The following is a 56,922-nucleotide window of genomic DNA, read 5'->3' as shown; positions in this document are numbered from 1 at the left end:
ACCAGGTGCCCTCCGCACAGCGTGGGCGCATGTCCGGTCTGCTCGGGCTGTGCGGCCCGCTCGGCATCGTCACCGGCACCTTCGTCGCCTCCCGGGTGGATCAGAGCATCGTGGCGATGTTCCTGGTGCCCGCGGCCATCGGTCTCGTGGCGATCTTCGTCTTCGGGCTCACCCTGCAGGACCGTCGGCTGCACGGAGACCATCCGTTGCCGGAGTACCGGCTCGGGGAGTTCCTGCGCAGCTTCTGGGTCAATCCGCTGCGTCACCGCGATTTCGGCTGGGCATGGTTCAGCCGTCTGTTCATGAACTGGGGCTATGCCACCGGCACGACCTACCAGGTGCTGTTCCTGACCGACGGGCTCGGGTTCGAGGTCTCCGTCGTGGCGGGCCTGACCTTCATCGCGACCTCGGCCCTGCAGGTGACGGCGGTGGTGTTCAGCGGCTTCGGCGGCTGGCTCTCCGACCGGATCGGCAGCCGCAAGAAGGTCGTCGCCATAGCTGCCGGATTCCTCGCCGCCGGGCTCGGGGTCGTCGCGTTCTCGGGCTCCTTCGAGACCTTCATCCTCGGCGTGGCGATCGCCGGCGTGGGCCAGGGCCTCTACGTCTCCGTCGAGCTGGCCGTCGTCGCCGAGGTGGTCACGGACCCGACCACCGCCGCCCGCGATTTCGGCGTCTCCAACATCGGCAACACCCTCCCCCAGACCCTCGTCCCCGCGATCGCTCCGATCGCCCTCGCGGTGCCGCTGCTGAGCGGGGGCGGCGACAATTTCACGGCCCTGTTCCTGCTCGGCTCGCTGCTCACCCTGGCGGGCGCGGTGCTGATCCTGCCGATCAAGGCGTTCCGGTGAGACGGAGGGATCTTCACGGGCGACCTCGCAGCGGGGACGATCCCAGCGATGACCATCACGCTCCTGGTCATCCTCGTCATGGCCGCGGCGTGCCTCCTGGCCGTCCCGCTGCTGCCGCGCAGGGAGGTGATGCTGGAGGAGTAGGGGTCGTGCGGCGGCATCCGAGGGTCGGCCGACCCGACCTGGTCCTCGTCGACCTGCCGCCTACTCGAAGTACAGCGGGTGGTGCAGCGCGCATACTGGATTGAACGCGGCGCTGCAGTGGGGGCACTGCGGGGCCTCGACGTATTCGTCGAGGGTCAGTTCCGTCCAGCACACCCCGCAGAGGATGGCGAGCTCGTCCCGCGACCCCGCCGGCCAGGGGCGCGAGGCATGGTCAGCGGTCTCCTCATGGCACCGGTGGCACGGGTAGTACTCGCCGCAGCAGGCGAAGCGGATCGCGATCACGTCCAGTGCGGTCCGGTAGTGGATGCATCGCGTCTGCGCGTCGACCGTCGGCCCGTGCACCACCGGGGTCATCGCACACCCCGCGCGGTCAGCAGGTCTCCGAGTGTCTCCGCATGCTGGAGCGCGCGAGCCGCAAGAAACACCTGTCGATCCCTTCCGTCCGACGCACGACAACCGCTGGAGAAGCCGAGGGACCACCCTATGGTGCGGCATGCGCATCGCCCAGGCCCCGGCACCGCGTCGACTCGCCCAGTGCACCGAGAATCCTCACAGCCTGCGGCTCATCCAACACCAGCGTGCTGATGAACCCTGCCCGCACGGCGGCGAGGGTCGCCTCTGCTCGGTATTCGCCGTAGGTAGTCGCGATCCGTTCGGGCACGTGACGGAGCTGCTCGGCAGTGATCCCGATGATCTGGTCGTCGAGGCGTGAGTCGATCGAGATGCCGTCGCGATCCACGAGGCGTCCGCTCACCTCGCCGATACAGCCCTCGCCCCGCACCTCCTCGGCGAGCTCGGGCGGCAGCAGCGGGTACACCGCCGAACCGCGCTCGCTCCAGTGGCCCACGGAGACCACAGCCACGTCGAGATCCGCGATCAGCTCGAGACAGCGGGCGATCTCCGGCTGGGCGCTGAGGGACTCCGCGGTGCGCGCATCCCCCACCCACAGCGGCGCGTAGAACGGGTAGGCGATACCGCCGGAGGCCCGCGCCACCTGGCGGATCACCTCCACCGAGCCGAGCCGGTCCCCGTCGAAGGACAACGCGCCGGCGAGCTGGACCACGTCGCCAGGTGCGAGGTCCTTGACGTGCTCCGGGAGCTTCTCGATGACCCGGCTCCAGGTGAGGCCGATCCGTTGACCGGGCCGCACGGTGCGGGAGAGCTCGCGGGCCACGGCACCGGCGACCGAGTCCTGGGTCGGCATCATGCCAAGCGCCCTGGAGCGGCCCACCACGATGCAGCGCGAGATCCCGAGCGCCGCAGTGAGCCGCTCGGCGAGCTCAGGGTTCTCGTCGGCTTCGTCATGCACCCGCACCTCGACGATGCCGCTCTCGCGCGCGAGATTCAGCAGGCGCGCCACCTGGAAACGACTGATGCCCTCGTGTTCTGAAATCTGCACCATCGAGCGGTCTGCGACGTAGTGCGCCTTGGCGACGCGGAGAACGAGCTCGGGGTCTGCTTGCTGACGGCGACGATCCATCGTCTCAGGATACCGCTCGAAAGTGCGTTCCTGACACTCTTGTGCGCCTTCTGCCGGCTTGCTACATTCTCTGAGCTCTCGAGAGCGCTCTGACCGCTCTAAAGAGCGGATGGTCAAAGGCGAACATGGAGGACCGGTGACTGGAACTCACGAACATCCGACGCACAACCCCTGGCAAGCGGTACGTGCAGCCTTCTCCGGCTCCTTCATCGAGTGGTACGACTTCTATCTCTTCGGCACCGCCGCGGGACTGATCTTCCCTGTGCTGTTCTTCCCCGGGGACGATCCGACGGTCTCGACCATCGAATCCTTCGGCGCCTTCGCAGCCGGCTTCCTCACCAGGCCTCTCGGTGCACTGCTGTTCGGCCACTTCGGCGACCGCATCGGCCGAAAACCGATGCTGCTGATCACCGTGGTGCTCATCGGCGGCGCCACTGCTGTGATCGGTGTCCTCCCCACCCATGAGTCGATCGGCCCCTGGGCTGCGGGCCTGCTCATCACCCTGCGCCTGCTGCAGGGCATCGGCATCGGCGGCGAGTTCGGGGGTGGCACCCTGCTCGCCCTCGAATCCGCGCCCACCGGCCGACGGGGCTTCATGGGAAGCTTCCACCAGATGGGCACGCCGGCCGGACTGCTCGTCTCCAGCGGCATGATCGCCCTGGTCACCCTGCTGCCGGACGCGCAGCTCTACAGCTGGGGCTGGCGCATCCCCTTCCTGCTCTCCGGCGTCTTCGTCGTGATCGCCCTGATCATGCGCTCCCGGGTGCCGGAGACCAACGCCTTCGAGACCGTGCGGACCGTCGCGCGGGTCCCCGTGCTGAGCCTGCTCCGCTTCGGCTGGAAGAACCTGCTGTTGGGGATCGGCGCGCGCATGGCGGACGCGGTCACCTTCAACGTCATCAACGTCTTCGCCATCTCCTTCGCAACCGTCCACCTCGGCCTGGACAAACAGCTGATCCTGACCGGATTCGTGATCGCCGCGGCCGTCGAGTTCGTACTGCTCCCCCTGATCGGCCTGATCTCGGACCGGATCGGCAGGCGCCCCGTCTACCTGTTCGGCGTGATCTTCTGTGGCATCGGCGGCCTGCTCTACTTCCCGATCCTGTCCACCCAGAACACCCTGCTCGTCTGGCTCGCCATCGTGCTGATGGTCGCCGTGGGCACCGGATGCATGTTCGGCATCCAGGGTGCCTTCTTCGCCGAGATGTTCGATACCCACACCCGCTACACCGGCCTCGGCATCGTCTACCAAGGCTCGGCCCTCCTGGGCGGGGCTCCCACCCCGGCCATCGCGCTCTCGCTCGCGGCGGCCTTCGGCTTCTCCTACTGGCCGCCGGCCCTCTACCTCGCCGGTATCTGCCTGATAAGTGCACTCTGCGTGCTCCTCGCGAAGGAGACGCACCTCAGCGACCTGGTCGACACGCACGATCGTGCACCCCGCGAGGCCGTCACCACCCCGGAAGGACACTGACATGACCGAGCAGGACATCCGCCCCAACGTCGTCCTCGTGATCACCGACCAGCAGCGATTCGACTCGATCGCCGCGCTGGGTCACGACCACGTGGACACCCCGAACCTCGACCGCCTGGTGCAGGAGGGGGTCGCCGCCACCAACGCCTACGTGGCCTCCCCCTCGTGCGCGCCCTCGCGGGCGAGCCTGTTCACCGGGCTCTATCCCCACACCTCCGGGGTGCTCCGCAACGACGACCGTTGGTCCCATTCCTGGGTGGAGGACCTGGCCAGCAGCGGCTACCGCTGCGCGAGCGTCGGCAAGATGCATACCTTCCCCTACGAGACCCCGGTGGGCTTCCACGAACGACACGTCGTGGAGAACAAGGATCGCGACCACCCGAACCTGCCCTACTTCCTCGACCAGTGGGACAAGGCCCTCTGGGTGCGCGGCCTGAACAAGCCCTCACGCGTCAGCTACCGCACCCGGGAGGACTACGCCGATCGCCTGGGCGCCTTCGAGTGGGAGCTCGAGGAGGACATGCACGCCGACAGCTTCGTCGGCAATCTCGCCCGCCACTGGCTGGAGAGCTATCCGATCGATGAGAGCCCCTTTCTGCTCCAGATCGGTTTCCCCGGCCCCCATCCTCCCTACGACCCGCCGCGTCGCTTCCTCGATGCATATCGGGACCGCACGATGCCCGCCCCGCACGACACCCGCGAAGACATCGAGGCCCAGCCACAGCCGCTGCAGGCCCTGCGCCAGCAGCACTTCGACAACGATCACGACGCGATCGTGCACCTCGACGACCCCGGCCACGAGCGGACTCAGCGCCAGCGTCAGCACTACTACGCGAACGTGACGCTGATCGACGAACAGATCGGCGCGCTCCTGGACACCCTCGAACAGCGCGGGGCCCTGGACAACACCGTCCTCGTGTTCACCTCAGACCACGGGGACGCGCTCAACGACCACGGCCACTCCCAGAAGTGGACCATGTACGAGCCGAGCGTCCACGTCCCGCTGATCCTATGGGCCCCGGGGCGCCTCCCCGCGGGCCGACGGATCGACGAACTGGTCAGCCTGATGGACGTGGGACCCACGATCATGCAGCTGGCGGGGCTCACGCCGCCGGAGTGGATGGAGGCGCGGTCCCTGCTGCCCGCCGCGCGCGGCGACGCCGACCATGCTCCTCGCGAGTATGTGTTCAGCGAGCATGCCCGCGACTTCATCCTCACCGACACCGAGCTCATGACCATGGTCCGTGACGAGCGCTACAAGCTCGTCGAGTTCAGCGATCATGCGACGGGCCAGCTGTTCGATCTCGCGGAGGACCCGCATGAGGAGCATGATCTCTTCAACGACCCCGAGTACGCCGAGGAGCGAGATCGCCTCCATGGCGCCATCCACCGCTGGTGGGCGCAGAGCGCGATGCACACGGCGACCTGGTCGAAGGATTTTCGGTGAGCTCACGAGCAGGCTGCGAGCCCTCAGCGCCTTCGGGCGGTGCCTCAGCACGGCGAAGAACCCTTCACCCCTTCAATCCCGAATGGGCCAACCCCTCGATCACTCGGCGCTGCATCACGATGAACAGGATGAGGATCGGCGCCATCGCCATCAACGAGGCGGCCATCATCACCGGGTAGTCGATCACGTACTGCCCGTTCAGGGAGGCGATCCCGACCGACAGCGGTCGATGCTCGGCGCGGCTGGTGACGACCAGCGGCCACAGGAGGTTGTTCCACGCCGCCAGCACGGTGATGATCGCCAGCGCGCTGATCGATGGGCGGGCCAGAGGCAGCATCACCCTCCAGAAGATCTGGAACGGGTTCGCGCCGTCGAGCCTCGCCGCCTCCTCGAGCTCGCCCGGCAGGTTCACGAAGAACTGCCGCATGAGGAACGTGCCGAATGCACTGAATATGGTCGGGACCACGATCCCCGGGACGGTGTCGAGCCACCCGAGGCTCTGCACGATCTGATACTGCGGGATCAGATACGCCTGGTTCGGGATCATCAGGATCGAGAGCATCACGGCGAAGATCGCGGCGCTGGCCACGAAGCGCATCCGTGCGAACGCGTAACCGGCCATGCTGCACAGCACGACCTGACCGACCACGGTCGCCACGGTGACCCGCACCGACACCCAGAACTGGTCGAGGAACGGGATCTGCCGGAACACCTCCGCGTAGTTGTCGAAGCGCAGTTCGCTCGGCCAGAAGGTCGGTGGGACCGACGTGACCTCTGCCGTGCTGGACAGGGACATGAGGATCTGCCAGAGGAAGGGGAACACCATGATGAACCCGCCGGCCGACAGGACCACGTGGGCCCAGGCGTTGCTCCCCCGGCGCCCGCCGCCTGTGACGCGCTTCCTCGGGCTGGACGTCTTCCGGACCTCAGTCAAAGCTGAACCACCGCCTCTGCACCCAGAACTGGATCGCCGTCAGCACCCCGATGATCAGCATCAGCAGGATGGCGATCGCCGCTCCCGTCCCCTTGTCGTTGCTGATGAACGCTTCGCGGTAGAACAGCGAGACCATGGACTGCGTATCGCCCTTGATCGGGTTCGACTCGCCGATCATGATGAAGATCAGGTCGAAAAGCTCCATGCCGTGGATGACGCTCAGCACGGTCAGGAAGAAGATGCTCGGGCTCAGCAGCGGCACCGTGATGGAGATGAGCTGCCGCCAGTTCGAGGCACCGTCGAGGCGAGCGGCCTCGTACAGGTCCGAGGGGATGCTGCGCAGGCCCGCGCCGAGAATGATGATGTTGAACCCGAGCGATGACCAGATCCCCACCATGCCGATCGCGATGAGCGCGACCCATTCGGTCGAGGTCCAGTACACCGCGGGAATGCCGAACACTCCCAGGAACTGATTGAGGATGCCGTACTGGCTGTTGAAGATCATTCCCCACACGAGGGCGATCGCGGCCGGCATCGAGACGAAGGGGGCGAAGTAGAGCACCCGGTAGAACGCTGCGAATCTCAGCCCCGGCCGGTTCAGCAGGCTCGCAATGTAGATCGAGATCGGGAGGCCCAGCATCAGCATCGCCGTGTACAGAAGCGTGTTGATCAACGCCCGCGGGACGGTTCCGGACTGCAGCAGGTCGATCCAGTTCTCGAAGCCGACGAACTCTGCATCGCCGAAGACGCCCCAGCTCGTGAGCGAGTAGTACGCGGTCTGGATCACCGGCCAGAAGTAGAAGACCGCCAGTCCGATGAGCGTCGGCAGGACGAACAACCATGGCCACGGACCGTCTGGATTGGCGACGCGGCGGCCTCCGCCGCGACGCCCCCGAGTGCTCGCGCTCGATGGCGAGCGCGGTGCGGCCAGTTGCGTCACTGCTCGGCTTCCTCCGCGAGGAGTGCGTCGATCTTCTCGTCGAGCTGCGCGGTCCCCTCGTCCACGCTCAGCTCACCGGCGAGGATCTTGGGGATCATGTCGCTCTCGACCTCGAGCCAGGCCTGCGTGTTCGCCGATACCGGGTACGGGAAGCCGTACTCCTCCGCGGACTCGGGGAAGATCTCCAGGTCGTAATCCGGGTGCGCCTCGATGTACGCCTTCTCGGTGCCCTGGAACGCCGGGATCGAGGCGCCCGACCCACCGATGATCTCCTGCGCCTCCTGACTGCCGGTGTACACCGCGAACGCCGCGGCGGCCTCGCGGTTGTCGCTGTCGGCGTGCGCGACGACGGCTCCGCCGTGCAGGACCACGCCGCGCTGTTCGCCCTTCGGCAGGGGCACGACCTGGATGACGTCGCCGACGGCCGAGTCGACGTATCCGGCGACGCGGAAGCTGCCGCCGTAGACCATCGCCGCTTTCCCGCTCTTGAACAGCTCGTCGGGCGAGGTGTCGGCGGTCGTCCGGATCGACGGGGAGGACCCGTCCTCCACCATGTCGCGGAGGAACTGGAGCGCCTGGCGGCTGCCGGGGCTGGAGTACTCGGCCTGGGTGGCGTCCTCGTTGAGCACGGCGCCGCCGGCCTGGAAGATCAGGTTGTAGAACAGCTCCTGGTTGTAGGCGCCTCCCGCGAAGCCGTAGACGCCCTCGCCCTCCAGCGCCTCGCTGATGCTCTTGGCCGCCTCGTGCAGGTTCTCCCAGGTCCACTCGACCGTCGGCACCTCGACGCCCGCCTTCTCGAACAGCTCCTCGTTGTACCAGAGGCCGATCGAGTCGTACGAGGTCGGCACACCGTACGGAACGTCCTCGTAGGTGTAGAGCTCCTCCATGGCCTCGGGATAGTTCGAGAAGTCGAGCTCGCCGGCGTCGACGACGGACTCGAGAGAGATGAGCTTGTCGTGACTGGCGTACAGCTGGAAGCTGGGCCCGTTCATCATGAACGCGTCGGGGAGGTTGTCGCCGGAGGCCTGGGTCTGCAGCCGCGTGAAGAAATCCTTGAAGGGGCTCTTGGTCGTCTCCACCGTGATGTTCGGGTATTTCGCGGTGAAGCCCTCGAGCACGGACTTCCAGTCGAAGTCGGATTCCCAGGCGGCGAACTCGATGGTCGCCTCCATCTCCGTGTCGGAGATGTCGACGTCGCCACCGGCGCCACCGCCTCCGCCGCCGTTGCTGCATCCTGCGGCGCCAAGGCTCGCAAGGCCCATTCCAGCCAGCACTGCTCGTCGTCTCATGACGTTCCCCTTTGCGTTCGTGAAGTGTTCCGGCTGTGACATCCCGATGCGCGGAGGAAGATGTCGCAGCCCTGTCGTGGTCCTACGGGGCCCGGGGACGTGCTCACGATCGGCTCCTCTCCGCTCGTCGGACGGCGGCGAAGGTGACGGTGGTGAAGTCGAACCGGTCGCCGCGATAGACGGAGCGACCGAGCTCCAGGCGCCGCCCGTGACGGTCGAGGCCGACCTGGGTGGCGAACAGGGCCGCGGCGCCGAGCGGCATGTCCAACATCTCCGCATGCGGGGCATCGACGCTGATGGCGGAGATCCGCCGATCGTGCCGGTAGACGGCGGCGCCGTACCGCGACTCGAGCAGCTCGTACAGGGAGCCGGAGAGGTCGTGGGAGAGGAGATCGGGGAAGAGCGCCTGCGGCAGCCAGACCTCCTCGAGGGCCATGGGGCTGCGGTCGGCCAGTCGCAGGCGTCGGATCCGATGCACCTGGCTGCCGGGGGTGATCCCCAGATCCCGGGCCACGGAGACGTCGGCCGGCTCCTCCACGGCCTCGAGCAGCTCGCTGGAGGGGTGCCAGCCGCGGGCGAGAGCGTCCTGCGTGAAGGAGGACAGCTGCGGCGCCTTCGTCAGACGGGGGTCGACGACCACGGCGGGGCCGCCGGCGCCCGACTGGATCTGCTGCTGCTCGCGCAGCATCGCCAGCGCGGCGCGGACCGTGGCCCGGGCGACGCCCAGCTCGGCGGCCAGCCGTCGCTCCGACGGAAGCACCGACGAGGGCTCGCTGCCGGCGACATAGCGCTCCTCGATGGCGTCGCGCACCTCATGGGCGATCCGTGCCGGTCGCATGGGGCACCTCCTCGTCCCGTCCCGAATGCCCCAGATCCTGGACCACCGGTCTGCCCATCGCAAGAGATCCGTGCCGCTTGGTCCAGCTAAAAATGCCTCCACCTGCGTTCATCCTGTGAGTTCATGGTCCGGCGGTCTGGTAACTATGGCCACGTGACGGCGCACCACATACGATCCGCCGCATGCTCGCAGCCGCTTCCCGTCGAGGTGCCGACGGTCCCCGGATCGCGGTCATCGACGCCGGCAAGTCGACCGTGCGCGCGGCGGTCTTCGCGGGCGACCACGTGCTGGCCCGCCATCGCGAGGAGGAGGGCTTCCTCCATCCGGGAGCACCCGAAGCGCAGCAGGCGGTGCTGGCGAAAGTCCGGGAAGTCCTGAGCCGTCTCGAGCACGGACCGTACGACACGGTCGTCCTGGCCACGACCGGGGTCCGCAGCCACGGAGAGGCCGAGCACGCCCTCCAGGCCGCCCTCGCCGAGCACGCGGGGTGCGACGTCCTGGTGGTCAACGATGTGATCGCGGCATACCTGGGAGCGCTCGGTCCCCGCCCCGGGGTCCTCGTCCAGGCGGGGACCGGTTCCTTGGTCCTCGGCGCCGTCGAAGGCTGTCCTCTGGTGCACCTCGACGGCTGGGGACATCTCGCCGGCGATCGCGGCAGCGGCTTCGCCCTGGGCAGGGCCGGGTTGCAAGCGGCCTGCTCCGCGCTCGACGGTGCCGGGCCCTCCACGACGCTGACCGCGGAGCTCACCGGCGCGGATCCCGAGCGATTCATCGGCGAGCTGTACGCCTCGAGCACGCCGACCAAAGACGTCGCCGCACTGGCCCGGAGCGTGCTGCGCACCGCCGCCGTGGGTGACCGAGTCGCCGTGGACGTGGTGTCCGCGATCGTGTCCGAGCTGGTCGACATGGCCCTCGCCGCCGGACGACGCCTGGGCGACCCGCAGCTGAGGGACCTTCCGGTGGCCTTCGTAGGCGGGCTCTTCTTCGACACCCTCTTCGCCGACACCGTCGCCGGGCACCTGCGGGCACGCTGCCCCGAAGCGAAGATGCTCCACGGCGCCGGCGACGCCCTCGAGGGCGGGAGGCTGCTCGCCGCGACGCCGCACGACCCGATCACCCACCTGCTGACCAGTGCCTTCCGAAGTGAGGATCCATGAAAGCCGTTGACGCGTACCGCAGCGCCGTGCTGGAGCTCGTCCAGCGCACGGCCGAGGAGACGGACTGCCTCGAGCACGTCTGCCGTCTGGTGGCCCGCTCCCTGCAGGGCGGGGGCGTGCTCCATGTCTTCGGCTCGGGGCACTCGATGCTCCCGGCGATCGACGCCACCTTCCGCGCCGGTGGGCTGGCGCCGGTGAACCTCCTCCACGATCCGGCACTGGCGCCTTGGGAGCCGACCCGCGTCTCCCACATCGAGCGCCTCCCCGGGTACGGCACGGCGATCGCCGAGCTGCACGACCTCCGCCCGGGTGAGGTCCTCGTGATCGTCTCCCACTCCGGTATCAATCCGGTTCCCGTCCAGCTTGCACAGCAGGCCGGCCGGACCGGTCTGTCCGTGGTGGCGATCACCAGCCGCGAGCACTCCCTCGCCAGTCGGTCCCGTCACCCCGACGGACTGCGGCTGCTCGACGTCGCCGACACGGTTCTCGATACGCACGCCCCCGAGGGCGACGTGACCCTCTCACTCGAGGACGGGACAGAGACGGGCCCGACCTCCACGATCCTCTCCACGCTGCTGCTGCATTCGCTCGCCATCGGGGCGATGGAGCATCTCACGGCCCAAGGCATCTCCCCGCCCGTACTGCGCAGCATGAACCGCGTCGACGGGGACGAGACCAACGAGGCCGTGCTCGCCCCCTTCCGCGGGAGGCTGAGCCGTGAACCCTGAGCCCGTGGGTCTGTTCGACGGCCTCCGTGGCCTGGCGCGCCGACGCGCGCCCGGGCTCCTGGACCGTCTTCACATCGATCACGCCCCGGCAGACGCGTCCGGTGCCGAGCATGTCACCGTCAGCGCCTCCGGTGACGAGCTGAGGCTCGAGGCCAGTTCGACCTCAGCAGCCTCCGTCGGACTCGCCCGTGCCCTCGAGAGCTTCTTCGGCGCCGATCTCTCTTGGAACGGCGCACCGATCATCGAGGCAGACGCGCCCCTGCCCGAGGCGGCCCCGCAGCGCTACGAGACGCACCTGCGCACCCGCTACCACCTCAACCCGGTGGCCTTCGGGTACACCACGGCCTTCTGGGAGTGGCAGGAGTGGGAACGCCACATCGATTGGATGGCCCTGCACGGGGTCACGGCACCGCTGAACCTCGTCGGTCACGAGTGGGTGCTGGTCCGCATGCTCCGCGATCTCGGCATGGATCCACAGGACGCGGCACGGTTCGTGGGCGGGCCCGCATTCTTCCCGTGGACGACGATGGGGATCACCCATGACCTCGGCGCCCCGCTGACCGACGAGGTGCTCGCCGCGCGTGCCCATCTGGGGCGACGGATCGCGCAGCGAGAGCGCGAGCTCGGCATGTCGGTGGTCCTGCCCGGGTTCGGCGGGCAGCTGCCCGAGGAGCTGGTCGGCACGGACCGCACCATCGACTGGCAGGGATGGCAGAACTCCCTGGCCGACCCGAGCGATCCGCTGTTCGCCGCGGCCGCCGCCTCCCTGCACCGACACCAGAGGGACCTTTTGGGGACGGACCATCTCTACGCGGTCGATCCCTACATCGAGTCGCTGCCTCCGACCACGTCGCCGGACGAGCTCGCCGCCCACGCCGAGGCGATCTACGCGGCATTGCGCGACGCCGACCCGGACGCCGTGTGGATCCTGCAGGGATGGCCCTTCCACTACCGAGCGGAGTACTGGACCGAGGAGCGCGTCCGCAGCCTTCTCTCCCTCGTCCCCGATGATCACCTGGTGCTGTTGGACCTGTGGGGTGAGCACGCTCCGATGTGGCACCGCACCGGTGCGATGTACGGCCGGAGGTGGCTGTGGTGCCTCACGCACACCTTCGGGGGGCGCTTCGGACTGTTCGGGGACCTCGCCGCGCTCGCCGACGACCTCGCCGGGCTCCGGCGTGCCGCAGCCGAGGGGACCCGCGGACGGCTCGAAGGGTTCGGGATCACCTCCGAGGCGCTCGATGAGAATGCGGTGGTCTACGAGCTCGCCACGCGGGCACTGTGGTCGCCGATGCCGTCGCTGGAACAGTGGCGCGAGGACCACCTCGCGCGCCGCTGGGGCACACGGTCTCCCGCGGCTCTCGAGGCCCGGGACCTCGTCGGTCGGACCCTGTACGGCGCGGGTCGGACCCGGGCCACCCCGTCGCCGTTGATCGCCCGCCCGTGGTCGCGAGAGCTTCCTTTCGCGACGCAACGGCTCGCGGGAGAACGGCTGCCCGACGCGGACGGGCCGCCCTCGGCGACCCTCGACGCGGAGAACGATCACGACATGCTGGGTGCCCTTCCCGAGCTGGCGCAGGCGGTGCGCCGGCTGCTGCCCCTCCTCGGTCGACCGGATGGCCATGACGCCCTTCACCACGACCTCGCGCAGCTCGCACTCCACGTGGCCGCGCAGTCGGCGCGCGCCCCGCTGCGCGCGATGGCCGCCGCAGCTGCGACCGGGGACGGCGCCCGCGTCCGAGGTGAGGCCGGCGCACTCGAGGAGCTGATCCGCGCCGCGGACACCGTCGCCGCCAGTCGCCCGGAGCTGCTCGTCGGCCGGTGGATCGCCGACGCTCGCCGCTGGGCCGGATCCGACGCCGACCTGGCCGATGCCCTCGAACGCGATGCGCGCTCGCTGATCAGCGTGTGGGGCGAGCAGGACAGCGGCCTGCACGACTACTCGGCACGGCACTGGTCCGGATCGCTGACGGATCTGCACCTGGCACGGTGGCGCGCGTGGGCGGACTGGCTCGCCTCCGGCGCGGACGGCTCGACACCACTGACCGACCCCGAACCGTTGCGCGTCGAGATCAGACGGATCGAGGAGAACTGGCGGAACTCGACGGACCCCTATCCCGTGACGCCTCGCGGGGATCTCGCGTCCCAGGTCGACCATCTTCTCGACCTCGCCGAGAACCAACTGCCCTGCCTCGTCCCCGACGACCCTCCGCGAGGACCGACGCAGGCCTGAGGCCCCCACCAGGTTCCCCCGAGGAGGATCATGACCGACCGCCGACCCAACATCCTGCTCATCCTGTCCGACGACCATGCCAGCCACGCCATCAGCGCCTACGGATCCGTCGTCACGAGCACCCCGCACCTCGACGCGATCGCCGAGCGCGGGCGCCGGGTGGACGCGTGCTTCTGCACGAACTCGGTCTGTACGCCGAGCCGGGCATCGATCCTCACCGGCCAGCACAGTCACCGCAACGGCGTCACCACGCTCCACTCCTCCTTCGACGCCTCGCTGCCGACGTTCGCCGGTCAGCTGCAGGCTGCCGGCTATCGCACAGGAATCGTGGGCAAATGGCATCTCGGGGAGGGCGAGGGGCACGATCCCCAGGGTTTCGACCACTGGGAAGTGCTGCGCGGCCAAGGAGAGTACTTCGATCCCCAGCTCCTCTCCCCCGAGGGAGTGGAGATCGCCGAGGGCTACGTCACCGACGTGCTCACCGACCGCGGCCTGGCGTGGGTCGAGTCGCTGGAGGGAGAGGAGCCGTGGTGCCTGCTCATCTATCACAAGGCGCCCCATCGCAACTGGCAGCCCGACAGGGCGCACGCGGGGCTGCATCGCGAGCCGATCCCGCTGCCCCGGACGTTCGAGGACGATTACGCGACTCGCTCGTCGGCCGCCCACCTGGCCGCCATGCGCGTCGCCGACCACCTCACGCCCCACGACTTCAAGATCGACCCTCCCGAGGATCTCTCCCGTGAGCAGCTCGTCCGCTGGAAGTACCAGCGGTACATGGAGGACTACCTCGACTGCGTCGCGGCGGTCGATGACAGCGTCGGCCGGGTCACGCAGTGGTTGGAGCAACGGGACGAGTTCGACGACACGCTGCTGATGTACAGCTCCGACCAGGGATTCTTCCTCGGAGATCACGGTTGGTTCGACAAGCGCTTCATCTACGAGGAGTCGATGCGGATGCCGCTGCTGGTCAGCTACCCACGGCGCATCGAACCCGGCCCGCCGATGCAGCAGCTGGTCACCAATGTCGACGTCGCGCGCACGATCCTCGATGCCGCCGGCGTCGAGCCTCATGCGGACATGCAGGGCGTGAGCGTCTTCCCGCAGCTGTGCGGGGCGACGACGCCGACACAGGATGCCGTCTACTACCGCTATTACGAGAACGACGACCGCGAATCCCATGTGCTCGCGCACTACGGGCTGCGCACCGAGCGCTACAAGCTCATCTACTTCTACAACGACGGCCTGGGGCATCCGGGCTCCTCCACGCGTCGCTTCGTCCCGGAATGGGAGCTCTACGATCTCCGAGCCGATCCGAGCGAGATGCTCAATGTTGCTCACGATCCGTCGTATGCCGAGGTGCGCAGGCAGCTCACTCGTCGGCTGTGGGAGCTGCAGGCCGAGCTCGGCGACGAGCCGCATCCGGACCAGTCACCCCCAGGACCCCCTCCCCTCCTCCACCGTCGAAGGGCGACACCATGACCCACCGCCTCTCCCGCCGCACCGCTCTCACGGCGCTCTCCACCGTCGGTGCAGCAGGTGCTGCGGTCGCCCATGCCGAACCCGCCGCCGCGGCGAGCGGCATGCCGCAGCCCGCCGACCCTTCCGGCACGGGCCTGCTGCGCTTCGTCTTCCTCGCCGATACGCACACGGATCCCGAGAACGAGGAGACGATGACGCGGCTGGGCGCGGTGTTAGGCGCCGTCGAGCAGTTCGCTCCCGACCTGGTGATGCACGGAGGGGACGTCACCGAGCACGGGACGGTCGCGGAGTACGAAGCTTTCGACGCCGCCGTTCCCGATGCACTGCGGGACCGGATCGTCGCGGTCCCCGGCAATCATGAGACCCGGTGGGACCCGACCGCCGCGCAGAGGCGACACCGCTTCATCGGCGAGGACGTGCGGGTCCGGGACGCCGGCGGGGTGCGGGTCATCCTGGCGGACACCACCACCCATCAGCAGGAGGTCGCCTGGTGGTCGGACCGGGCCCTGACGGATCTGGACGAGGCGATGTCGGGCGCGAAGAACCTGCCGCGAATCCTCGTGACCCATTTCCCGATGGGCGAGGGGTACTACTACGTCGCCAATCAGCAGCAGTTCGAGGACGTGCTGTCCCGGCATCCGATCCCTCTGCACCTGACTGGGCACACCCACCGTGAGCTGCTGACTCGCGTGAATCGACGCGATCAGCTGGAAGCCGCGGCCGTGAAGATCGATGCCGCCTACTACGAGCTGACAGGACGGATCGACCGCCTCGAGGTCACGCGGGTCGAGATCCCTGACGTCTCGGCGCCGGCGAGGACGGTGCGAACGCCCGTCACCACCTATGATCTGCGACCCGAGCACGGGAAGGACGACTGGATGCCGCGCGAGGTGGTCACGGGCGGCGACGTAGCGTCCCTCGCGCTCGACGTGACGCTGCCCGGCTCGTTCCGCGGGTCCGTCGACGCCACCCTCTACGACACCTCGGTCTACGCCGGACGCAATGACGATCTCCGGTGGACACCGCTGCAGGGCCGCCGACGTCGGTTCTCGGGGTCGCTGGAGGCTTCGCTCCTCGCACGCGGGGACAACCGCGTGCAGGTACGGGTGCGCCCTGAGGACCAGTCGGGAAATCGCCTGCTCACCGTCCCGTTCGTCCGCGGTGACCGGGGGATCGCCTGGGAGACCCGTCTCGAGGGCATGATCCAGGGCAGCCCGGCCCGCGTCCGCTGGGACGACGGTGAGCTGCTCGTCGTCGCCGACAGTTCCGGACAGGTCCTCGGTCTCGATCCCTCCGGCACGACGCAGTGGTCCTGCCAGGTGGCCGGCGAGGTCCGGCACGATCTCCTCACCCTGGGTGACGGTCGGTCGGTGGCGGTCCCCGACACCGCCGGATTCCTCCATCTCCTCGCGGCGGATGGTTCGCAGCGGTGGAGGTACGACGCCGACGCCCCGTTCGCGGCGGACCCCGGCGCCGGCCCTCTCGCAGGCACCGAAGCGCTCATGGCCTGCTCCGGCTCCACCCTGCATGCCCTCGACGTGGAGTCCGGGAGGCCGCTGTGGACCGTCGAGCTCCCGGCCCCCTCGATGGGAGCCCCGGCATCCGACGGGGAACGGGTCTTCCTCGGGGTCGGCGACGGCTGCGTCCACGCGCTGGATGGCCGCACCGGCACTCCCCTGTGGACGACGTCGCTGACGGAGAAGGCCGGAAGCTACCAGCGCTTCATCTACGGGCCGTGGAACGATGCGATCACGGTGCTGCCCGACGGCGGGGTGATCGCCTCAGGCATCGATGACGCCTGGTGCCTCGAGCCGACGGACGGCAGCACTCGCTGGCGCCTCGAGGGGTCCTTCCAGTACGCCCGCGAAGCGGTCACCGACGATGGTGATCTCGTCATGGCCACTGAGAGCGGGGAGATCGTCCGCGTCGACCCCGTGACCGGACAGGAGCTGGCGCGCCATGCGACCGCGGAACGGATCCTTGACGAAGGTTTCGTGCTCGTCGACGGGGTCGTCTATGCGGCCAGCCACTCCGGACTGGTCACCGCCGTTCACCTCGCCACGGGAGACATCGAGCAGATCACCCGGATCAGCACCGCTCCCGTGCTGGCTCCCGGCGTCGCCTTCGGCGACTGCGTCGTGTTCGTCGACCTCGCGGGGACGGTGCATGCCGTCGAGCGGGTCTGAGGATCACGTCGCGGCCTGTTTCGGGCGGCGGAACCACAGCTCATGCGGTGCGCGGCGATACCCGAGGTCGCCACGAGAGCGAGGGCGTTCCGCAGGGCTTCGGCTCCCAGGACGCGGTGGTCATCCGTTCAGGCCCCCATGGCACGATGCCCGCTTCGTGACCGCCACACGCGAGAGAGGTGAACAATGGTCTGGATCGTCGACGCGGTGATCGTGCTGATTCTGCTGGGCACCGCGGCCTCCGGCCTGCGGTCGGGGTTCGCAGCGACCTTGGGGGCGCTGCTCGGTCTCGCCGCCGGAGCGGCCGCGGCCGTCTGGGTGACGCCCTACGTCTCCGACGCCGTCGACCCGCCCTGGCGCATGGTGGCCGTGCTCGGTTCGCTCATCGCGCTGCTCCTCGTCGGCAGCGGCATCGGCGGCCGGATCGGGGAGATGGTGCGCCGCGGGGTCGACCGCGTGCACCTGGGCATCATCGACCGGCTCCTCGGCGCAGCGCTCGGGCTCGTGATCGGTCTGGTCGTCGTCTACCTGGCGGGGATGGTCCTCACCGGGTCCGACGTCCCCGGCCTCTCGCCGGTCGTGGACTCCTCCCGGGTGCTGCAGGTCGTGGATCGGGCGACGCCCGCGCTGCTCGACGGCACGCTCGAGCGGCTGCGGTGACACGGCGTCCCACCCCACCTATAGGATCGGACGGTCCTCACCGCTTCCAGCGTCGGCAGCGATGCCTTGCCCGACCCGCGCTGGAGCCCTCGTGACCTCTCCTTCCCCGAGCCCGCACGCCCCGCTGTCCCCCAGCCGTCTGCGGCTGGTCATCCTGGCCATGTCGCTGGGTGCCTTCGCGATCGGCACCACCGAGTTCGCCAGCATGGGGCTGCTGCCGCAGATCGCGCAGTCCCTTCAGGTGTCCGTCCCGCAGGCGGGCCTGCTCATCACCCTGTACGCCCTGGGCGTGGTGATCGGTGCCCCGCTGGTGACGATCGCCGCGGTGCGGATGCCGCGCTCACGGCTGTTGGTGCTGCTGATCGCCCTGATCGGGCTCGGGAACCTGCTCTCGGCCATGGCACCGGACTTCGCGGTCCTGGGCTCGGCCCGCTTCCTCTCCGGCCTCCCCCACGGCGCCTACTTCGGGGTCGCCTCCTTGGTCGCTGCCCGGCTCTCGCCCGCCGGCCGCCGCGCTCGCTCGGTCTCCCTGGTGATGCTGGGCCTGACGATCGCCACCATGATCGGGGTCCCGGCCTCCACCGCACTCGGCCAGAGCGTGGGCTGGCGCTGGGCCTACCTGATCGTCGTGCTGGTCGCCGCGGTCAGCACCCTCGCGATCTGGCGCCTGGTGCCGGAACCCACGAACACCGGGGCCACCGGGTCGATCCGCGGGGAGCTGCGGGCCCTGCGGCGCGCCCAGGTGTGGTTCGCCCTCGGCATCGGCTCCATCGGCTTCGGCGGCATGTTCGCCGTGTACAGCTACATCGGCGAGATCGTGCCGGGCGTGATGGGGCTCGGCGAGCAGGCGGTGCCGCTCGCGCTGCTCGTGTTCGGCATCGGCATGACGGCGGGCAACATCCTGGCCGGTCGTCTCGCGGACCGCAGCATCTACGGCACCATCTTCCTCGGACTGGCCGGCATGGCGCTCAGCCTCGCCGTGTTCGCGCTCGTCGCCCACCAGGCCGTCGCCGGGATGCTCCTGCTGTTCGTAATCGCCGTGACCTCCCAGCTGATGGGCCCGTCACTGCAGCTGTTCCTGCTGGACGCCTCCCCGGATGCACCCTCCCTCGCCGCGGCCCTGCACCATTCGGCGCTGAACATCGGCAACTCCTTGGGTGCGGCGCTGGGCGCGGCCGTGCTCGCCGCGGGCTGGGGTCTGCTCGCCCCCGCGTGGACCGGCGTCGTGCTCGCCGTGCTGGGCCTGGCGGTCGCCGGCTGGTCCTACCTTGTGCACCGGCGGCAGCAATGGCGGGCCGCGGTTGCCACGTCGGCCACGCCCGAGGTGTCGGTGCCCTGCTGAGCGTTCACGACGACCCGCCATCGCAGGGCCCATCGCTCGAGCACGACACCGACGTCGAGGTCGAGGTCGAACGGTGGCGTGCCGACGTCAGTGGGGAAAACGCCGGGCGCCGGGGCCGACCTTTCCGAGGACATCGTCAGGGTTGGAGTAGGGACAGGACTTCAGGGACAGGCAACCGCATCCGATGCAGTCGGAGAACCGGTCGCGCAGAGCCGTGAGCTCCTCGATGCGGAGGGTGAGGTCGTCGTGCCAGCGCCGCGACAAGCGCTTCCAGTCACGTGCGGTGGGGACGCGCTGATCGGGCAGTTCTGCGAGCGCGTCCTTGATCTCCTCGAGCGATACCCCCACGCGTTGAGCGGCACGGATGAAGGCGATGACCCGCAGTGTGTCCCTGCGGTACTCACGTCGGTTACCGCTGGTACGCCGGCTGGATATGAGGCCGCGGCTCTCGTAGTAGTGCAGGGTCGGAACGCTCACACCGGCACGCTGAGAGACCTGCTGTGGCTTGAGCCAGACGAGCTCGGGCGCGATCCGGGACACCTGCACTCCCCTCTTGACGTCAAGTCGACTTGATGAAGTCGACTGTACCCGGCCGCACCGACCGGGCGGCCGAGATCTGAGGAAGAGGACGTCATGACATCGACCGGGACGGAGCTGCATGTGTGGGCCGACATCCGCTGTCCGTGGTGCTGGATGGGTCATCGTCGGATCGCCGCCGCGATCACGCGGACCGGGGTGCCCGCCAGGGTCGCGCATCGAAGCTACCTGCTGGAGCCGCAGGGCCCGGCGACCGGACGTCGCCTGGTCAGGGACTTAGCGCTCTCCGTCTGGGGACTGAGCAGCGAGGAGTGGGCGGGGCTGCGGGATCGCATCCAGCGTTCAGCTCGGGAGGACGGCCTGACGATCCGAATGGACTCCGTGCGCGCCATCGACTCCCGCGACGCGCATCGGGTCCTCGCCCTGGTCGCAGCGCGCGGACTGGACACCGCTGCCGCGTGGGACGCGATGTTCGCCGCTCATCTGGAACACCACCACGATCTGGAGGACTGGGATCAGCTGGTGCGCATCGGAGTCCAGGCCGGGTTGGACCCCGGGGACGTACGTGCCCTGGCCGAGTCGGATGATTTCGTGACCGACGTGCTCGATGACCATCACGAGGCGCGTTCCCGAGATGTCGGTGAGGTGCCGGCGGTGGTGTGCGGCGCGCGGCAGCTGTCCGGGGCGCGCAGCGTCCACGAGCTGGAGACCTTCGTCCGCTCCGCAGCATCCGGGGCGGTGGCCTGATGCCGGGGATCATGCGGGCGGCAGCGATCGACGAGTTCGGGCCGGCCGACCACCTGAATGTGAGGGAGTTGCCGCTGCCTCAGGTGGGGGACGGCGACGTACTGGTGCGGGTGTCGGTCGCGGGAGTCCAACTGACCGATGCAGCGATCCGTGCCGGATGGACCCCGCCCGGCGCGACCATCACCTTCCCGCAGGTGCTCGGCAACGAGTTCTCCGGCACGATCGTCCAGGTGGGCCGCGAGGTCGAAGGGCTGCGCGAAGGTCAGGAGGTCTCCGGCTTCCGCCTGCTGGGGTGCTACGCCGAGTACGTCAGCGCTCCTGCCGACCAGGTCGTCGTCCTGCCAGCGGATGTCGATCTCCTGACCGCCGGGTGCCTGTCCGCCTCGGGGCAGACTGCGCACACCGCGCTGGATCGGCTCGAGGCCCGGCCCGGCGAGACACTCCTCGTCCACGGTGCCGCCGGCGGTGTCGGCACGATGGCTGTGCAACTGGCGCGCCGACGAGGGCTGCGCGTGATCGGAACCGCCAGCGTGAGCAACCGGGACCACCTGCGCCGACTCGGCGCGATCCCCGTCGTCTACGGAGAGGGTGAACTCGACCGTCTCCGGGAGGCGGCAGGCCCGGACGGGATCGACCTCGCCCTCGACGCGGCCGGCCACGGCAGCCTGACTATCGCCACCGGACTCGTGGAGGACCGTGGTCGCATCGGCTCCCTCGTCGAACCGTCGCTCGCGAGCGAACTCGGTTGCCGGTGGATCACCAGTGACCGGTCCTCCGAGCGACTGGCGGAGTTGCTCACCCTGTGCTCCCGTGGCGAGCTCCACGTCACCGTGCGGGCGCAGTACGCACTCGACCAGGTCGCGGACGCCCACCGGGACGTCGAGACAGGGCACGGCCGCGGCAAGGTCGCCCTCCGGATCCAGCACCGCGCGACATGACCAGGCGCGCTGCCACCGCCCCGGCGGTGACCGCGGAGCGGCTCTGGGCCACGCCCCACCGGACCGCGGTCGCAGGGGTGCTGTGCCTCATGATGTTCATCGCCTTCGAGGCGTACGCGATCGTCACCGCCCTGCCCGTCATCGCCGCTGACCTGCAGGCGGACTCCTGGTACTCCTTCGCCTTCGCGGCAACGGTCACCACCGGGCTGCTCGGGATGATCATCGGCGGGAACTGGGCCGACCGCAGCGGCATCCGCACGCCGCTCGCCGTCGGCGGGAGCATGTTCCTGCTCGGTCTCGCACTCAGTGCGATCGCGCCCGATATGAGCGTGTTCATCGCGGGGCGGCTCCTGCAGGGACTGGGCGGAGGGATCGACTCGGTGATCACGTACGTCCTGATCGCCCAGCTCCTTCCCGAACGGCTGCGTCCGCGCATGTTCGGTCTGCTGGTGACCGCCTGGCTGCTGCCCGCGATGATCGGCCCGCTGCTGACGGGCGTCGTCGTCGACCGACTGCACTGGCGGGCGTTGTTCGTCCTCATCCTCCTCGGCAGCGCTGCTGCACTGATCGCGCTCCTCCACGTCGCCCGTCGCGCCCCGACCCCCCGCTGCGACACTCCGATCCTCGGGCGCCGCGGCCTGTGGGCCGCCGTCGCCTGCCTCGGCGTCGTCGGACTCCACCTCACCGCGCAGCTGGCCACGACGTGGGCGATCACCCTCACTGTCCTGGCCGTCGTGGTGACCGCAGCCGCGACGTACCAGCTCATGCCCGTCGGAACCCTCAGGGCCCGCCCCGGGCCACCCCGGCTCATCGCCGTGAGAGGACTGCTGGGCGCCACCGTCGCAGCGACGGACATCTATCTCACGCACTACCTCCAGCGAGAACTCGACTACTCGCCGACCGGGGCCGGGGTCGTGGTCGCCGTCGGTGCACTGGGATGGTTCACCGGAGCCTGGCTGCACAACCGCTCGAGCGACAGCGGGACTCCCGACCGCCTCGGGCTCGCCGCCGCGTTCGTCGTCATCGGCCCGCTGGCCGTGCTCACCCTCGTCACCGGATTGACGACCGTGCCCCTCGCGGCCGGCGGCTGCGCCCTCATGGGCGCCGGAATGGGGATGGCCTACCCCCGCATCTCCGCCGCAGCTCTCGCCCGCACCGAACCTACGCGCCACGGCCATGTGAGCTCGGCCCTCCAATCGATCGAGCAGCTCAGCACCTCCACCCTGACCGCCGTCACCGGCCTCCTGCTCGTCGCGCTCACGGCCGGTGGCTACACGATCACCTATGCGCTCATCGCTGCCGTCGGCGGCCTGGGCCTCGGCATTCTCGTCCGTCGCCCCGACGCGGAGACGAGCTGATGACATGCGATCTGCTGCGCGGGACCGGGGCCTCGGCGCACCCATGACCTCCGGCGAGAATCTGCCCGGAGACGAGAGCGCACGGCTGCTCACGCGGGCTCGGCGCGGGTCCGGAGACGGCGCCTGTTCAGCGTGCCCGGCCCCAGGTGACCCGTCGCCACAGCGCCTCGAGCGGGCCCTGACCGATGCGGGCGAGCCAGGCCCTCGAGGCGAGAGACTGCACGATGAGCAGCAGCACGCATCCACCCCACAGGGCCACCATCTGCGCATCGGTGATCTCGACGTACTCCTGGCCCAGCGGGGCGAGCCACGGCAGCGCGAACAGCACGCCGAGCACGCTGGCGCCCACGTAGTTCGTCAGCGCCATCCGTCCCAGCGGGACGAAGAACGCACCCAGGACCCGACGGGCGGGGGTGTGCAGCAGCGCACCGAGGATCCCGACCAGGCACAGGCCGCTGCTCAGGCCCGCGATCGAGCTGACCGCGTCGAAGCCTGCGGACTCGGGGCTCCGGAGCTGGAGGACGATGAACGGTGCTGCGAGAAGCGCCGCGGCGAGCGCGAGCACCACGGCGGGCCGGGCGGACTCCTCGACGCGGCGGGGCAGATCCGCCACGGCGGCCGCGAATCCGAGCAGGAACAGACCCGGGATCAGGCTGACGCCGCCGAGCGGTGCGGCCGCCACGGTGAGCACCGCTCCCCCGAGGCCGGCGACGAGCGCTCGCGGCCGCGCCGGCACCCAGGTCAGCGGCAGAAGCACCACGATCCCCACGGTCGCGTACGGCAGCAGGGCCTCCCCGGGCTGCAGGATCTGATGCAGGAAGCCGAGGACGCCGAGCGCGAGCAGGCGACGCAGGAGGACCACACGAGGATGGGTCGCGCGGCGCACGGCCGAGGACCACAGCATCCCGAAGCCCACGCCGAACAGGAGCGAGAAGATCGGGAAGAATCGCTGCTGGACCAGCAGCTGCTGGAGCGTGGAGGACAACGGCGGACGGCCATCCGTCCACGGCACGCTCACGCCGAGGATGGTCCCGACATTCGCGAAGAGGATTCCGCACAGGGCGGCCCCACGCACCACGTCCAGCACCAGGAGGCGCTGAGGGCGCGGGGCAGAGTCCGCGGGCGACGCCGAAGGCGACGCCGTCGGAAGGGTCGAGGAGGTGGAGTCGGTCATGGTGCCATCGTCACGAGACCGTCGGCTCCGCACATCAGCTCGCGGACCGATTCCGCCTGCGTCGGCTCATCCCGGAGTCGGAGAGCACGGTGGCCCGGCGCCTCTCGGCTCGGCTCAGGACGCGGCCGCCTGCCCGAACCGCTTCTCGTTCCGCGCTCGCGCCTTCTCCCGTTCGATCTCGCGGTCCTTCGGGGGCGCGGAGGTGACCAGGTCCGCCAGCAGGTGATCGGTGGCGTGGGCGATCTCGGCGACCGCCCGTTCGAACACCTCGGTGTTCGCCTGCGAGGGCTTGGTCATCCCGCTGACCTTGCGCACGTACTGCAGGGCGGCGTCGTGCACCTCCTGGGAGGTGGTCTCCGGGGCGAAGTTGTACAGGGGTCTGATGTTCCGGCACATGCCGCAAGGCTGGCACGCGGCCGCTCGAGCGGCAATGGCCTGGACGCAGCGGAGACCTCAGATCCCCACGGAACTCCCCGCCCGCGCCATCAGCGCCACCGTCGCCTCCCGCATCTCCAGCACGGTCTCCATCCCCTCGACCATCTCGACGTCCTCCCAGGTGACGATCTCCCCGGCGGCGACGTTGCGCGTCAGTGGGACGCTGTGGGCGAGGGCCACGGGCAGGGCACCGCGCACCACCGAGCCCTCGGCGGAGATGAGCTTGCCGTACACGCAGTAGCCGCCCTCACCGTCCAGGACCTCGCCCGCGGTGAGATCCTTCTTCGCCGTGGCGACCACGTCGGCGTAGAACCCGGCGGGGCTGCCGGTCGCGACCCCGCGCAGGGCGGCGTTCGCGATGGAGATCCCCAGCTCGAGGCCGACGTAGTGGTACGGGCGGTACAGCGCGGCGTAGCGGCCCGAGGGGTCCGGATGCCAGGGGTACTCGGTGAAGCATCCCGCGACGTAATCGTTGGTGGCCTCGACGACGACGAACACGCCTTCCTGGATGTTGTGGTCGATCCAGTGGCCCTCTCGCGTCACCGAGCTCATCACGTCCACGGAGCCGTTGTGGGCGAGCACGCCGCCGTCCTTCTCCGGGCGGCAGATCGTGGCGATCTGCTCGACATCACCGGGAGTGAAGGACAGACCGTCGTCGGAGGGGAACAGGGAGGCGGCGTTGGCGACTGCGGCCATCTCGATCGCAGCCTTCGTGCCGTCACGGAAGGAGGTGTGCATGTAAGGATTCAGCTGGCCCGAGTCGGTCAGCTCCTTCGAGAACTCCCAGTTGTCCCACACGGTGTCGGGGTTCATCTGGTGGTAGTGCGGGAGGTACTTCGCACCCTTGCCGGCGGCGGTGACGGTGAAGCCCGAGGTGCGTGCCCAGTCGACCAGCTCCCAGATCAGCGCCGGCTGGTCACCGTAGGCGAGGGAGTAGACGACGCCAGCTTTCTTCGCCTCGAGGGCGAGGGCGGGGCCGCACAGGGCATCGGCCTCGACGGTCACCATGATGATGTGCTTGCCGCTGCGGATCGCCCGCAGGGCGTGGTCGGTGCCGACGATCGGGTTGCCGGTCGCCTCGACGACGACGTCGAGATCGGCCTCCAGCAGCTGCCCGGCGTCTCCGACCACTGCGGTGCCTCCGCCCGACAGCGCGTGCTCGACGCTGGTGGCGACCTGGTCGGCCGGCCAGTCGACGAGCTCCAGTGCGCCCTCGGCCCGCGGGGTGTTGATGTCGGCGATGCCGACGACGTGCATCCCCGGAGTGTTGCGCACTTGGGCGAGGAACATGGTGCCGTAGCGACCGGCCCCGATGAGGCCGATCTTGAGGGGAGTGCCGACATCCGCGCGGGCCCGGAGGAGTTCGTGCAGGTTCATGGAGATGTCCTTTCAGACGGGAGGGGCGGCCCGGCCGGTGGCGCCGGGCGCGTGCTGTGGGGATGGTGAACGGTCGGGAATGGTCTTCGGCCCGGAACGTGCCCTCGACGTCGAGCTCAGGGCGGCGGACGCGATGGCCTGCGCGCCATGGAGTCCGCCCCGGGTCGACTCATGCTCCACCGCGGATCTGCTCGACCCAAGCGGTGACCTGGTCCGGGAGCTCCTCGATGATGGGCTCGACCTTCTCGACCCAGGCGTCGCGGTCCTCGAGCTCGACGAAGGTCATGCCTTCGTCCTCGAGGGTGGTGCGGTACTCCTCGAGGTTGGTGACGGTGCGTTCGGTGTAGGACGAGCCGACCTCGTCGGCGGCCTCACGGATGATCTGCTGATCCTCCTGCGAGAACTTCGCCAGCGCCTCGCCCCACATGAGGAAGTGATAGTTGGCGTACATGTGCTGGGTGAGGGTGCAGCGGGGCTGCACTTCGTACAGGGCGTTGAAGGTGGCGACGTCCAGAGGATTCTCCTGACCATCGATCACACCCTGCTCGAGCGCGGAGTACACCTCGTCCCACGCCATCGCCTCGGCGCGGGCGCCGAGCATCTGCCAGGTGTCGACCATGGTCTGTGTCGACGGGGTGCGGATCGTGAGCCCCTGGAGGTCCTCGAGGACCGCGACCTCCTGGCTGACGGTGAGGTTGCGAGCCCCGCGGAACATGTTCCCCAGCAGCTCAAAGCCGGTCTCCTCCGTGAGCGTCGTCTTGATCTCGTCACCGAGAGCTCCGTCCCACACGCCCAAGAACTGCTCGTCGGACTCGTAGAGGAACGGAGCGGTCTCCACCGCGGCGAGGTCGCTGTATGCCTCGAGCGCGAGGATCGACTCGATGACGATGTGCGTGGTCCCGAGCTGCAACCCTTCGACCATCTGCTCCCAGGAACCGAGAGTCGAGTTGGCATTGATCTCGACCGTGAGACGGCCCTCGGTGCGTTCCTCGATGAGCTCCTTGAGCTTCTCGGAGCCCTGCTGGCGAGGATCGGTCTCGGAGCCCGCATGCCCGAGCACGAGGTTCTGCGCGCCCCCGCCGTCGCTCGCGGTGCTGTTGGGGCGGAGGCCGGAACAGCCGGCGAGGCCGAAGGTTCCTGCGCCGAGTGCGGCGAGCCCGGTCAGTGACTGCCTGCGAGTAATCATCGTCGAACACTCCTTGTGAGGGTGAGGGCGCACCGGACGAAGACGTCCAGCGCTGGGGGTCAGAAGGTGATGCCGGGCAACCAGGTCGACAGCGCCGGGACGAAGGTCAGCAACAGGAGGAACGCGATCCCGGAGACGAGGAACGGCCAGACGCCCTTGATGCCCTCGAAGATGTCCACCTCGGCGATCTCCGAGGCGAGCATGAGGTTCAGCCCCACCGGCGGGGTCACGAGTCCGAGGCCCATGTTCACCACGATCACGACGCCGAGATGCAGCGGGTCGATCCCGAGCTCCATCGCGACCGGGAACAGGATCGGGATCAGGATGATGATCGCGGCGTTGGCCTCGATGAACATCCCCACGATCAGCAGCAGCACGTTGATCAGCAGGAGAATGACGATCGGGTTCCCCGAGAGCTCGAGCAGCGCCCCGGCGATCGATTGCGGCACCCCGCCGGAGGTCAATGCCCACGAGTACAGCTGCGCAGTGGCCATCACCAGCAGGATCAGCCCGATCAGACCGATCGAATCCTTCATGGCCTCGTAGATCTTCACAGGGGTCAGTTCCCGATAGATGAAGACCCCGACGAGCAGGGAGTAGGCGACGGCCATTCCCGCCGCCTCGGTGGGCGTGAAGATGCCGCCCCTGATGCCGACCAGGATCAGGACGGGCAGCATGAGCGCCGGGATCGCGCTCCAGAGCGCAGGAAGGAAGGCAGGGATGTCCTCCTTGGGTGTCCTTCCGATCTCCCGGGGATCCACCGTCGCCCGCGACGTCTGGTCGAATCCTCGGCGCTTGACCGTCAGGAGCACGGTCACCATGAGCACCGCCATGTAGATGACGGCGGGGACGATTCCGGCGAAGAAGAGCTGGCCGATCGAGGTGCCGGTGACGACGCCGAAGAGGATCAGAGTGATCGAGGGAGGAAGGATCGGCGCGATGATCGCGGAGGCGGCCGTCACTCCCGCGGCGTAGGCGGCCGTGTAGTTGCGCTCCTTCATGGCCGGGATGAGGATCCGGCCGAGCGAGGAGACGTCGGCGACCGACGAGCCCGACAGCCCGCCGAAGAACACCGACGAGAGGATGTTGGTATGGGCCAGGCCCCCGGTGAGCCTGCCGACGATCGCGTCGGCGAGGCCGAGCAGGCGCTTGGAGATCCCACCGACGTTCATGAGCCCGCCGGCGAGGATGAACAGCGGGACGGCCAGCAGCGGGTACGGGATGATGCCGGCGACGATCCGCTGGGCACCGATCGCGAGGTCGTTCGTGGTCATCAGGTACAGCGTGATCAGCGAGGCACCGGCCAATGCGAAGCCGATGGGGATGCGGGCGAGCATCCCCGCCCCGAATGACCCCAGGAGCATTCCACCCATGTCAGTCGTTCCCTTCCTGGTTCAGAGCGCTTGCTCGGCGGGGTCGACCTCGACGGTGCGCGGCGCGACGAATCGACGCACGAGCACCTCGAGCTGGAACAGGAAGCTGAGACCGAAGCCGACGGGGACGGCGAGCATCTGCCACCCCGAGGAGATGCCGAGACTGGGCAGGCTGCGCTGGAACGAGGTTCCGAGCATCTCGACACCGTGGACGACGAGCGTCCCGCAGATCACCAGCACCACCAGTGAGGCGACCGTGAACATCGTCTTCTGCAGCCGCTCGGGGCGACTCCGCCAGATGTCGACGAGCATGTGACGTCCGCTGCGCACTCCCAGGGGGATCGCGAGCAGAGCCGTCCAGACGAAGGCGGTCTGCGAGAGCTCCGGCGCCCACGCGGTGGACTGGGAGGTCACGTAGCGGGCGACCACCTGCCACACCACCGTGAGGACGATGACTCCGAGGGAGATCACCGCGGCGACCATGACCACTTTCTCGACCGCGTCGAGGACCTTCCTGACGATGTTCGACTGCCACTGCACGCCGGCACCTCCGTCGGCTCCGTCTGGTGATGTAGGCACTGCCCTGGGCGATCTGGGGCGTGCCGGTGATGTAGGCGACCTCGTGGCCGTTGCGCTGCGATGACGCCCGATCGATGACGGGCGCCCTGCGCGCGGGATCGCCGGCGGAAGGCGGTGCGTCTCTGAGACGTCGAGGACTTCTGTGTCCGTCCGGTATGGCGATGGCGCCCGGCGGTGATCAGGACCCTACGAGTCGAACTGTTGGACTGTCAACAACAGTCTGTCGACAGTTGCCAGAACGGGTCGGCCGCGATTCAATGCGCAGATGGCTTCCTCCGCAGCAGCACTCCCCTCGCTCCAGGTCAGCAACCTCCGCAGCCAGGCGCTCGTCGCTCTGCGCGAGGCGATCGTGATGGGGACCTTCGAGCCGGGCATGCATCTCGCGGAGGTGCGCCTGGCCGGCGATCTCGGGATCAGCCGCGGCACGCTGCGCGAGGCTCTGCGACAGCTCGAGCAGGAGGGCCTCGCCGTGACCGACGGCCGCGGGCGGCTCCACGTGCGCTCCCTGGATGCGCGCACGGTGCGCGATGCCTTCCGCGTCCGCGCCAGCCTCGAGACCCTGGCCGTGCAGACCGCGGCAGACCTCCCTCGTCCGGAGAGGGACGCGGCACTCAGTGCCCTGCGCGGGGCGCTCGAGGCCATGCGCGAGGCCGAGGGCGGTTCGCTCCACGCGAGCCTGGAGGCCGACGTGGAGTTCCATCGCACCCTGTGCCGGGTCTCGGGGAATCAGCCGCTGCTGCAGTCCTGGGAGCAGATCTCCGGGGTGGTGCGCATGTCGATCATGTTCGCCGGGGCGGAGAAGGCGCGACAGAACGTCGCCGCCGACCGGCACCACGAGGTCATCGATCTGATCGAGACGAGTCCGAGCGACCTCGAGGCGCGCATGAGGGCGCACATCCTGCAGGTGCTCGAGGACTTCGATCTCGCGCTTCAGGAGTGACCGCGGCGCGTATCGAGCGGCCGCCCGGCGTCGGCGCCGTCCGCCCGGACGACCGCGATCGACGTGGGCGGCCCAGCGAACCTCGGCGCGGACGCGGCGGTCGCACCCTGCGGTCCAGGTGACCGGTCAGCGCGGCTGCTGGCCGCCGAGCGTGGTGAGCCACTCGATGAGCAGCTGCGTCTGGGGTCGGCCGAGGGTCTCGGGGTGAGCGGCCGCGATCTCGATCGCTGCGGCCAGCGGATCGTCCCGGCCGACGTCCGTGCCGGTGATCGCCGCGATCGTCCCCTCGCGCACGGCCTCGGAGAGCTCCGGGTCCGGTGCCGCCAGGATGATCAGGCGCAGGGTGACGCCGATGTTCGTCACCAGGACATGGGCTGCGGCCTGCTCCGAGGGCACGACGAGCCGTCCCTGCGCGGCGGCGCGGGCGGTGAGCGCGCGCAGGAGCTCGCTCGGTCGTGATTGCGCCGCCGGAGAGTGGCCGGGACGGATCGTGCCGTACATGAGGGTGTAGAAGCCGGGATTGGCGAGGCCGAAGGCGACGTGGGCGTCCCAGCCGGCGCGGATGTCCTGGATCGGGTCCCCGGAAGACTCCATCGCGACCTTCTCGCCGAGATACACGTCGAAGCCGTACTCGATGACCGCGTCGATGAGGCCCTGCTTCGAGCCGAAGAAGTGGTACAGGGTCGGCATCTTGACGCCGACGGCATCGCACACGGCGCGCAGCGAGAAGTCCTCCCCGGGAGCGGACGCGATGAGATCCGCGGCCGCCGAGATCAGCCGCTCTCGTGTATCGCTTCCCGCACGCTCTGTCACACTGCTACAGTACCTCCGTATCGTTGCTATGGCGATGCATACCACTGATATGGAGGTAGTGACATGAGTGAGCACACGCTCGAAGACAAGAAGGTCCTCATCGCCGGTGGGGCGAAGAACCTCGGTGGGCTGATCGCCCGGCAGGTCGCCGGGGCCGGTGCGGACGTCGCGATCCACGTCCACTCGGACTCCTCCCGCGCGGAGGCCGAGCAGACGCTGGCCGCCGTCGAGGCCGCTGGCGCCACGGGGACGATCCTCCAGGGAGATCTCACGGTGCCCGCCGAGGTCACCCGCGTGTTCGCCGAGGCCGAGGCCGCGCTCGGCACCCTCGACATCGCGGTCAACACGGCCGGCAAGGTCCTGCGCAAGCCCATCGTGGAGACCACGGAGGACGAGTACGACGCGATGTTCGACATCAACTCCAAGGCGGCCTACTTCTTCATCCAGGAGGCCGGCAAGCGCCTGGCCGACGGCGGCAGGATCATCACGATCGTCACCGCCCTGCTGGCCGCCTTCACCGACGGCTACTCGACCTATGCCGGCGGCAAGTCCCCCGTCGAACACTTCACCCGCGCCGCGGCCAAGGAGTTCGCGGGCCGGGGCCTCTCGGTGACCGCAGTGGCACCGGGCCCGATGGACACGCCGTTCTTCTACGGCCAGGAGACCCCGGAGCGAGTGGAGTTCCACAAGTCCCAGGGCCTGGGCGGCCGGCTCACACAGATCGAGGACATCGCCCCGATCGTGCGGTTCCTGGCTTCCGAGGGCGGGTGGATCACCGGCCAGACGATCTTCGCCAATGGCGGCTACACCACCCGCTGACCGCCGCAGAGAATCTCCCGTCGACCCCGAGGAATGGCTCCTGTCGACGCCGAGAGGTCCCGAGCCCGTGGCCCCGCTCCTGCAGCGCGTCACCGCGCATATTGAGCGGGCCCCCGGCGCCGGCGCCTGCCCGCACGCCCTTCCCACCACGAGGTACCGACCATGAGTTCCGCATCCGTGGCTCGTACTGGCCCGCACCGCTCCGAGGTCGCGCCCGTCGAGCTGTTCTTCGATCTCGTCTACGTCTTCGCGATCATCCAGCTGTCCCATCTGCTCATCGAGCACCTCAGCTGGATCGGCGCCGCGCAGACCGTGATCGTCTTCGCCGCCGTGTGGTGGGGGTGGAACTACACCGCCTGGGCGATGAATTGGCTGAACCCCTCCCGCACCCCGGTGCAGCTGCTCACTGCGGCACTCATGCTCGCGGCGCTGGGGATGTCGATCGCGATCCCCAGCGCGTTCGGCGGCGGGGCATGGCTGTTCGTCGGCTGCTATCTCGCCATGGGCATCCTGCGGCCCGTCTTCATGATGGTGGCCTTCCGCGGCCAGCAGCTCGCGACGAACTACCGCATGCTGCTGCTGTGGACGCTCCTGGCGGGGGTGTTCTGGGTCGCCGGGGCGGCCCTTCCGGAGCACTGGCGACTGCTGCTCTGGCTGATCGCGGTCCTCGTCGATTATGCGGCGCCGCTGGCCCACTATCGCCTCCCCGGCATCGGCTCCGCCCCGATGCATCTGTGGGATGCCGACCCCGAGCACCTCGCCGAACGCAATCGCCTCGTGTTCATCATCGCCCTGGGCGAGTCGATCCTGCTCATGGGCGGATCGATCGTCGATCACGGTCACCTCACCGGAGCTCTGACGCTGAGTTTGGTCGTCGGCTTCGCCTCGCTGTTCGTGCTGTGGTGGAACTACTTCGCTCTCGCGGGCCCCGAGACGGTGGGCGGTGACTCCTCGACCGGAGCCCTCCGTTCCGCCTACGCCTACGCGCACGCCCTCATGGTGCTCGGGGCGATCCTCGTCGCCGTGTCCATCGAGCTCCGGCTGACCCATGACCATCTGACCCCGGCCACCATCCTCGTCACCACGGCAGGCCCGCTGGTCTATCTGGCCGGGAACCTGTTCTTCCTCCGCTCGCGCTTCGGGCGTCTGGCGCGCTCGCGCTTCCTCGCCGCCGGGGCGCTCGTGGTCATCGCCGTGATCGCGCTGCTCCTGCAGCACACGATCCCGGTGATCGCGCTCAGCGTCGCCGTGCTCGCCGTGACCGCGACCCTCGCCGCGACCACCGTCCACGCGCGCCGGGTCTCGGAGAATCGCGCCGCCCTCGACGCGTGAGGCGGGTGGCGGCCGATGAGCGGTGGATCGCGTCGTGACGCTCGGGGCAGAGCGCTCCGCACGGGTGGGACTCGGTCATTGCACGACTTCCGGCCACGCGCTCGTCAGGTACGCCTCAACGGCGCGATGACGAAAGCTGTACGGCCGCCCGCGCCTGATGATGCCGCGCGTCGAGTCCAGGCGCTGCGACGTCGGGCCGGCGTCGGAGGCTCGCCTGTGGCCCATCGCGTCTGCGATGCGGGTAAGCGTCCGCTCCTCCTGATCGAGCTCGGCCATCGCCTCGACGAACTCACGCTCTCTCGTCGGCAGACGGGAGAGGATCCGTTCGACGTGAGCCTCCGCTTCTCCGCGGGCACCTTCCCAGCCGATGAACACGTGCTCGGCGGTGATGACGTCTCCTGTACCCGCATACCAAGCACGTTCGCCGGCGAGCTGGAACAGGAAAGGTTCGCCGCAGCAGAGACCGACGATCGCTTCTACTGCGGCCGGTTCCATGACGATCCGACTGACCCCTCCCCTCCGATCTGCTACCTCCCAACCATTGCTCACGAATTCCTGCAGCGCGACCGTCAAGTCTTCGTCTTCGATCGGCCCGAGCGTCGTGGTCTGGAACCGCCGCGCGAAGGTCGCCCCTTTGCGCGCGCCGGCCATGTCTGCGAACTCCGAGAGGCCCGTGAGGTAGACGGCGATGGGCAGCGCCCGATGGAACTCCGCCCCGCCGGGCGCGGTCACCGCTTCGTCATGGGTCAGCGCGTCACCGAGCGCGACGAGGAGCTGCGACAGAGCATGGTCATCGGTGATGTTCTGCATCTCGTCGATATGGATCAGCGCGACGACGTCTCCGCGGGCAACCGCAGCACGACCGATCTCGATCAGGAGCGCGGTGAGTGCCGTGTACGGCTCGGGCCCGTCCTGACGGCGCAACGAGAGCGAGAGCCCCGCCGCCGCGACCGCCTCGACACGACCGATGATCTCGGCGATCTTCCGCTCGCGTGCGCTCGGCAGACCGGCCCGGTCGGCCAACTGCAGTAGTGCCTCCGCGACCCTCTTCAAGGGGTCAGCACCGGACGGGATCCTCAGCTGCGGAGTGACCCAGTCACCCGACGCCGCAGCCGTACCGGCGATCCGGCGCACCAGGGAGGACTTCCCCAGACCCGCCTCACCGAGAATCGTGCGGCCGCGCTCGTGAATCCCCGCCACTCGACGCGGACGCACGACGTCACGCCAGTCGCTGAGCTGGGCGATGCGACCCGCCCACACCTGCGGAACCGTGTCCGAGCCAGGGCTGAAGGGGGAATCGAGAGGGGTGCGCATGACGATAAATTTATCACGGCTGGCTAGGCTTGATAAATTTATCGCGCCGCTACGTGTAGGCCCTCGTTCCTCGCCCGAGCCCCACGCTTACGCAGCCGTCACGCCGGTACCCTCGCTGCATACGTCCGGGCGACACCGCCCGGCACGATCCGCCGCCCCACCCCTCACCCAGCCGGGAGGCACCGTTGATCGACCCCCTCACCCTCGCGTCGGACCTCATCCGCATCCCCAGCCCGTCCGCCGACGGCGACGGGATGCGCGCGGTCCAGCGGCACGTCGCCGAGGTCGTCCGTGAGCACGTCCCCGACGCCCGGATCCGCACCGGGGGCGAGGAGCGTCCGTGGACGCTGCTGACCGTCGGCCCGGGCGGCCCCGCTCCGTTGTTCGCCTGCCACACCGACACCGTGCCGGTGGGCGATGCCCAGCGGTGGTCGCGCGACCCGCTCGGCGGCGACCAGGAGGAGGGCCTGCTGCACGGACGGGGAAGCGTGGACATGAAGGGCGGGCTCGCCGCGGCGGCCGCCGCCCTGGTGCGCGCCGCCACGGAGGGCGCGAGCGGGCATCTGCTGCTCACGGCCGACGAGGAGATCGGCTCGCTCGGTGCCCAGCGCACCGGCGGGATCCTGGCAGAACTCGACCTGAGCGGCATCATCATCCCCGAGGCCACGGGGCTCAGCGTGCGCTGCAGCCATCGTGGGGCCTGCTGGCTGCGGCTGATCTCCCGCGGGCGGGCGGCGCACGGCTCCGCCCCGGAGCGCGGGGTGAACGCCGTGCTCCGACTCGCGGGGGCGCTGGGCCCCGCCGCGGCGTCGGTGCCGCTGCGCCGCGACGAGGTGCTCGGGGCGGAGACCGCCTCGATCGGCACGTTCGACGGCGGCGACGCCACGAACATCGTGCCCGCGACGGCGGTCGCGACCCTGGACCAGCGCACCATCGCCGATTCGGCGCCGCTGCTCGCGCACTGGCGCGCGGTGGACGGGATCGACGAGGTCGAGACGATCCTCGATCTCGCGGCGCTGCGCACCGACCCGGATCATCCCTTCGTGCGCGAGCTGCCCGCTCTCGCGGACCCCTCCCCCGTCACCTACTTCACCGATGGTTCGGTCATGCAGGGCTTCCGGCCGGACGTGCCGGTCGTCGTCTGGGGTCCGGGCGATCCGACGCAGATGCACTCCGTGGACGAGCACCTCGAGATCGACCAGCTGACGGAGGCCGCAGACCTGTTCGCCCAGGTGCTGCTCTCAGGTCGCTGAGGGCAGGGGCCCCGCGACCGATTCCGCGATCCGCAGCTCCATCGGCAGCAGTCGCGTCGTCGGCTCGGCGCCTGCGCTCACCGCATCCACCAGGTCGAGCGCGGTGCGGGCCAGCTCGGCGAGCGGCTGGACGACCGTGCTCAGCCGCGGGGTCACCCAGGCCCCCTGCTCGATCCCGTCGAAGCCGATCAGCGAGAGATCCTCCGGCAGGCGCACGCCGTGCATGGGCGCGGCCGCGGCCATGCCGACCGCCACGATGTCGCTCGCGGCGAAGACCGCCGTCGGTGGATCGGCCAGTCGCCGCACCCGCGACAGGGCGCTCGCTCCGAAGGACTGCGAGTACGGCCCCTCGAGCACCAGCTGGGGATCCGTCTCGAGACCGGCGTCGCGCAGCGCCCGCAGGTATCCGCGCAGCCGGTCGCGGGCGGACCCCAGCTCACCGGGGCCGGCGACGTGCGCGATGCGCCGGTGGCCACGGCTGAGCAGGAAGGTCGTGGCCTGGTAGGCGCCTTCGAAGTTGTCGGCCCCGACGAAGGCCCGGCGCTCGGCGAGAGAGCCGTCGAGCCCTTCGTCGAGCACGACGAACGGGAAGTCCTCCGGGACGTCGACGAGGACGGCGCTGCTGCCGGTCATCGAGACGAACACGGCGGCGTCGACACCCGTGCCGCCGCCGTGGGCGCACTGCGCCACGATCCTGTGTTCACGGGTCTCGAGACCGTCCGAGACGAACACGGAGACCTCCAGCCCGCGGTGGTGAGCAGCGTCCGTGAGGGCCTGCGTCAACTGCGCGAAGTACGGGTTCGCCAGTTCGGGGATGATCAGCGCGAGGTTCTTGACCTCGCTGTGCGGCGCCGAGAACCCGGTGGCCTCCATGGCTGCGCGGATGCGCGCCTCGGTCTCGGCGCTCAGCTGCAGCTGCCCCTTCACGAAGCGCGAGACGGTCGACGTCGAGACGCCCGCCTCGCGGGCGACGGCGGAGATCGACATGGGGCCCCTTCCAGTTGCGCTGCGCCGACAGGGTACGCGGGAACGGCTTGCCCTCAGAACGCCGGGGGCCTATCGTCGACCCGCACAAGCTTTGCGCAATCGTTGCGCAACACACCGTATCGCGAGTTCGAGGAGGAACACATGGCACAGGTTCTGCTGGCCGGGGAGTCATGGGTGAGCGCCACCATCGACCACAAGGGGTACGACCCCTTCCCCCACACCCAGGTGCAGATCGGCTGCGCACAGCTCCTCGAGGTGCTGCGCGACGGTGGCCACGACGTCACGCACCTGCGCTCCCACGACGTCGCCGAGCAGTTCCCGCTCAGCCGCGAAGAGCTCGACGCCTATGACGTCGTCCTGCTCTCCGACGTCGGCTCCAACACGCTGCTGCTGCCGCCCCAGGTCTTCGACGGGGGCAGGCCGGCCCCCAACCGCCTGCACCTGCTGCGCGACTGGGTCCGCGACGGCGGCGGACTGATGATGGCCGGCGGCTACCTCTCCTTCCAGGGGTTCGGTGCGAAGGCGAACTACGCGGGCACCGCGATCGAGGAGATCCTGCCGGTGGACATCCACCGCTGGGACGACCGCATCGAGGCGCCGCAGGGCGTCCACGGCCGCCTGACCGGCAGCGACCATCCCGTCGTGGCCGGCCTCGATCAGACCTGGCCGATCCTGCTGGGCTACCAGCAGCTGGTGGCGAAGCCCGACGCCACCGTCCTGGCCGAGGTCGACGGCGACCCGCTGCTCACGGTCCGCGCCGTCGGCGCCGGCCGCACCCTCGCCTTCGCCTCGGACGTCTCCCCGCACTGGGCGCCCTCGGAATTCATGGAGTGGGACGGCTACGCTTCCCTGTTCGGCCAGGCCATGACATGGCTCGCCGGGACCCAGGACACGGAGGACTGACCATGACCACCTCCCCGGACAACGTCGTCCACGACCGCCCGCCGGTGGCGAAGACCGCCTCCGTCGGCCTCTTCGTGCTGTTCACGGTGCTGGCCGGGACGCTCGGGCCGATGCAGTCCGCCGTCAACGGACGTCTCGGCGCCGACCTCGGCGACGGGCACCTGGCCTCGATCGTCTCCTTCGGCAGCGGTCTGCTGCTGATGCTGGTGATCATCCTGCCGCGCCCCTCGACCCGTCGCGCCTTCCTGGCCCTGCCGGGTCACCTCCGTCGCGGCACGATCCCGTGGCCGAACTTCTTCGCCGGCCTGTGCGGCGCGATGATCGTGCTGTCCGAGGGGATCTCCGTGGGAGCGCTGGGCGTCGCGACCTTCCAGACCGCGCTGATCTCCGGCATGGTCATCTCCGGCGTGGTGTGCGACCGGCTCGGAATCGGCATCCCGTTCAAGCAGGCGCTGAGCGTCTTCCGCCTCGTCGGAGCCCTGCTGGCCGTCGTCGCGACCGTCCTGGTCGTCTCGCCGAACTTCCAGACCCCCCATGCGCTGGCCCTGATCGTCCTGCCCTTCGCGGGCGGACTGCTCGCCGGCTGGCAGCCGGCCGGCAACTCGAACATCGGGAAGCTGGCCGGCTCGATGCTGGTCTCGATCACCTGGAACTTCCTCATCGGCTTCGCATTCCTCACGGTCGCGTTCCTGATCCGGATGAGCACCGGTCACGCGAGCTTCGCCCTGCCGGACACCTGGTGGATGTACCTCGGCGGGCCGCTCGGCCTCGCCTCGATCGCCCTGATGGCGCTCCTGGTGCGACGACTGGGTCTGCTGCTGCTCGCCCTCGCCTCCACGGCCGGCCAGCTCGTCGGCTCGATCCTCATCGACTCGTTGCTGCCCGGCATGGGGGTCGTCCACGTGGTGACGGTCCTCGGCGCCCTGGTGGCCCTGTGCGCCTCCGCGATCGCGATGATCCCCTCGAAGCACGTGCGGGATGATGAGGCACCGCGCCAGATGGGCGCGCACGACGGTCAGGAGCCGGACTCCGAGCCCGAGTCCCAGGAGGTCCGCTCATGACGGCCGCGCCCCGCTCCGTGCAGACGGTGACTGGTGCCGTGGCGGCCGAGGATCTCGGCGTGGTCCTCCCCCACGAGCATCTGTTCAACGACCTCAGCGGATGCCTCGTCGACCCGTCCTATCCCTTCAGCCGGATCCTTCCCGGCCGCGCCGTCGAACCATCCCTGCAGTGGGCGCTGAGGCAGGACCCGTACTGCAGCGCGGACAACGTCGCCCCGAAGGATCTCGCGGAGGTGCGCGCCGAGGTCGTCGCCTTCCAGGGCGTCGGCGGAGGCACGATCGTCGACGCCACGGGCTCCCCGGCGATCGGACGCTCCCCGGCCGACCTCGTCCGTCTCTCCGAGCAGACGGGCCTGCATGTCGTGATGTCCACCGGCCCCTACCTGGAGAAGTTCGAAGGGGACCGGATCTCGGCCTCCGGGATCGACGAACAGGCACAGCTCATCCTCACCGAGCTGCGCGACGGCGTCGGCGACCAGCGCGTGCGCGCCGGCATGATCGGAGAGGTCGGCGTCTCCCCCGGCTTCACCGACGGCGAGCGCAGCAGCCTCCGGGCCGCGGCGCTCGCCCAGCACGACAGCCCCGGCACCGCGCTGAACATCCATCTGCCCGGCTGGCAGCGCCGGGGCGAGGAGGTGCTCGACATCGCCGTGGCGGAGATGGGCGCGGATCCCTCGCAGCTCTCCCTCGCCCACAGCGATCCCTCCGGGGCCGACGTCGACTACCAGCGACGCCTCCTGGATCGCGGGGTGTGGCTCGAGTTCGACATGATCGGGCTGGACATCACCTTCCCCGGCGAGGGCGCCTCCCCCGCAATCACCGACACCGCCGACGCCGTCGCCCGGCTGGTCGAGCTCGGGTACGGCGACCAGATCCTGCTCAGCCACGACCTGTTCCTCAAGCAGATGTGGGCCGGCATGGGCGGCAACGGGTTCCTCCCCGTGCCGACGGTGTTCCTCGAGCTGCTGGCGGCGCGCGGCGTCGAGCGGGCTCGGGCCGAGCAGCTCATCACGAGCAACCCCCAGCGATACCTCGGCGGAAGGGAGCGGCAGTGACCGCGCGGAACGAGGAGGCCGAGGGCTGGATCCTCGTCATCGGCTCCGTGAACGTCGACCTCGTCCTGAGCGTGGTCCGGCATCCGGAGCCGGGCGAGACCCTCGCCGGCACCGGATCGCGCCGCTCACCGGGCGGGAAGGGCGCCAACCAGGCCTGCGCCGCCGCCCGACTGGGCGGTGACGTCCGCTTCGCGGGCCGCACCGGGATCGGGGCGGACGCGGACCTCGCCCTCGACCTGCTGCGGGACGCCGGGGCGGACCTCAGCGCCACCGACCAGATGCCGGACGTCGAGACCGGGCTGGCGGTCGTCACCGTCGACGAAGCCGGCGAGAACAGCATCGTGATCATCCCGGGGGCGAACGGCTCCTGGACCCCCGAGCACGTGCGCGAGCTCGGAGATGCCGTGGCCGCGAGCGACCTCGTCGTCTCCCAGGGGGAGATCCCGGCGCTGGCCGTGGACCAGATCGCACAGCTCTGCGCGACCACCGGCACGCGGTTCCTGCTGAACCTCGCCCCGGTGATCGACGTCGCCGTGAGCACGCTCGCCACGGCGGATCCCCTGGTCGTCAACGAGCCGGAGGGGCGCCTCGCGCTGACCGCGCTGACGGGCGACACGGCCCCGGAGGAGGATGCGGGGACCGTGCGCGGACTGCGCGAGGCCGGTGTGCGATCCGTCGTCATGACCCGCGGCGCGCGCGGCGCACTGGTGAGCGTCGACGCCACGACCACGGAGATCAGCTCCCCGAGGGTCCACGCTGTGGACACCACCGGGGCGGGCGATGCCTTCGTCGGCGCACTCGCCCTGGGGCTCGCCCGCGGCGAGAGGGTGGAGGATGCGTGCCGTCTGGCGGTGCGGGTGGGGGCGTACTCCGTGACGCGGGGCGGGGCGCAGCCGTCGTACCCGCGGCCGAGCGACGTCCTGCCCGGGTGAGGCGAACACCCCGCTCCGGGCCTCGACGCACACCCCTCTCCACGACTCGGCACCCCTCTCCGCGGCCCGGCGCACCCCACTCCACGACGCAAAAGGTTCCACGATCGCGGCACCTTTCACGACGTGGCGCCGACAGCCCGTGACTGAGCGCCCCCAGCCCCTCGCACCCCACCCCGCGACGCAGAAGGTTCCAGTATCTCGGCACCTTTCACGACGTCGCGCAGGCAGCCCGTGACCGAGCACCCGCGGCCCCGCGCACCCCACCCCGCGACGCAGAAAGTTCCACAATCGCGGTACCTTTCACGACGTCACGCCGGCAGTCCCGCATCGCGCTCTGCTCACGGGCAGCCGCCTCACACAGCGCTCCCGGACCCCACCTCCGCGCGGCACCTCACGCCGGGAAGGTCAGGGCCGTCCTCGTCGCGAGGTGGTCGCTCTGGCCGGCCCGGAAGGAGGTCGCGGAGGTGACGTCGAGACCGCTGACGAAGACGTGGTCGATCCGGGCGACGGGCGCCTCCGCGGGCCAGGTGAACCCCGGCGAGATCCCCGTCGGCCGCACCCAGTCCGCAGCGGCGCGCAGCGGGCGCAGCGCGGGATCCGTGGGGGCGGCGTTGAAATCCCCGACCACGAGGATCCGCTCCGAGGAATCCGCGGCGACCACGTCGGCGACCTCGGAGAGCATGGTGTCGCGGCCCTCCTGCTCACCGAGGCGCACGGACGCGGCGTGCACCAGGTACAGCGCGACGTCCCCGGCGGGGGCCTCGACGGTGACGCGCGCGGCCCGCTTCCACCCCAGCCCCAGTGAGAGCGGCTCTCCCTCCCCGAGCGGATATTGGCTCCAGACCCCCTCCGTCCCGACCCCGTACTGGTACGGGTAGGCCTCATCGAGGGCTGCGCGCGCCGCATCACGACTGTCGGCGTCGAGCTCCGTGAGGGCGATGACCGCCGCACCGGCCTCGACGGCGGCCCGGGCGGACTCGGCGGCCGTCCCGGATTCGGCGCGCACGTTCTGCGCGATGACGACCATCGACTCGTCCCCCGCATCCGGGCCAGGGTGCGGCAGGGCCGGAGCCATCGCCACGCCCCAGACCAGCGCCGGGACCAACAGCGCTGCCGCGCTGCGACGCGCCGTCCACAGCGCGATGACCAGGGTGAGGACGAGCGGGATCACCAGCCAGGGAAGCAGGACCGAGCCGATGGTTCCCACCACGCCCGGGACCCAGTTGCTCACGATCAGCGCGAGCATCACCACCGCGAGACCGATCACCACCAGTCCGCGCCACCCGGGTGAGCGAGCCGGCACGGGCGCTGGCGCGGGCTGGACGTCCGGGGACGGTGCCTGCGAAGGCGGGGCGGACTCCATGGAGACTCCTCACGAACGGCCGGATCACTGCCAACTGATCGGCGCTGTGGGACCCGGAGCAGCGCTCGCGAGCGCTCGCCTCGCCTCCGCCGTCGGTCACCACCGTGCCGAGTCCGCACTGTAATGCGATATCACCTGGGAAAGCGGGTTCGGCCGGGCCCTCGTGCCGACCTTCACGACCGGTGCGCAGATCCGGCGAAGACCTGCGGCGTGTCGTGTGGAGGAATGGTCGGAGCCGGAATTTCCCGAGCACGGGCACCGCGGCTCAGGGGGCCAGTTGCCCGCACGGAGCCCGAACCGCTCAGCCCGGCGCCGGGACCCCGCGGACCGGCGGCTCGGCGAGATTCACCGATCCGCTGCGCGGTGGAGGGCCGCATCGTCCTGGGACAGCACGTCCAGGAGCAGGTCGACGAGACGGGCGTTGTCCACGTCGACCACGACCGAGATCTCCGGCGTCTCCGGGAGCGCGATGCCCGTCGCCAGCTTGACCTCGTCCGCGTTCCACCGAACCGGTCGCGAACGCACGATTCCCCCCAACTGCACGTCGACCGAGCAGCTCTCGGTCCTCACCAGTCCCGGCTCGAGGAGGAAGGCCGCGGCCAACGGATCGTGCAAGCGACAGCCGGGCAGGTCGCGCGCCATCTCGCAGTACCGGATCCAGGGCTCCGTCGTGGCGGAGAGGTACTGCGCCAGAGGCGTCCGCACCTTGCGCAGCCGGGCGATGTCCTCGAGAGTCAGCGTCGTACGGATCGTCACGTCGAGCGGGACGAGGGTGATGTCCGCGCCGCTGGACAGGACGATTCGCGCGGCCTCCGGGTCGATGCCGAAGTTGAGCTCCTGCAGAAAACCGGGGACATCGAACGCCCCTCCCATGATGACGATGCGCTTCGCCTCGCGCGCGATCTCCGGGCGAAGCTGCAGCGCATGGGCGATGTTCGTCAGCGGGCCCACGGCCACGAGCGTGATCTCCCCGGGCTCCGCGCTGATGCGACGCACGATCTCCGCCGCGGCGTCGTACCGGTGCGCCGGCTCGAAGTTCCTCGGTTGATCGACGCCGTCCCACAGGGCCGCCGCCTCCTCGGAGGCTCTGTTCTCCTCACGTCGGATCGCCCAGGGTCCGGACGGCTCGACGAGCGCTTCGGCGGAGCCGGCGTGGACCGGGATGTCGACCCCGATGTCCTCGAGCATCGTCCGGGCCACCCGGTAGCCGACGTCGCGGTGGGTGTTGCCGGTGACGATCGTGACCGCCTCCACGCGGATCCGTGGGGACGCCAGCAGCAGGCCCAGGGCGAGACCGTCGTCGATATCGGTGGCCGGCACTCCGTTACCGGGGTCGCAATCCAGGATGACGCGGTCGGTGGTGGTCGTGGGGGTCATTCTTTGCTCCCTGAGGTCGAGGCGGATCCGGTGAAGTGGCGCTGGAAGAACAGCAGCAGGAGGAGGGGGATGACGGCCGTGAGGATCGCGGCGGCGAACATCTGGCCGAAGTCGACCCCGGTCTCCTGGGCGAAGTCGGCGATCGCGACCGGAGCGACGCGGACGTCCGGCGCGGGGGCGACCAGGAGCGGCCACAGGAAGGACTGCCACTGGAAGACGAACAGGATGAGGCCGGCGCCGATCAGCGGCCCGCGCGAGAGCGGGAGGTAGATCCTGCGGAACACCCCGAACCAGCTCAGGCCGTCGAGGCGTGCAGCCTCGCCGAGGGAGGCGGGGATACCCAGGAAGAACTGACGCAGCAGGAAGATCGACAATCCGTTGCCGAGAGCCGGGAGGACCAGGCCCGCATACGTGTTCGACAGGCCCAGGTCACGGAAGGTCGTGGACAGAGGGATGGCGATCGCCTCGAACGGCACCAGGAACGAGACCACCATGACGGCGAAGACGACAGAGCGCCCCGGGAAGTCGAGGCACGCGAGCGCGAAGGCTGCCAGAGCGGCGACTCCGAGTCCCAAGGTCACACTGAAGAAGGCGACGACCACGGAATTCAGCAGCGCGAGCGAGAACGACCCGGACAGGACCTCGAGGTAGTTGGACAGGGTGAAGTTCTCGGGGACGACCGTGCGCCAGCTGATCGGCGAGAGGTAGCGGAACACGTCCTCCCCGGGACGCACGGAGGAGATCACCGCCCACAGCAGCGGGGCGATCGAGACGAGGGCGACGGGGATCGCGATGAGCAGCGACCGCCGGCCCGTGCGGCGTTCGCGAGTGGTGGCGAAGTCGGTCATGATCACTCGTTCCCCGGGAGCAGGCGGAACTGGACGGCGACGACGGCGACCACGATGACGATGAGCACGATCGTCGCCGCGGACGCGGCTTGCGTGTCTCCGAACGCGTACGCACGTTCGGAGATGTTGTACATGATCAGGTCGGTGCTGCCTTGCGGTCCGCCCTGGGTGAGGACGCGGACTGGAGCGAAGACGAGGAAGTTGGAGACGGTGTCCGCGACGAGGACGAACAGGAGCGGTCTGTGCAATCCGGGGATCGTGATGTTCCAGAACTGGCGCCAAGGTCCCGCCCCGTCGATCGCGGACGCTTCGTAAAGAGACTCCGGGATCTCCCGGATCCCGGTCACCAGGAACGTCATCCAGTAGCCGACGCCCACCCACGAGCACACGATGATGACCGACCCCAGGGACCAGCCGGGTTCGGTGAGCCAGGGGACCGACGGGAGCCCGAGCGCCGTGGCGATGCCGTTGAGAGGACCGTCGGGCCGGAGCAGGACCAGCCACACGATCGCCGAGACGACCTGCGGTACCGCGATCGGCAGCAGCAGCAGAGTGCGCCAGAGACCTGCGAGGGGCAACTGTCGCGTCAGGAGCACCGCGAGGCCGAGGGCCAGAGCGATCTGCAGCGGATTGATGACGACGGCGAACAGCAGCGTCACCCGGACCGAGTTCCAGAACGACGGGTCGCTGAAGATGTAGGCGAAGTTGGACAGCGGGGAGCGTTCGCTGCCCAGCGGCACGGCCTCACCGAATGCCTGGATGGTGGGCACGACGCGGAGCAACAGCAGGAGGACGATCGCGGGAAGCAGGAACGGGATCGCGGCCCGCCATCTCCGAGCGGCCCGCCGGCGCCGGGTCGCGGCACGGACGGCGCCCGTCACCGAGGTGTTCGTGGACATGGGAGCTCCTTCGCTCAGCGGTTGTCGTCGCTCTTGGCGAGCTCTCGTTGCCGTGCGAGTTGTCGCTCGAGCGTCTGCTGTGCATCGGTCAGGACCCGAGTGACGTCCGCGCCGGTGCTCAGGTCGGTGAAGGCGTCGTTCATCGTGTTCTCGAACTGCACGTAGCCCACGCTCGTCGGGCGGTGGCGGGCGTATTCGTCGCTGTCCGTCCGGAAGAGCTCAGCGAAGCCCTTCGTCTGATGGGGCGCGAGGGCGGTGAGGTCCTCCACGTAGAACTCGAAGGCGGTCGGGTTCACGGGCGGAAGGCTCAGGATGCTCGAGGAGAGGCGCGCCCCTTCCGGGTCGAGGGTCGCGAACTGCACGAACTCTCGGGCGAGGTCCTGCTTCGTGCTGAACGAGCTGATACCGATGGCCCAGGAGTCGGTGGGAGTGACGATCGGACCGTCCTCGAAGTACGGATGGGGCGCCATGTCCCAGGCGGAGGCGAAGTCCCCCTCGGCGAGCTCCCCGATGCCCGAGGCGCCGCCGAGCAGGAAAGCCGACTGTCCCGAGCGGAACAGGTCCACCATCTGCGCGGGGTCGACTCCGCGGGGCATCACACCGGAGGCGAAGAGATCTGCGTACCACTGCCCGAAGGCGATCCACTCGGGCGCGTCGACGGCTGGAGAGAGGCTGTCCTCGCCTACGAGTCCCGGGCTCGCGCCGAAGGACTCGATCATCGGCTGCACGGCGTAGTACCGGTTGACCTGATCCATCGCGAGGCCGTAACGAGTCTGCCCACCGTCGATCATCGCTCGTGCCACGTCCAGGACCTGCTCCCAGGTGAGTCGGTCCTCCGAGGAGCGTCCGGGCAGGTCCACGCCTGCGGCCTCCAGCACGCCCCGGTGATAGAAGAGGAAGTTGTCGCTGGTCCACAGGGGGTAGGCCCACTGACGGTCCTGCGCCGTGATCGAGTTGATGCCGACGTCGCTCGCGTTCTCGCGCATGGCGTCCACGTGCGCAGACTCATCGGTCAGGAATCCCTGCTCCACCATCCCGGCGAGGCGCGGAGGGTCCACCGACATCACGTCGATGCTCGAGTCGCCGGATGCCAGGCGCGCCTGGATCTGTTCGACCAGCTGCTCGAAGGGAACGCTCTGGAGCTCGATGCGCACTCCGGGGTGCGCGTCCTCGAAGGCCTCGACGACGTTGTCGTAGGCACCGCTGTGGGCGTTCAGGAAGGTCAGCGTGTTCTCGTCGCCGGCCCCTGAGGAGCACCCGGCGAGCAGACCTGTCGCCGCGAGGGGCGCTGCGAGCACTGTCCTGCGGCCAATGGTCATCGGTCGGAACCTCCCTGGTCGGAGGTGGCTTCTGTGCACCCGCACGAAGCGCGACGGACGAGATCGAAATCGCAGACTATGCTGCGTGCCCGACTCCGCGGGACCCGGACCAACTCGAGTGCGTGGGAAGCGAGTTCGTCGAACCGTTGCGAGATGGTCGACAGCGACGGCACGCAGTATTCCGAGGCCTCGGTGCCGTCGACAGCCACCACTGCGGTATCAGTGGGTACCCGAGTGCCCCTCTCATGGGCAGCACGGAGAAGGCCGACGGCTTGCTGCTCGCTCGCGACGAACACCGCGTCGACGGGGACGTCCGAAGAGAACAGCTCGAGGCCGGCGAGGTAGCCGCCCCGACGGTCGAACCCGGTGCGATGCACCCGGCGGGGATCCACCGGGAGTCCGGCGCTGCGAAGAGCGACCTCCCAACCCTGTGCACGAGCTTCGGCAGTGACGAGGGAGCTCGGTCCGCTCACCAGGCCGATGTCCGTACGCCCATGGCCGATGAGGTGCTCGGTGGCGACGCGGGCAGCTTCCACGTTGTCGATGCCGACGGTGCTGATCTCGGGTTCCGCCAGAGTCCGATCGAGCAGTACGACAGGGATTCCGGCATCCCGCGCGGAGGACAGTTCGGTCTCCTCGTCGACCGGCACCACGACCAGGCCGTCGACACGACGGCTGATGAAGCTCTGGATGAGATCCTCTTGGCGCACCGCATCCTCGGCGGAATCGCCGAGCAGGAAGACCAGCCCGACATTCGAGGCCACGTCCTCCAAGGAGTGGCCCAGCGCGGTGAAGAAGGGGTTGGACAGGTCCGGGACGATGAGTCCGAGTGTCCGCGTTGCTCCCGACGCGAGAGCCCTGGCGATGCTGTCCGGTCTGTACCCCGTGGCCGCAACCGCCTCGAGCACCCGGCGCCGCGTCGCGGGAGCGACCGGCCGAGGACCGTCATTGAGCACATAACTGACCACGGCAGTGGACGTCCCTGCAGCGAGGGCCACGTCGGCGCGAGTCACCCTCCGCGCGCCACGGACGGGACGACCGGAGGCAAGGTCGGGTTCCGCAGGCCCCTGGGGGACATCATGATCGTCTGTAGCCCTGAGGGCTCTGGACATGGGCCACTTCCTCGATAGCGATTGTGCTCGCCCCTCGCATCTACTCGCGTAGACGCTGCGCGTAGACCGACACTACGACGCCTCGCCGGGTGTGACAAGGACCACATGCAGAAAGGTCGGATCCACAGACGGCACGCAATACCCCGCCGCCTGCGCCGTCACCCCTCCTGCGCCACCAGGGCCAGCTCGGCGGAGCGGACATCGGTGATGACCACGTGGGCCAGCCCGGAGCGCAGGGTGGCCAGGACCGCGCGCTCCTTGCCTGCCCCGCCACCGATCGCGACCCGCAGCGGCACGTCGAGCAGATCCTTCTCCGAGATGCCGATGAATCGGTTCTCGAGGCCGCTGACGGAGTTCCCGTCGATGTCGAGCAGATTGGTGCCGATCTCGGCCACCACGCCGCGCGCCTCGAACGCCTCCCGTTCCCCGCTCTCCGTGAGGATCTGCGCCAGCAGCGAGGAATCCGGCCAGCCGCCGATGGTGAGGAACGCCTTGGTGGCGTGGCGGAACCGCCCCATCGCTTCCTTGATCACCGGATGCCTGAGGATCGGCCGGGCCTCCGGGTCGATGAGGATCGGCACGTACAGCGGGTAGGTGGCGCCCCCGGTGGCACGGCCGATGTTCGAGATCACCTCGACGCCGTCCTCCAGACGGGACCAGCCCACCCCCGTCAGCTGCACCACATCGGCCCAGGGCAGTGACGGGACCGCCCGGGAGGCGAGCACGAGCGTCCGGCCCGGGGTGAAGCCGAGGACGTCGTCCTCGACCACCGTGTCCTGGAGGTACCGCGCCGTGATGGAGGCGATCGCCCTGCGCACCTCGAGCACCTGAGCGGACCGGGAGGCCACGACGAGGGCGGACTGAAGGCCATAGCTCTGGGCGAGCCGCGTGGAGAGCTCGACGTCGATCGGGTCCTCCACCGTCGCCCGCACTTCGATGAGGCCGAGATCGCGAGCCCGTCGGACCATACGGGCGGTCACGAAGCGCGACTTCCCGATCTCCGCAGCGATCTCGTTGACCGTGCGGCCATGGGCGAGGTTCTGCACGGCGACGTAGACGTGGAGAATCTGCTGGTCCAGGGACAACGATGCGCTCACAGGTGCATGTTAACGCCGCATATGTGCACCCCTGGAAAGCTTTCAGGGGCCGACCTCGCGCAGCCACTGCTGGGCGGTCGCCGGATCATCCGAGGTGGTGCCGTCGGCGCCCAGTGCCACGGCCCGGCGCATGTGCTCGATCGTGCGCAGCGGCCACACGTGCAGCTCGAGCCCGCGCTCGCGGACCGCGTCGGCGATCTCCTCGCTCAGCCCTTCGAACCCGGTGGCGAAGCGGGAGGCCCGCGTGTACTTGACGAGTCCTTCCCACCCGCCGTCGAAAGCATTCGCCGTCTCCACGCTGTGTCGGATGATGCCGCGACGGATGTCGGGCATCCGCTCCGAGGCCTCCCGCAGCGCATCCGCATCGAAGCTCATCAGGTAGGTGCGAGCAGCGGCCTCCGGACGGGCGGCGAAGAAGTCCGCCAGGTGCTTCACCGTCTCCGGGGCCTTGATCTCCAGCTGGATGACCGTACTGGTCGCGTCGTACATCTCCGCGAGCGAGACCACCCCGCGGCCCGAGTCGAGGACCACCGCCTGCAGCTCGGCGAGAGTCATCTCCGCGGCGGGTCCGCGGCCGCGCGCCGAGTCGTCCCCCGCCGTGCGGTCGAGGGTCGCGTCGTGCAGGAGGAAAAGCTCCTCATCGGCGCTGAGCCGTACGTCGAGCTCGATCTCGTCGACGCCGATCTCCTCCGCCAGCGCATACGACTCCAGACTGTTCTCCGGCGCATGCGCCATCGCGCCTCGATGTCCCACGATCAGCATCCTTGCCATGGCCTACTCTCCCACTCTCTGTTCGTACTTCTCCCGGACCCGGTCGATGGCGGGCTCGAGCTCCTTCTCCATCCGGATCAGCACGTCCTCGGCGTTCTCGCCTGCCGAGTAGACCGACTGGATGGCGTCCTTCGCCTCGACCAACGTCTCCGGCACGTAGCGGCGTGCGACGTCGGGACCCTGGGCGATCTCCAGCTGGTCGATGGCGACCTGGTAGTTGGGATCCCCGGCGGCGCGGGCTGCGATCTCGGGGGACTCCATCGCCGCCTTCGTCGTGGGCACGTAGCCGCTGCCCAGCGTCCAGTTCACCGAGGCCTCGCCGCTGCTGAGGTATTTGATGACCTCCCAGGCGGCCTGCTTGCGCTGCTCGGAGGCGTACTTCATGATCGACAGCCCTCCCCCACCGGTCGGGACGCCGGCGCCCTCCTCCCGAGGCAGGAAGCCGCAGCCGAAATCGAAGGTCGCGGCCTCCTTGATCCCGGAGAGGGAGCCCGTCGATTCCAGCACGCTGGCGCAGGCCCCGGAGACGAAGTCGCCCTTGGCATCGGCTGCCAGGTAACCGGAGTTGTCGTCGTGGATGAACGCCCGGTCGTACTCGAGCGCGGCGATCGACTCGTCCGTCGTCAGCGTCATCGTCAGGCCGTCGGAGTAGGCGCCGCCGAACGCCCAGATCGATCCCTGGAAGTACCAGTCGTCACCGCCGATGTACCCGCGCATCGCGACCTCGTTGCCCTCGAACGTGAAGCCGGCGAGCTCGCGCCCCCACTCGGCGTACTCGGTGTAGGTCTCGGGGGCCCGGTCGGGAAGCCCCGCGGCGGCGAACACCTCGCGGTTGTAGTAGAACAGCGGCGTGGAGCGACCGAACGGGATCCACCAGATGTCGTCCTTCACGGTGCCCTCGGCGAGGAATCGGTCATGGAAGCTGTCGGTGCCGAAGGAGTCGTCGAAATATCCGGTCAGCGGCTCGAGAGTCTCGGCGAGGTAGAAGCGGTTCCAGATCACGTCGCTGAGGACGGCGATGTCCGGGACCTGACGGGCCTGCAGGCTCGCGGCGAGCTTGGACTCGACACCCTCGTAGCTGTCGAAGATCTGCACCTCGCAGAAGATGTCGTCCTGCTCCTCGTGGAAGGCGTCGAGGTTCGCCTGGATCACCTCGGCGTTGTGCTCGGTGTACGAGCTCCAGATGACCACCCGCTGGCGGTCCTTGAACTGCTCCGGCACATCACCACCGGGCTGCTCGAGGACGAGTCCGGTGGTGTCACCGAGACCGAAGCAGCCCCCGAGCAGCGGGACGCCCGCAGCCACGAGGCCGGCGCCCAGGAGGTGCCGACGGGACGGGGCGGGCGCGCCGGTGGAGCGCGGGCGCGGACGGGTGGGATGCATGGCTCTCCTGGGTCGGGTTCGGCGCACGGTGCGGCGCTCAGCGGCCATTGCCGGCAGCGGCACCGGTGAGCCCGGTGACGATGTAGCGCTGGGCGAAGAGGAAGACCAGCAGCATGGGCAGCACGACGATGAGCGTGCCCGCCATGAGGACGCCCCAGTTGGTCAGGCCGTCATTGGACTTCAGGTACATCAGCCCGATCGGCAGGGTGCGCATGTTGACCGAGTTGGTGATGATCAGCGGCCACACGAAGTTGTTCCACTCGTCGATGACGGCGACCAGTGCGACCGTGGCCACGGCCGGGATCGACATCGGCAGGGTGAACGAGAGAAGCCTGCGCAGGTGGCCGGCGCCGTCGACCTCGGCGGCCTCGAACACCTCCGACGGCAGGGACAGGAAGTGCTGGCGCAGCAGGAACGTCCCGAAGGCCGAGGCCACTCCGGGCAGGATCAGACCGGCGTAGGTATTGATCATCCCCAGGTTGCCCATGGTGATGTAGTTGACCAGCAGCGTCACGTGCCCGGGCACCATGAGCGCTCCGAGCATGGCGACGAACAGCCACTTCTTGCCCGGGAACGGCAGGAACGCGAAGGCATACGCGGCGAAGATCGCGAGCACCACCTTGAGGGTCGCGCCGACGGCGGTGACGATCAGGGAGTTCTTGATGAACGCGCCGAACGGGGCGATCTCCCACGCCTGGGCGAGGTTGTCGCCGGTGAACTGGCTGGGCAGCCATTTCAGGGGCCACGTGTAGATCTCCGCGTTCGTCTTGAACGCGGTGGTCAGCAGCATGTACAGCGGGATCAGGAAGACCAGTCCCACCGCGATGAGCAGCAGGAGACCCCACCAGTTGCGCCGGAGGGCACTGGGCCGACGACGAGGGCCGGGCGGGGCGCCGGGATCCCCGGACGCCGCTGCACGGTTCGGGGGCGGCGAGGGCCGCGTGGTGGTGGGGTTCGCCATCAGTAGTGCACCTTCTTCTCGACGAACCGGAACTGCAGCGCCGTGATGACCATCAGGATCACGAACATGACGGTGCCGGCGGCGGCGGAATAGCCGACGTTCGACCGCATGAAGGCCTGCTCGTAGATGAACCAACTGAGGGTGGTCGTCGAGGACGCGGGGCCGCCGTCCGTCATGATCGCGATGATGTCGAAGGCCTGGAACGCCGCGATGGTCTGGGTGATGACCAGGAAGAACGTGGTCGGCGAGAGCAGCGGAAGGATCACCCGGAGGAAGACCTGCACCGGGCCCGCACCATCGAGGCGAGCGGCTTCGAGCACGTCGGAGGGCAGGCCCTGGATCCCGGCGAGGTAGACGATGGCGACGAAGCCCACGCCCTTCCAGATGGACACGATCAGCAGCGCGGGCAGTGCCCAGTCGGCATCGGTGGTCCAGTTGGGCGAATCCGCGCCGACGAGGTTGAAGAGCACACGGGCCAGCCCGTAGTTCGGATCGAAGATGAACAGCCACACCACGGCGATAGCGGCCCCTGAGACCACGTGCGGCGTGAACACGATGCCGGTGACCACGGAGGTGCCGGGGAGCTTCTTCGAGAACAAGGCGGCCAGCAGCACGCCGAGCACGAGGCTGATGCCGACCACCACCACGACCCAGACCAGCGACACCCACAGCACCTTGTGGAAGGAGGGCGAGGCCAGCAGGGAGGTGTAGTTGGTCAGCCCGATGAACAACGGCTCCGGAGAGATGAAGTCCCAGTTGGTCAGGCTCAGGTAGAGATTGGCGATGATCGGCCAGTAGGCGAAGACCGCGATCAGCGCGAGATTCGGGAAGGCGAACGCGGCGAACAGTGCGTAGCCGCGTCGTCGGCGCTTCCGCTGCGCGGCGGCGCGATCCGCCGGCGGTGGCGCTGCGCCGCGGACGGTGCTCGTCGTCGTCTCGAGCTCGACGCTCATCGGACCTCCCGGCAGCCGGTGGGGACGCCGCGGGTCTCGAGCGCCCCGATCGCGGACATCACCGCTGCTCGGTTCCTCATCCCAGATGCTCCTCTCGGTGGAGCGTCCTCGCTCGCGAACATCGCGGTCCCCCGTAGATCCTCGACAGTGCTCCGGAGCCTGGCACCGGAGGCTCCACCGTACGGGCGCGACTCCGGGGCGCCGCCCGGGTGCTCTTTTGAGCGGGCAGCCGCATTCGGCCGCGCACCGGGATCACACGGTCACTCGCCGCCCGTCTCCGGCAGGTGACTGCTTCTGCTCCGGGAGCGCCCAGGTCCCCGCGGCACAGATCGCGCAGAGCACCGCGCAGTAGGCGGCGACGAGCCACGGCCGGCCGTCGAGTGCTCCGGTCAGCGCGGCCGCGACGAAGGGGATGCTGCCGCCGACGATCGCACCGATCAGTTCACGGCTGAACGTCACGGAGGCATAGCGGACGTCCACCTCGAACAGGGTGCTGAGCATCGTCGCCTGGGAGGCGAGGGTCATGTCGCAGCACAGGGTGAAGATCAGGACGAAGGCCGCCCAGATGACCACGGGCGTCCCGGTATCGAGCATCACGAAGAAGGGGAAGACCAGGACAGCACCCGCCAGCGACCCGATGATCATGATGATCCGTCCACCGAACCTGTCGCTCAGCCACCCCGCGATCGGGACCGTCACGATCTTGAGAGCGTTGGCGATGATCACGCCCAGCAGGCCCACGCCCGCCGGGGCGCCCACCTGATTCGCGAGGTAGGTGAGCGCGTAGACGGACGGCAAATAGGACAGCACGTTCGGCGCGATGCTCATGAGCATGGCGAGCGGAATGCGTCGGCCCCCTCGCCGGAGCACCTCGAGGAGCTGGATGCGCTGCGTGCGAGGAGCGCCGCCGGCAGCCTGGAACTCCGGACTTTCGGAGACGCGAAGACGGATGATGAAGGCCGCGATCGCGAGGACCAAGCTCAGCAGGAACGGGATCCGCCATCCCCAAGCGAGGAACTGCTCCTGGGTCAGCGCGCTCTCCGTGACGAAGAAGACGGCCGTGGCCAGGAGCGCCCCTATGGCGTTGCCCAGGCTGGGGATCGCGGCGTTGAGTCCTCGGTGCTCGTCCACGGCGTGCTCGGCGGAGAGCAGCATGGCGCCGGCATATTCGCCACCGGCGCCGAGTCCCTGGAAGATCCGCAGCACCACCAGGATCACGGGCGCCCAGATGCCGATCGAGGAATGCGTGGGGAGCAGGCCGATCGCCGTGGAGGACACGGCCATCAGCAGCAGGGTCACGAAGAGCATCTGGCGCCGGCCGACCCTGTCCCCCAGCAGCCCGATGATGATGCCGCCGATCGGCCGCGCGAAGAAGCCCACGGCGAAGGTGCCCAGGGAGGCGAGCGTCGCCGCGAACTCGTTGCCCGACGGGAAGAACACGTGCGCGAACACGAGGGCCGAGGCGGTGCCGTAGAGCGAGAAGTCGTACCACTCCAGAGCGGTGCCGACGGTCGAGGCGAAGGTGGCGCGCGAGAGGCGCGGAGAAGTCGTCATCGTCTTCCTTCCGAGGGAGTGCTGAGCACAGTAGACCAATCAACCGTGGAACGTAACCCCTTGACGTTAGATAACGTGATCCCTAATGTTGCCGGGCATGACCACACCAGCACAGCCCGCCGACACCGCCGCCGCCCTGCGGGACGCGATCCGGAGCAGCGATCCACAGCTCTCGAAGTTCCGTCCGCTGCCGCGGATCCTCGCGCACGACGACTTCGACACCGGCCTGCACGGTTGGGTCGAGCTCGGCGGCAACTACAACGGCAAGGGTGAGTACGGCTCGCTCGATCGGCACTTCCGCGACTTCCGCCCACCTCAGCTGTCCAGCTGCAACTTCTTCGACGTCGGCACCCACGGCGCGATGTCCGGGACCTACGCGCTCAAGCTCGCGACCCGCCCCCACCCCGGGCACACCGCCACCGGGATCCGACGCCTCACCATGAGCGGGCGCGGCCTGCTGCAGATCGAGGCCTACCTCGCCTACAAGGCCGAGGCCGTCGTCGACCCGGACGCCGAGGACGGCTTCGGGGACATGGAATGGGACGGGAACCGCCACCCCTCCGAGGCCCAGTTCGGCGCCTTCACCGTGGCGACCGACCTGTGCGGGGACGACGGGGTGCGCTACCACACCGTCGTCCGCTACCAGAACGCCGACGAGCAGGGGAACATGCTGCGCCAGTGGCGGTACCCGGTGGTGCCGGAACCCACCCCGCGCGAGCACTACGAAGGAAAGGTCGACTACCCCTACGCCACCGACTTCACCGCACCGAACCCGGAGGACTGGCGGACCTACGGGCAGCCCCAGGAGCTGTGCATGAACGAGGTCCCCACGAAGGTGAACTGGCACTACCTGCGCTGGGTGATCGACACCGAGCGGCGCAAGAACGTCGAGGTCCAGCTGAACGACCGGCTCATGGACTGGTCCGAGGTGCCCGTGCCGATCTACGACGATCGCTACGGCTCGCTCGAGAACCTTCTGAACTTCTACTTCTCGGTGCGCACCCTCAGCGGCCAGCGCAACTTCCTGTACCTCGACTCCGTCGTCATCTCGGCAGATTGGTGAGAACCATGCGTGAATCCCAGACAGCAGTCCTCGAGCGCGGCCTGGAGCTCACCGGGGAGTGCGCCACCGAACCCTTCGAGACGCCCTGGGCCGCGGAGGCCCGCTGGTTCGTCCAGTTCCTCGAGCCGGGCCGCGGCACCGTCTCCCTGCGCACCCAGATCTCGGCCGACGGGCTGACCTGGGTGGACCACGAGAACGCCCCGGTCAACGGCGAGGCCGCTGGTATCCTGACCGCGCCCGTGCGAGATTTCGGGCACTGGCTCCGTCTCGTCGTGACTCCGGCCGAGGGCACCGTCGCGCCGCTCGTGCGCATCGTCCTCTCGCTCAAGGAGTGACCCCTCGCCGGGGGCACGGGGTGAGGACCGCAGGGGCCGATGACCTCGGCCCGTCCTGGTCACGGCGAGCTCACCCGGAGGCACCGCTCGAGAGGAGCAGGATGACCGATCGACGTCATACGCTCGATGACCTCGCGTCCGCGCTCGGGCTCTCGGCGAACACCGTCTCCCGTGCCCTGCGGGGCAAGGACGGCGTCGGCGAGGCGACGCGGCAGCGGGTGCTCGACGAAGCCGGCCGCGTCGGATACGCGACTCCTCGCGCGGGCGCCACCGCGCCGCACCTCGATGCGGTGGCACTGTGCATCCCCTCGGTGACCCATCCCTTCGCCTCCGAGATCGCCGCGGCGATCGAGACCGGCGTGCGCGCCGCCGGGTGCGCACTCGAGGTCTTCGCGACCAACGAGGATCCGGCGCAGGAGGAGCAGATCGCCGAGCAGATCCTCGAGGCCCGGCCAGGTGGGGTCATCACGATCCCGGTGCACGCCGACAGCACGTGCTGGCAGCGGGTCGGCGAAGCCGGGATCCCGGTCGTCACCGTGTCCCGTGAACTGGAGGGAGCCGGATCCGACTTCATCGGGGTGGACAGCGAGCACGGCTCGTACGTCGCGACGCGACATCTGCTCGGCGACGGCTCCGACTCGATCCTCTACCTCGACGAAGAACTGGCCATCGGCACGATCGCCGCGCGCCGGCGCGGCTTCGAGCGCGCCCTGGAGACTGCACAGGCACGGGCCCGGGTACGGATGATCCCGACCAGGCGGTACGAGAACGCGGGATCCCAGTGGCGCGCGCAGGAGGGTTATCGCGCGTGCATGGACGCCCTCGCCGGGGGTGATTCCTTCGACGCGGTGCTCTGCGGCGACGACTTCTTCGCCCTCGGGGCGATGCGCGCGCTCATCGAGAACGGCCGACGGGTGCCGGAGGACGTCCGCGTGGTCGGCTACGGCGACCTGCCGTTCGCGGAGTGGCTGACCCCGTCGCTGACGTCGGTGAGCCTGCCCGTCCGCCTGATCGGCGAGCTCGCCGTGGCGAACGTGCTGCAGCGCATCGGCGGCAGCACCACCGCGCCGTCGCACCGGCTGATCCGGCCCGAGCTCGTGGTCCGGTCCTCCTCGATCTGACCCCCGCGCCGTCGAGGGGTGCCTCTCACCCCTCCGCCAGGATCCCCAGCAGCTCCTTGACCCGCCGGTCCACGTCCTCGCTCCGCATCTCGCAGGGCAGGAAGGAGAAGGCCAGGTTTTTCTCGGGCCAGGCACCGTGCAGCCCACCGCCGGCGCCGGAGTGGCCGAAGGCCGGGCGCACGGGGCCATAGCTGCCGATCGGGTCGTCCAGCTCGAAGCCGAGGCCGAAGCGCACCGGCCGGTCATTGATCACGTCGTCGCCCTCCGACCAGGTGCGGGTCGCCCGCGCCAAGGTTTCGGCCGGGACGATCGGGGCGTCGAGGGCGTCCGGGGCGATGAGCAGGGAGTACAGCTTCGCCATCGCGTCGGCCGAGCCGATCCCGCCCCCGGCGGCGAGCTCCGCCGCGTGGTGCGCCCGGGTGTTGAAGGGCGGGTTCGCGGCGGTCAGGCTGTTGC

At 69.2% G+C, this 56,922-nt stretch carries 53 protein-coding genes (2 of these 53 only partly in view); 24 read left to right on the top strand and 29 right to left on the bottom strand.

Features of this window, described 5'->3' with window-relative positions; translation table 11 throughout:
- On the top strand, positions 1-848 hold the 3' portion of the coding sequence (locus JOF43_RS06775) for an MFS transporter (RefSeq protein ID WP_209900520.1). It extends 463 nt beyond the left edge of the window; 848 of the gene's 1,311 nt are visible here — the last part of the coding sequence; its start codon lies beyond the left edge, outside the window; the stop codon is at positions 846-848.
- Between the two features lie 204 nt (positions 849-1,052).
- Here the strand turns inward: JOF43_RS06775 and JOF43_RS06770 are convergent, their stop codons facing one another.
- Positions 1,053-1,367 (bottom strand): CHY zinc finger protein, encoded by a 315-nt coding sequence (locus JOF43_RS06770; RefSeq protein ID WP_209900518.1) that lies wholly within the window; start codon positions 1,365-1,367, stop codon positions 1,053-1,055.
- A 127-nt stretch (positions 1,368-1,494) separates the two neighbouring features.
- Complete coding sequence (locus tag JOF43_RS06765) at positions 1,495-2,493, bottom strand: sugar-binding transcriptional regulator (RefSeq protein WP_209900516.1); 999 nt, start codon at positions 2,491-2,493, stop codon at positions 1,495-1,497.
- Between the two features lie 136 nt (positions 2,494-2,629).
- Between JOF43_RS06765 and JOF43_RS06760 the strand changes: the two genes are divergently transcribed.
- Both JOF43_RS06760 and JOF43_RS06755 read left to right on the top strand, forming a co-directional pair.
- Positions 2,630-3,964 carry an MFS transporter gene (locus JOF43_RS06760; RefSeq protein ID WP_209900514.1) on the top strand — a complete coding sequence of 445 codons (1,335 nt, stop codon included), beginning with the start codon at positions 2,630-2,632 and terminating at the stop codon, positions 3,962-3,964.
- A gap of 1 nt (position 3,965) precedes the next feature.
- Complete coding sequence (locus JOF43_RS06755; protein WP_209900512.1) at positions 3,966-5,411, top strand: sulfatase family protein; 1,446 nt, start codon at positions 3,966-3,968, stop codon at positions 5,409-5,411.
- Positions 5,412-5,475: 64 nt separating this feature from the next.
- Here JOF43_RS06755 and JOF43_RS06750 read toward each other — a convergent pair whose 3' ends face one another.
- The 4 genes from JOF43_RS06750 to JOF43_RS06735 all read right to left on the bottom strand — a co-directional run bounded on the left by JOF43_RS06750 (position 5,476) and on the right by JOF43_RS06735 (position 9,412).
- A complete protein-coding gene (locus tag JOF43_RS06750; RefSeq protein WP_209900511.1) occupies positions 5,476-6,264 on the bottom strand; it encodes a carbohydrate ABC transporter permease in 789 nt (262 codons plus the stop codon).
- Between the two features lie 73 nt (positions 6,265-6,337).
- The gene (locus JOF43_RS06745) at positions 6,338-7,285 is read right to left on the bottom strand and encodes a carbohydrate ABC transporter permease (RefSeq protein ID WP_209900509.1); all 948 of its coding nucleotides are present in this window, start codon (positions 7,283-7,285) and stop codon (positions 6,338-6,340) included.
- Positions 7,282-8,574: an ABC transporter substrate-binding protein gene (locus JOF43_RS06740; RefSeq protein WP_209900507.1), complete on the bottom strand. Its 1,293-nt coding sequence runs from the start codon at positions 8,572-8,574 to the stop codon at positions 7,282-7,284. Before JOF43_RS06740 ends, JOF43_RS06745 begins: the two co-directional genes overlap by 4 nt.
- A 103-nt stretch (positions 8,575-8,677) precedes the next feature.
- Positions 8,678-9,412: a GntR family transcriptional regulator gene (locus tag JOF43_RS06735; protein ID WP_209900506.1), complete on the bottom strand. Its 735-nt coding sequence runs from the start codon at positions 9,410-9,412 to the stop codon at positions 8,678-8,680.
- 182 nt (positions 9,413-9,594) lie between these two features.
- Between JOF43_RS06735 and JOF43_RS06730 the strand changes: the two genes are divergently transcribed.
- The 7 genes from JOF43_RS06730 (at position 9,595) to JOF43_RS06700 (ending at position 19,197) form a co-directional block, all read left to right on the top strand.
- A complete protein-coding gene (locus tag JOF43_RS06730) occupies positions 9,595-10,569 on the top strand; it encodes a BadF/BadG/BcrA/BcrD ATPase family protein (RefSeq protein ID WP_209900504.1) in 975 nt (324 codons plus the stop codon).
- Positions 10,566-11,297 (top strand): sugar isomerase domain-containing protein, encoded by a 732-nt coding sequence (locus JOF43_RS06725; RefSeq protein ID WP_209900502.1) that lies wholly within the window; start codon positions 10,566-10,568, stop codon positions 11,295-11,297. The genes JOF43_RS06730 and JOF43_RS06725 overlap by 4 nt, the downstream gene beginning before the upstream one ends.
- Positions 11,287-13,530, top strand: a complete 2,244-nt coding sequence (locus JOF43_RS06720; protein ID WP_209900500.1) for an alpha-N-acetylglucosaminidase — start codon at positions 11,287-11,289, stop codon at positions 13,528-13,530. Before JOF43_RS06725 ends, JOF43_RS06720 begins: the two co-directional genes overlap by 11 nt.
- A 30-nt stretch (positions 13,531-13,560) precedes the next feature.
- Positions 13,561-15,009 (top strand): sulfatase family protein, encoded by a 1,449-nt coding sequence (locus tag JOF43_RS06715; RefSeq protein ID WP_209900498.1) that lies wholly within the window; start codon positions 13,561-13,563, stop codon positions 15,007-15,009.
- Positions 15,006-17,195, top strand: a complete 2,190-nt coding sequence (locus tag JOF43_RS06710; RefSeq protein WP_209900496.1) for an outer membrane protein assembly factor BamB family protein — start codon at positions 15,006-15,008, stop codon at positions 17,193-17,195. Before JOF43_RS06715 ends, JOF43_RS06710 begins: the two co-directional genes overlap by 4 nt.
- Positions 17,196-17,381: 186 nt before the next feature.
- A complete protein-coding gene (locus tag JOF43_RS06705; protein WP_209900494.1) occupies positions 17,382-17,855 on the top strand; it encodes a CvpA family protein in 474 nt (157 codons plus the stop codon).
- Positions 17,856-17,946: 91 nt separating this feature from the next.
- A complete protein-coding gene (locus JOF43_RS06700; protein WP_342592101.1) occupies positions 17,947-19,197 on the top strand; it encodes an MFS transporter in 1,251 nt (416 codons plus the stop codon).
- Between the two features lie 87 nt (positions 19,198-19,284).
- Here the strand turns inward: JOF43_RS06700 and soxR are convergent, their stop codons facing one another.
- Positions 19,285-19,737 (bottom strand): redox-sensitive transcriptional activator SoxR, encoded by a 453-nt coding sequence (gene soxR, locus JOF43_RS06695; RefSeq protein WP_342592100.1) that lies wholly within the window; start codon positions 19,735-19,737, stop codon positions 19,285-19,287.
- A gap of 93 nt (positions 19,738-19,830) precedes the next feature.
- On the opposite strand from soxR, the gene JOF43_RS06690 reads away from it, so the two are divergent.
- From JOF43_RS06690 to JOF43_RS06680, 3 genes are read left to right on the top strand one after another with little or no spacing between them, the layout of a single operon-like run.
- The gene (locus JOF43_RS06690; RefSeq protein WP_209900488.1) at positions 19,831-20,481 is read left to right on the top strand and encodes a DsbA family oxidoreductase; all 651 of its coding nucleotides are present in this window, start codon (positions 19,831-19,833) and stop codon (positions 20,479-20,481) included.
- A complete protein-coding gene (locus tag JOF43_RS06685; protein WP_245354038.1) occupies positions 20,481-21,419 on the top strand; it encodes an NADP-dependent oxidoreductase in 939 nt (312 codons plus the stop codon). The genes JOF43_RS06690 and JOF43_RS06685 overlap by 1 nt, the downstream gene beginning before the upstream one ends.
- Positions 21,416-22,777, top strand: coding sequence for an MFS transporter (locus JOF43_RS06680; RefSeq protein ID WP_209900486.1), 1,362 nt, complete (start codon positions 21,416-21,418; stop codon positions 22,775-22,777). The genes JOF43_RS06685 and JOF43_RS06680 overlap by 4 nt, the downstream gene beginning before the upstream one ends.
- A 127-nt stretch (positions 22,778-22,904) precedes the next feature.
- Here JOF43_RS06680 and JOF43_RS06675 read toward each other — a convergent pair whose 3' ends face one another.
- From JOF43_RS06675 to JOF43_RS06650, 6 genes are all read right to left on the bottom strand, one after another.
- Positions 22,905-23,951: a DUF418 domain-containing protein gene (locus tag JOF43_RS06675; RefSeq protein ID WP_209900485.1), complete on the bottom strand. Its 1,047-nt coding sequence runs from the start codon at positions 23,949-23,951 to the stop codon at positions 22,905-22,907.
- Between the two features lie 114 nt (positions 23,952-24,065).
- Complete coding sequence (locus tag JOF43_RS06670) at positions 24,066-24,347, bottom strand: DUF2277 domain-containing protein (protein ID WP_209900483.1); 282 nt, start codon at positions 24,345-24,347, stop codon at positions 24,066-24,068.
- A 57-nt stretch (positions 24,348-24,404) separates the two neighbouring features.
- Positions 24,405-25,763 (bottom strand): NAD(P)H-dependent oxidoreductase, encoded by a 1,359-nt coding sequence (locus tag JOF43_RS06665; RefSeq protein ID WP_209900481.1) that lies wholly within the window; start codon positions 25,761-25,763, stop codon positions 24,405-24,407.
- A 169-nt stretch (positions 25,764-25,932) separates the two neighbouring features.
- Positions 25,933-26,949 (bottom strand): TRAP transporter substrate-binding protein, encoded by a 1,017-nt coding sequence (locus JOF43_RS06660; RefSeq protein ID WP_209900479.1) that lies wholly within the window; start codon positions 26,947-26,949, stop codon positions 25,933-25,935.
- 59 nt (positions 26,950-27,008) lie between these two features.
- Positions 27,009-28,322 (bottom strand): TRAP transporter large permease, encoded by a 1,314-nt coding sequence (locus JOF43_RS06655; RefSeq protein WP_209900477.1) that lies wholly within the window; start codon positions 28,320-28,322, stop codon positions 27,009-27,011.
- A gap of 21 nt (positions 28,323-28,343) precedes the next feature.
- Complete coding sequence (locus tag JOF43_RS06650) at positions 28,344-28,862, bottom strand: TRAP transporter small permease (RefSeq protein ID WP_209900475.1); 519 nt, start codon at positions 28,860-28,862, stop codon at positions 28,344-28,346.
- Between the two features lie 304 nt (positions 28,863-29,166).
- Here JOF43_RS06650 and JOF43_RS06645 point away from each other — a divergent pair, with 304 nt between their 5' ends.
- Positions 29,167-29,841 carry a GntR family transcriptional regulator gene (locus JOF43_RS06645; protein ID WP_209900473.1) on the top strand — a complete coding sequence of 225 codons (675 nt, stop codon included), beginning with the start codon at positions 29,167-29,169 and terminating at the stop codon, positions 29,839-29,841.
- 126 nt (positions 29,842-29,967) lie between these two features.
- Here the strand turns inward: JOF43_RS06645 and JOF43_RS06640 are convergent, their stop codons facing one another.
- On the bottom strand, positions 29,968-30,654 hold the full coding sequence (locus tag JOF43_RS06640) for a TetR/AcrR family transcriptional regulator (RefSeq protein WP_209900471.1): 687 nt from the start codon (positions 30,652-30,654) through the stop codon (positions 29,968-29,970).
- 63 nt (positions 30,655-30,717) lie between these two features.
- Between JOF43_RS06640 and JOF43_RS06635 the strand changes: the two genes are divergently transcribed.
- Entirely contained in the window at positions 30,718-31,473 is a 756-nt protein-coding gene (locus JOF43_RS06635) for an SDR family oxidoreductase (protein WP_209900469.1), read from the top strand.
- A gap of 162 nt (positions 31,474-31,635) precedes the next feature.
- Positions 31,636-32,805 carry a low temperature requirement protein A gene (locus JOF43_RS06630; protein WP_209900467.1) on the top strand — a complete coding sequence of 390 codons (1,170 nt, stop codon included), beginning with the start codon at positions 31,636-31,638 and terminating at the stop codon, positions 32,803-32,805.
- Between the two features lie 75 nt (positions 32,806-32,880).
- Here the strand turns inward: JOF43_RS06630 and JOF43_RS06625 are convergent, their stop codons facing one another.
- Positions 32,881-34,065 (bottom strand): P-loop NTPase family protein, encoded by a 1,185-nt coding sequence (locus tag JOF43_RS06625; protein WP_342592099.1) that lies wholly within the window; start codon positions 34,063-34,065, stop codon positions 32,881-32,883.
- 239 nt (positions 34,066-34,304) lie between these two features.
- Between JOF43_RS06625 and JOF43_RS06620 the strand changes: the two genes are divergently transcribed.
- A complete protein-coding gene (locus JOF43_RS06620) occupies positions 34,305-35,372 on the top strand; it encodes a M20 family metallopeptidase (protein ID WP_209900463.1) in 1,068 nt (355 codons plus the stop codon).
- On the opposite strand, the gene JOF43_RS06615 is transcribed toward JOF43_RS06620, so the two are convergent.
- Positions 35,361-36,359 (bottom strand): LacI family DNA-binding transcriptional regulator, encoded by a 999-nt coding sequence (locus tag JOF43_RS06615; protein ID WP_209900461.1) that lies wholly within the window; start codon positions 36,357-36,359, stop codon positions 35,361-35,363. The genes JOF43_RS06620 and JOF43_RS06615 overlap by 12 nt on opposite strands.
- 141 nt (positions 36,360-36,500) lie before the next feature.
- Between JOF43_RS06615 and JOF43_RS06610 the strand changes: the two genes are divergently transcribed.
- From JOF43_RS06610 to JOF43_RS06595, 4 genes are read left to right on the top strand one after another with little or no spacing between them, the layout of a single operon-like run.
- Positions 36,501-37,262 carry a glutamine amidotransferase gene (locus JOF43_RS06610; protein ID WP_209900459.1) on the top strand — a complete coding sequence of 254 codons (762 nt, stop codon included), beginning with the start codon at positions 36,501-36,503 and terminating at the stop codon, positions 37,260-37,262.
- 2 nt (positions 37,263-37,264) lie between these two features.
- The gene (locus JOF43_RS06605; protein ID WP_209900457.1) at positions 37,265-38,323 is read left to right on the top strand and encodes a DMT family transporter; all 1,059 of its coding nucleotides are present in this window, start codon (positions 37,265-37,267) and stop codon (positions 38,321-38,323) included.
- Positions 38,320-39,378, top strand: a complete 1,059-nt coding sequence (locus JOF43_RS06600; RefSeq protein WP_209900455.1) for a phosphotriesterase family protein — start codon at positions 38,320-38,322, stop codon at positions 39,376-39,378. Before JOF43_RS06605 ends, JOF43_RS06600 begins: the two co-directional genes overlap by 4 nt.
- Complete coding sequence (locus JOF43_RS06595; protein ID WP_209900453.1) at positions 39,375-40,310, top strand: ribokinase; 936 nt, start codon at positions 39,375-39,377, stop codon at positions 40,308-40,310. Before JOF43_RS06600 ends, JOF43_RS06595 begins: the two co-directional genes overlap by 4 nt.
- A gap of 391 nt (positions 40,311-40,701) precedes the next feature.
- On the opposite strand, the gene JOF43_RS06590 is transcribed toward JOF43_RS06595, so the two are convergent.
- The 12 genes from JOF43_RS06590 to JOF43_RS06535 all read right to left on the bottom strand — a co-directional run bounded on the left by JOF43_RS06590 (position 40,702) and on the right by JOF43_RS06535 (position 53,947).
- Positions 40,702-41,673 (bottom strand): endonuclease/exonuclease/phosphatase family protein, encoded by a 972-nt coding sequence (locus JOF43_RS06590; protein WP_209900451.1) that lies wholly within the window; start codon positions 41,671-41,673, stop codon positions 40,702-40,704.
- A 345-nt stretch (positions 41,674-42,018) separates the two neighbouring features.
- Entirely contained in the window at positions 42,019-43,050 is a 1,032-nt protein-coding gene (locus JOF43_RS06585; protein WP_209900449.1) for a nucleoside hydrolase, read from the bottom strand.
- Complete coding sequence (locus tag JOF43_RS06580) at positions 43,047-43,898, bottom strand: carbohydrate ABC transporter permease (RefSeq protein ID WP_209900447.1); 852 nt, start codon at positions 43,896-43,898, stop codon at positions 43,047-43,049. Before JOF43_RS06580 ends, JOF43_RS06585 begins: the two co-directional genes overlap by 4 nt.
- A 2-nt stretch (positions 43,899-43,900) precedes the next feature.
- Positions 43,901-44,797, bottom strand: a complete 897-nt coding sequence (locus JOF43_RS06575) for a carbohydrate ABC transporter permease (RefSeq protein WP_209900445.1) — start codon at positions 44,795-44,797, stop codon at positions 43,901-43,903.
- Positions 44,798-44,811: 14 nt separating this feature from the next.
- Positions 44,812-46,116: an ABC transporter substrate-binding protein gene (locus JOF43_RS06570; RefSeq protein ID WP_209900443.1), complete on the bottom strand. Its 1,305-nt coding sequence runs from the start codon at positions 46,114-46,116 to the stop codon at positions 44,812-44,814.
- On the bottom strand, positions 46,113-47,129 hold the full coding sequence (locus JOF43_RS06565; protein WP_209900441.1) for a LacI family DNA-binding transcriptional regulator: 1,017 nt from the start codon (positions 47,127-47,129) through the stop codon (positions 46,113-46,115). The genes JOF43_RS06570 and JOF43_RS06565 overlap by 4 nt, the downstream gene beginning before the upstream one ends.
- A 257-nt stretch (positions 47,130-47,386) precedes the next feature.
- Positions 47,387-48,325, bottom strand: coding sequence for a sugar-binding transcriptional regulator (locus tag JOF43_RS06560; RefSeq protein ID WP_209900440.1), 939 nt, complete (start codon positions 48,323-48,325; stop codon positions 47,387-47,389).
- Positions 48,326-48,367: 42 nt separating this feature from the next.
- Positions 48,368-49,078 carry a glycerophosphodiester phosphodiesterase gene (locus JOF43_RS06555; protein WP_209900438.1) on the bottom strand — a complete coding sequence of 237 codons (711 nt, stop codon included), beginning with the start codon at positions 49,076-49,078 and terminating at the stop codon, positions 48,368-48,370.
- A gap of 21 nt (positions 49,079-49,099) precedes the next feature.
- Positions 49,100-50,479 (bottom strand): ABC transporter substrate-binding protein, encoded by a 1,380-nt coding sequence (locus JOF43_RS06550; RefSeq protein ID WP_209900436.1) that lies wholly within the window; start codon positions 50,477-50,479, stop codon positions 49,100-49,102.
- Positions 50,480-50,516: 37 nt separating this feature from the next.
- Positions 50,517-51,440, bottom strand: coding sequence for a carbohydrate ABC transporter permease (locus JOF43_RS06545; RefSeq protein WP_209900434.1), 924 nt, complete (start codon positions 51,438-51,440; stop codon positions 50,517-50,519).
- A complete protein-coding gene (locus JOF43_RS06540; protein WP_209900432.1) occupies positions 51,440-52,393 on the bottom strand; it encodes a carbohydrate ABC transporter permease in 954 nt (317 codons plus the stop codon). The genes JOF43_RS06545 and JOF43_RS06540 overlap by 1 nt, the downstream gene beginning before the upstream one ends.
- Positions 52,394-52,645: 252 nt before the next feature.
- Positions 52,646-53,947, bottom strand: coding sequence for an MFS transporter (locus tag JOF43_RS06535; protein ID WP_209900431.1), 1,302 nt, complete (start codon positions 53,945-53,947; stop codon positions 52,646-52,648).
- A 97-nt stretch (positions 53,948-54,044) separates the two neighbouring features.
- On the opposite strand from JOF43_RS06535, the gene JOF43_RS06530 reads away from it, so the two are divergent.
- The 3 genes from JOF43_RS06530 (at position 54,045) to JOF43_RS06520 (ending at position 56,466) form a co-directional block, all read left to right on the top strand.
- A complete protein-coding gene (locus JOF43_RS06530; RefSeq protein ID WP_209900429.1) occupies positions 54,045-55,010 on the top strand; it encodes a DUF6772 family protein in 966 nt (321 codons plus the stop codon).
- A 5-nt stretch (positions 55,011-55,015) separates the two neighbouring features.
- On the top strand, positions 55,016-55,345 hold the full coding sequence (locus JOF43_RS06525; RefSeq protein ID WP_209900427.1) for a hypothetical protein: 330 nt from the start codon (positions 55,016-55,018) through the stop codon (positions 55,343-55,345).
- 101 nt (positions 55,346-55,446) lie between these two features.
- A complete protein-coding gene (locus JOF43_RS06520; RefSeq protein ID WP_209900425.1) occupies positions 55,447-56,466 on the top strand; it encodes a LacI family DNA-binding transcriptional regulator in 1,020 nt (339 codons plus the stop codon).
- A gap of 25 nt (positions 56,467-56,491) precedes the next feature.
- Here JOF43_RS06520 and JOF43_RS06515 read toward each other — a convergent pair whose 3' ends face one another.
- Positions 56,492-56,922, bottom strand: the 3' portion of a protein-coding gene (locus JOF43_RS06515) for a serine hydrolase domain-containing protein (RefSeq protein WP_209900423.1). 751 nt of this gene lie beyond the right edge of the window; the window shows 431 of its 1,182 coding nt (coding positions 752-1,182); its start codon lies beyond the right edge, outside the window; its stop codon occupies positions 56,492-56,494.

It is taken from the genome of Brachybacterium sacelli, from assembly GCF_017876545.1.
Taxonomy (GTDB): Bacteria; Actinomycetota; Actinomycetes; order Actinomycetales; family Dermabacteraceae; genus Brachybacterium; species Brachybacterium sacelli.
Note: the sequence above shows the minus strand (reverse complement) of the source record. Positions and strands in the feature narration are given on the sequence as shown.

Excerpts from the sequence above, each read along its gene's own strand:
- JOF43_RS06770 (WP_209900518.1), bottom strand. The coding sequence starts at position 1,367 with ATGACCCCGGTGGTGCACGGGCCGACGGTCGACGCGCAGACGCGATGC.
- JOF43_RS06765 (WP_209900516.1), bottom strand. The coding sequence starts at position 2,493 with ATGGATCGTCGCCGTCAGCAAGCAGACCCCGAGCTCGTTCTCCGCGTC.
- JOF43_RS06755 (WP_209900512.1), top strand. The coding sequence starts at position 3,966 with ATGACCGAGCAGGACATCCGCCCCAACGTCGTCCTCGTGATCACCGAC.
- JOF43_RS06740 (WP_209900507.1), bottom strand. The coding sequence starts at position 8,574 with ATGAGACGACGAGCAGTGCTGGCTGGAATGGGCCTTGCGAGCCTTGGC.
- JOF43_RS06735 (WP_209900506.1), bottom strand. The coding sequence starts at position 9,412 with ATGCGACCGGCACGGATCGCCCATGAGGTGCGCGACGCCATCGAGGAG.
- JOF43_RS06730 (WP_209900504.1), top strand. The coding sequence starts at position 9,595 with ATGCTCGCAGCCGCTTCCCGTCGAGGTGCCGACGGTCCCCGGATCGCG.
- JOF43_RS06725 (WP_209900502.1), top strand. The coding sequence starts at position 10,566 with ATGAAAGCCGTTGACGCGTACCGCAGCGCCGTGCTGGAGCTCGTCCAG.
- JOF43_RS06715 (WP_209900498.1), top strand. The coding sequence starts at position 13,561 with ATGACCGACCGCCGACCCAACATCCTGCTCATCCTGTCCGACGACCAT.
- JOF43_RS06710 (WP_209900496.1), top strand. The coding sequence starts at position 15,006 with ATGACCCACCGCCTCTCCCGCCGCACCGCTCTCACGGCGCTCTCCACC.
- JOF43_RS06705 (WP_209900494.1), top strand. The coding sequence starts at position 17,382 with ATGGTCTGGATCGTCGACGCGGTGATCGTGCTGATTCTGCTGGGCACC.
- JOF43_RS06690 (WP_209900488.1), top strand. The coding sequence starts at position 19,831 with ATGACATCGACCGGGACGGAGCTGCATGTGTGGGCCGACATCCGCTGT.
- JOF43_RS06685 (WP_245354038.1), top strand. The coding sequence starts at position 20,481 with ATGCCGGGGATCATGCGGGCGGCAGCGATCGACGAGTTCGGGCCGGCC.
- JOF43_RS06680 (WP_209900486.1), top strand. The coding sequence starts at position 21,416 with ATGACCAGGCGCGCTGCCACCGCCCCGGCGGTGACCGCGGAGCGGCTC.
- JOF43_RS06675 (WP_209900485.1), bottom strand. The coding sequence starts at position 23,951 with ATGACCGACTCCACCTCCTCGACCCTTCCGACGGCGTCGCCTTCGGCG.
- JOF43_RS06670 (WP_209900483.1), bottom strand. The coding sequence starts at position 24,347 with ATGTGCCGGAACATCAGACCCCTGTACAACTTCGCCCCGGAGACCACC.
- JOF43_RS06665 (WP_209900481.1), bottom strand. The coding sequence starts at position 25,763 with ATGAACCTGCACGAACTCCTCCGGGCCCGCGCGGATGTCGGCACTCCC.
- JOF43_RS06660 (WP_209900479.1), bottom strand. The coding sequence starts at position 26,949 with ATGATTACTCGCAGGCAGTCACTGACCGGGCTCGCCGCACTCGGCGCA.
- JOF43_RS06655 (WP_209900477.1), bottom strand. The coding sequence starts at position 28,322 with ATGGGTGGAATGCTCCTGGGGTCATTCGGGGCGGGGATGCTCGCCCGC.
- JOF43_RS06645 (WP_209900473.1), top strand. The coding sequence starts at position 29,167 with ATGGCTTCCTCCGCAGCAGCACTCCCCTCGCTCCAGGTCAGCAACCTC.
- JOF43_RS06635 (WP_209900469.1), top strand. The coding sequence starts at position 30,718 with ATGAGTGAGCACACGCTCGAAGACAAGAAGGTCCTCATCGCCGGTGGG.
- JOF43_RS06630 (WP_209900467.1), top strand. The coding sequence starts at position 31,636 with ATGAGTTCCGCATCCGTGGCTCGTACTGGCCCGCACCGCTCCGAGGTC.
- JOF43_RS06615 (WP_209900461.1), bottom strand. The coding sequence starts at position 36,359 with ATGTCGATCTCCGCCGTCGCCCGCGAGGCGGGCGTCTCGACGTCGACC.
- JOF43_RS06610 (WP_209900459.1), top strand. The coding sequence starts at position 36,501 with ATGGCACAGGTTCTGCTGGCCGGGGAGTCATGGGTGAGCGCCACCATC.
- JOF43_RS06605 (WP_209900457.1), top strand. The coding sequence starts at position 37,265 with ATGACCACCTCCCCGGACAACGTCGTCCACGACCGCCCGCCGGTGGCG.
- JOF43_RS06600 (WP_209900455.1), top strand. The coding sequence starts at position 38,320 with ATGACGGCCGCGCCCCGCTCCGTGCAGACGGTGACTGGTGCCGTGGCG.
- JOF43_RS06590 (WP_209900451.1), bottom strand. The coding sequence starts at position 41,673 with ATGGAGTCCGCCCCGCCTTCGCAGGCACCGTCCCCGGACGTCCAGCCC.
- JOF43_RS06585 (WP_209900449.1), bottom strand. The coding sequence starts at position 43,050 with ATGACCCCCACGACCACCACCGACCGCGTCATCCTGGATTGCGACCCC.
- JOF43_RS06580 (WP_209900447.1), bottom strand. The coding sequence starts at position 43,898 with ATGACCGACTTCGCCACCACTCGCGAACGCCGCACGGGCCGGCGGTCG.
- JOF43_RS06575 (WP_209900445.1), bottom strand. The coding sequence starts at position 44,797 with ATGTCCACGAACACCTCGGTGACGGGCGCCGTCCGTGCCGCGACCCGG.
- JOF43_RS06570 (WP_209900443.1), bottom strand. The coding sequence starts at position 46,116 with ATGACCATTGGCCGCAGGACAGTGCTCGCAGCGCCCCTCGCGGCGACA.
- JOF43_RS06550 (WP_209900436.1), bottom strand. The coding sequence starts at position 50,479 with ATGCATCCCACCCGTCCGCGCCCGCGCTCCACCGGCGCGCCCGCCCCG.
- JOF43_RS06545 (WP_209900434.1), bottom strand. The coding sequence starts at position 51,440 with ATGGCGAACCCCACCACCACGCGGCCCTCGCCGCCCCCGAACCGTGCA.
- JOF43_RS06540 (WP_209900432.1), bottom strand. The coding sequence starts at position 52,393 with ATGAGCGTCGAGCTCGAGACGACGACGAGCACCGTCCGCGGCGCAGCG.
- JOF43_RS06535 (WP_209900431.1), bottom strand. The coding sequence starts at position 53,947 with ATGACGACTTCTCCGCGCCTCTCGCGCGCCACCTTCGCCTCGACCGTC.
- JOF43_RS06530 (WP_209900429.1), top strand. The coding sequence starts at position 54,045 with ATGACCACACCAGCACAGCCCGCCGACACCGCCGCCGCCCTGCGGGAC.
- JOF43_RS06525 (WP_209900427.1), top strand. The coding sequence starts at position 55,016 with ATGCGTGAATCCCAGACAGCAGTCCTCGAGCGCGGCCTGGAGCTCACC.
- JOF43_RS06520 (WP_209900425.1), top strand. The coding sequence starts at position 55,447 with ATGACCGATCGACGTCATACGCTCGATGACCTCGCGTCCGCGCTCGGG.